We start from the raw sequence: 57,671 nt of genomic DNA, 5'->3' as shown, positions 1-57,671 counted from the left end.
GACCGAAGACTGCCCGCTAGGCTCTGTTGCTTTGGGGTGGTCAATGCACTACAGGACCTCGGAGGTGTGGCAGCTGGCCATGGACATGACGGCCGATGTCCTGCACACGGCGGACTACCTGCCGTTTCGCGAGCGGTTCGGTCTTCGATTGCAGATCACCCGCGCTGCAGTGTCGGTCCCGTCCAACATCGCCGAGGGCTGGACCCGCGAACACCCGAAAGAGAAGGCGCAGTTCCTCGCCATTGCGCAAGGCTCCCTGGCCGAACTCCATACTCAGCTGGAATTGGCAACACGTTTGCAATGGATCCCGCCCGCGGACTTTGACCGACTCCTCGAACAAATCGACCGCATCGGCAGAATCTTGACGGTCCTCCGCAGGAGGTACCGTGCGCCAGGCGCTGCGCGCTGACTGGGAAATGGGAAATGGAAACTGGCAAATGGTTCCGCGCCCTTAGTCCTTGAGGGCCGAGACGCTCCTCACCAATTTCCAACTCCCATTTCCCATTTCCCATTTCCCACCAAGCGGTAAATGGTGCCTCTTCCCATAGACTCTCAGCGCCGGAGCTTTTTACCAGTTTCCAACTCCCATTTTCCATTTACCATTTACCATTACCGCATGATTGCCTTTCGAAACTTTGCTCTGCGCCGCGGTGAGCGGCTTTTGTTGTCCAACGTCGACCTGACGATGCATGCCGGTTGGCGCATTGGCGTGATTGGGCGCAATGGTGCGGGCAAGAGTTCGCTGTTTGCTGCGCTACAGGGCGATGTCGAGCCCGATCAGGGCGATATTGATGTGCCCAGCAAGCTTCGCATTGCCTCGGTGGCGCAGGAGACGCCGGCCCTGGATGACTCGGCGCTGGAGTTTGTGCTCTCGGGCGATGACGAGGTGCATCGCGTGATTGTGGCCGAACGCGAGGCGGTCGAGCGCGAGGATTGGGAGGCCGTGGCCGATGCGCATCTGCAACTCGAAGCGCTGAAAGGCTACGATGCGCCCGCGCGCGCTGCCAAACTGCTGCACGGTCTGGGCTTTGCGCCCGAAACGCATGATCGCGCGGTCAAGGCGTTTTCCGGCGGTTGGCGTGTGCGGCTGAACTTGGCCAAGGCGCTGATGATGCCTTCGGACTTGCTGCTGCTCGACGAACCCACCAACCACTTGGACTTGGATGCGGTCCTGTGGCTCGAACAGTGGTTGCTCAAATATCCGGGCACCTTGCTGATGATTTCGCACGATCGCGAATTTCTCGATGGGGTCAGCACTCATACCGTGCATCTGCACGACGGCAAGCTCAAGCTCTACACCGGCAACTACACGGCGTTTGAGCGTCAGCGTGCCGAACATCTGCGACTGCAGCAGATTGCGCACGACAAAGAACAGGTCGAGCGCGAGCATCTGCAAAAGTTTATTGATCGGTTCAAGGCCAAGGCCTCGAAGGCGAAGCAGGCCCAAAGCCGCATGAAACGCCTTGAAAAACTGGCCGGAACCGAGGCCGTGCGCGTTGAGCGTTCGTTCCGTATTGAGTTTCCCGCGCCGAACAAGTTGCCGCATGCATTGCTGCGTCTGACCGATGCGAACTGCGGCTACGGCGACCACGTCGTACTGGATAACGTGCGGTTCGTGCTCGAGGCCGGCGATCGCGTCGCGCTGCTGGGACCCAACGGTGCCGGTAAATCGACGCTGGTGAAATCGCTGACCAAGGAAATTCCGCTGCTGACGGGCGAGTGGGGCGGTCATCCGGATCTGCGCATCGGTTACTTTGCGCAGCACACGGTGGAGTCGCTGCACGAGGGCTCGACGCCGATCGATCATCTCTCCGAACTCGCACCGAACGTCTCGACGCAGGTGCTGCGGGATTTTCTGGGCAAGTGGAATTTCCCGGGCAATCGTGCCTTCGAAACGGTCGATGGCTTTAGCGGCGGCGAACGCGCACGGTTGGCCCTGGCGATGATTGCGTTCCAGCAACCCAACGTCCTGCTGCTCGACGAACCGACCAACCACTTGGATCTCGAGATGCGTGAGGCTCTGGCCGAGGCGCTGAGCGATTTCGATGGCGCCATTGTGCTCGTCTCGCACGATCGTCACTTGATCGGTCTGGTGTCCGATTCATTCTGGCGTGTGGCCGATGGCGTGGCCCAACCGTTCGATGGCGATCTCGACGATTACGCCGTATGGCTACGGACGCGCGATCAGACCGAGCAGAAGCAGGGGTTTGCGGGTGCCAAAACGTCGGCTTCGGCAGAGGCTCCGGCGGCTGTCGAGGCGCCAGCGCCTGCACCGGCGGCGCCTGCGGCGCCAAAGCGCAAGACCAATCCGGTCAAGCTGGCCGAGGCCGAGGCCAAGGTCGCCGAGCTGGAATCGCAGCTCAAGACGGTGGATCTGGACCTGTCGGATCCGGAGCTGTTCAGTCGGGATCATCGTCGGGCGGAGACGCTGGCGGGAGAGCGGGCTGAACTGGCGGAACGTCTGGCCCGTGCCGAAGAGGCCCTGTTAGACCTCTACGAGTGAAATACACTAAAGTTATCCAAAGTTATCGAAAAATGATAACTTTAAGTAACATGAGTTAACTTTGGTGTATTTCCATGGATCCGAGACAAAATCCATATGCCCCCGGCGCTGGTACCCCGCCTCCGGAATTGGCGGGCCGTGAGGACGTCATCGAAAAGGCCTCTATTGCATTGGACCGCATACGAGCCGGACGATCTGCCCGTAGTCTGTTGATCGTAGGATTGCGCGGCGTCGGAAAGACCGTTTTGCTGAATCGTCTCAATCAGGACGCCGAAGTGAAGGGCATCACGACATTGATACTGGAAGCGCCGGAACGGAAATCGCTGCCGGCATTGCTTGCACCGGCGTTGAGAACCGCAATCCTCAAGCTGGATCGCCTTGCGGCCGGTGGTGAGCTCGCCAAGAAGGCGCTCCGGGGCCTGGGCAGCTTTATTCAAGCGATGAAAGTTAAATATGCCGACGTCGAAGTTGGCTTGGATCTCGGTATTGAGCCCGGTTTAGCGGATACCGGAGATCTGGACGCGGATCTCACTGCGCTACTGCGCGCGGTCGGCGAGGCTGCAAAGGACCGTGATACAGCAGTAGTCCTCTTTATTGACGAATTGCAGTATGTAGAAGAAAACGAACTGGCAGCCCTCATCACGGCGCTGCATCGCTGTTCTCAGTTGCAGTTGCCAATCACGTTGATTGGCGCCGGTTTGCCGCAGCTTGCAGGGCAGATGGGAAATGCAAAGTCGTATGCCGAACGGCTATTCGAATTCGTTCCGCTGGATGCATTGTCCGAAGAGGAGGCAAGGGCAGCGCTGCTTGAGCCTGCGGAGAAGGAAAATGCCTCGTACGAGCCAGCCGCGCTTGAAAGCATCTTCAGGAAAACCAGAGGCTACCCCTACTTTCTGCAGGAGTGGGGCAAGCATGCATGGGACTGTGCGGATAGCTCGCCCATTCGAGCGGAAGATGTAGACAATTGTGCGACGGACAGAGCAATTGCTGAGTTGGATAGAAGCTTCTTCCGGGTGCGAATGGACCGCTTGACTCCCGCCGAACGAAAGTACGTGCGTGCAATGGCGGAACTGGGAGCAGGTTCTCATCGGTCGGGTGGCATTTCCAAAGTCCTTGGTAAGTCGGTCAATGCGGTGGCGCCCATCCGCAGCAGCCTGATTCGGAAAGGCATGATTTACAGTCCCTCGCACGGGGATACCGCCTTTACTGTCCCGCTGTTTGATGAGTTCCTGAAGCGGCAAATGCCGAACTTTGATCCGCTCGAAGGCGGAGCATGACGCTCTAGCCCCTCCCGATGACGTAGTCATCTTCGGGGTTCCAAGGCCACACGTTCCCCGAATTGCCCCTTAGGCGCTAAAATAGGGGGTTATGCCAATCTATGCCTTTCTCTGTGATGCCTGCGGTCACAGTTTTGACCGTCTGCAAAAAATGTCCGACCCGGATCCCGATGTGTGTCCGGAGTGCGGTCAGTCGGCCGTGCATCGGCAACTGACCGCTCCGCAGTTCCGGCTCGCCGGCGGCGGTTGGTACGAAACCGATTTCAAATCGGCCACTGACAAAAAGCGCAATCTCGCCGGCGATAACCCCGGCGGCAGCACGTCCGCGTCCGCGCCTGCAGCCTCTCCGGCGCCGGCTGCGCCGGGTAAGCCGACCTCGTCTTCCACCTGATTCACTAAAAAGTAGTTCAACGTATGCGTACCCATTTTTGCGGGCTAATTGATTCCTCTCTGATCGACCAAACTGTCACGCTGTGCGGTTGGGTTGATGTGGCCCGCGATTTGGGCGGTGTTTGCTTTGTGGATCTGCGCGACCACGAGGGCATTGTCCAGGTCGTCGCCGAGCCCGATGCCGATAACGCCGACAATGCCGCCGTGATTGCTGCCGCTTCGCAACTGGGTTACGAGGATTGCGTGCGCATCACCGGTGTGGTGCGTGCTCGTCATGCGGTGAACGACAAAATCCGTACCGGCCAAGTCGAGATTCTGGCCAAGCGCATCGAAGTGTTGAACAAGGCCGAGCCACTGCCGTTCCACGCGCACGAAAATCCCGGCGAAGAAACGCGCCTGAAATACCGTTATCTCGATCTGCGTCGTCCGCAGATGCAGCAGATGATGCGCACGCGCACCAAGCTGGTCGCCGCTCTGCGTCGTTATCTCGATGAGCGCAATTTCCAGGACATTGAAACGCCGATTCTGACCAAGGCCACGCCCGAAGGTGCGCGTGACTTTTTGGTGCCGGCGCGCATGCACGCAGGTGAGTTCTACGCTCTGCCGCAGTCGCCGCAGCTGTTCAAGCAAATCCTGATGATGGCCGGTTTTGACCGTTACTATCAGATCGCCCGCTGCTTCCGCGACGAAGCCCTGCGTGCCGATCGCCAGTTGGAATTCACGCAACTCGACATGGAGTTCGCGTGGGTCAACGAGGCCGATGTGCAGAACCTGACCGAAGACATGATTCGTCACGTCTTCCGCGAGGTTAAAGGCGTCGAGCTGGCCAACCCGTTCCCGCGCATGACTTACGCCGAGGCGATGCGTCTGTACGGCTCCGACAAACCCGATCTGCGTTTTGATATGGCCTTTGCCGACATCGTCGATTTAGTGAAAACCTGTGATTTCAAGGTCTTTGCCGATGTGGCCAACGCCGCCGATGGCCGTGTGATCGCACTGACCGCGCCGGGTGCCGCTTCGCATTCGCGTAAGCAGATCGATGAGCTCGCCGCGCACGCCGCCAAGTACGGTGCCAAGGGTCTGGCCTGGATGAAGGTCGAGACGCTGGCCAACGGTCGCGAAGGCATCAACTCGCCGATCGCCAAGTTCTTTGACGATGCCACCTTGCTGGCCATAGTCGAACGTGCCGGCGCCAAGGACGGCGACCTGATTCTGTTCGGTGCCGGTAACGCCAAGACCGCCAGCGATTTCATGGGCGCGGTGCGTCTCAAGCTCGGTAAGGATCTGGGCCTGATGCGCGAAGGGGACTGGAAGCCCTTGTGGGTCACCGATTTCCCGATGTTCGAATACGATGACGAAGCCGGCCGATACGTCGCACTCCACCATCCGTTTACGGCGCCGGCGGTCGATGACATTGCCGATCTCAGGGCCAATGCGGCCACCGCCGTGTCGCGCGGCTACGACATGGTGCTCAATGGTAACGAGATTGGTGGCGGTTCGATCCGTATCCACTCCAGCGCCATGCAGTCGGCCGTGTTTGAACTGCTGGGCATCGGTGCCGAAGAAGCGCAGGCCAAGTTCGGCTTCCTGCTCGATGCACTCAAGTACGGCGCGCCGCCGCATGGTGGCGTGGCCTTCGGTATCGATCGCATTGCCGCGCTGATGGCCGGCACGGAATCCATCCGCGACGTGATTGCCTTCCCCAAGACCACCGGTGCGCAATGTCTGATGACCGATGCACCGTCGCCGATTGCCGATGCGCAACTGGCCGAAGTCCACGTGATGGTGCGCCCGCGCAAGTCCGAAGTCGCAGGCTAAGGCGAGCCACGCCATGACCTCGCCGCAAGTTCAAAGGCTGACCGATGCTTTGTACGCGCGTCGCGCGATGCCTGTTGATGCCGAGGCGGTCGCACGCCTGGCCATCGAAACGTTTGTGGCCAAGTTTGGCCACCTGTACAACATGCAGGATCTGCAGACGTATCTGCATTTGGCCTATAGTATCGATGCGGTCGAGCGGACTTTGCGTGATGCCGACTCGGAGACGTGGCTGCTGTGCGATGCCGTAACTCACGACAATCTCGGCTTTGCACTGCTCGGCAAGGCCTCGCTGCCGCATGCCGACATCGTTCCCGCGGACGGTGAGATCAAGCGTTTTTATGTCGATCCGACGCGCACGGGGCAGGGGCTCGGTGCGCAGTTTATGGATTTCATTCTGACGCGTCTGCTGAAAGACGGTCCGCGCACGCTGTGGCTGGGTGTGTATTCGGATAACGACGGCGCTCAGCGTTTTTATTCGCGCTACGGTTTTGAGCATGCCGGTGAGTACATATTCCCGGTCGGGGAAGCCCGCGACCGGGAATATATCTTCAAACGCGTAGCGCCGTAGGTTCGACTTACTTTGCCAGGTTGTTCTTCAGTGCTTCGCTAATCCGTGACCAGGGCACGTACTTAAAGTTCTGCGGTGTTTCGGGCATGCGCTTGCGGCCATCTTGTACCACCAGCACGCCTTGCGCGTATTCGCCGCCCAGATTGGCCGAGGTCACATCGAGACCGTCCGTTTCCGAGGCGCCATCAATGCCTTCGCGCGGGGCTGCAGCCACTTGCACGATGCCGCGGACGCGATACGGCGCCTTGGCATCGAGCAGTACATAGCGGTCATTGCCCTGGCTGGAGACCACCAGCAGATCGCCGTCGGTGCCATGGTAGATCGCCATGCCCTCGACATCTTTCTTTAAATGCGGTCCGACTTTCAGAACCGGTTGCGGCGCCGCCGAGGACTTGGGATCAAGCGGCAAACGGTACACGCCGGTCGCCTCTTCGCCCACAAACAGATCACCGGTGCGATCGTTGACGGCGCAGCCTTCAGGCTGGCTGCTCAATGCAAAGCGGCGAACGGGTACCGCGTCCAGCGTGCGGCCCGAAGTACGCAGTTGGTACTGCACGAACTGACCGTCTTTCTGGTTGGCAATGACATACACCTCGCCACGCGCACCGCGACCCATGCACAGGCCGTAGATGTCACGCTGTTTGGTGCGCACTTCGCCGGCTTCGGTAACGACGCCCTTGGCGTCGATCGTAAACAGGTGCAGTGATTCGTTATCGCGGTTGCTGGCCGCCGCTACGGCGACACGTTGGCCGCGCCATGTAACGCCATCGCGCACATCGACGTTGTTGAGCCGACCGACACGCAGATCCTGCAGGCGACGGCCTTCGAGATCATAGACCTGCAGACCGCCTTGCTTATCGGTACCCAGTACGCGACTGTGCGAAGGCAGAGTCGGATGCACCCAGATCGCCGGGTCATCGGCGGCGTCGCCGAGTCGTGCGACGGGTTCGGTCTGCACCGATGGCGTCACCGTAATCACGGGCACATCGTCGACTGCGGTGTCGGCGGCGGGCGCAGGCGTCCACGGGATGGCGATTTCAAAGCGACCTTCGTCGGCATCGACCTGTACCAGGCGCATGCCGTCCGAGCGCGTGCCGGTAACCGTCAGGCCTTCGACATCCAGGCCTTCGAGCTCGGGCACCTGCAGGGCGCCGATTTCGCGGTACGGACCGCTGTCGGCGGGTGCAAAGATGCGCAGCGTCTCGGTCTCGGGTGCGTGCAGCAGCAGTTGGCCATTGAGCGCGGTGAACGCGCCCAAGGCAGTTAGGGTGCCCCACGGCTGCTGCAGTAATACCGGGCGACGTTCCAGCGCGGCCTCGGCGTCAGCGGGATAGGCCCAGATGCCGACGTTCTCTTCGTCCACATACAAAGTGCCTTGATCCACGGCACATTGTGTGGCGGCCGGGGGCAGGGCCATGCGACGAACCAGTAAAGGTTGCGTCAGCAGTCCCTTTGCATCGGCGATAAACCATTGGGCACCGAGGCCTTCTTCGGCCACCAGAAAGACCGACTGGTTGCCGGCAGCGTCGGTGTTGAGGCAATGGGCTTCGAGTTGGGTATCGGTCGCGGGGATGCGGATCTCGCGGCCATCTTGGGCAGCGACCAGTTGTTGTGCGGCCTTGTCATAGCGCACGGTCACAGGTGCCGCCGCCGCGGCGACACCTGCAGTGATCAGCGCCAGTGAGAGCGCCGAGAGTTTGACCGTGCCGAGCAGGGCGCTTGAGAGCTTTACAGAGTTGCGCATTAGAACGTCCAGGTCAGGCCAAGTTTGTAGGTGCGGCCATATTCTTCGAACTGGGCGTTGTATTGCTTGCGGAACTGGTAGGTGTAGTAGGGCACATCTGTCAGATTACTCGCCTGGAATGCCAGTTGCAGCGCCGGGCTGATACGGTATTTCACGCTAAGGTCCACAAAGGTCTGTGCATCATTGAACAGATCCCGAGTGGCATCGGTGGCGTGCATCTCGTAGAGATAGCCCGACTTGTAGTTGGCGGCCAGACGAATGCTCAGTGCGTCGTTTTCCCAGCCCAGGGTCAGATTGCCGACTTGCTCGGATTGATTCGGCAGCTGCACGGTCTCGGTCACACCATCGCGCTCGATGTCCGCTTCGGAGTGGGTGTAGGTGTAGTTGGCATTGATCAGGAAGTTGCCGGCGAACTGACGCGAGAAGCCCAGCTCAATACCAGACAGCGTGGCGCGATCACCGTTGCGATAGGTCTCAGCGGAGTCGTAGTCTTCCCAACGTCCCGTCGTGCCGGCCAGTTCGGTGCGGTACGAGAAATCCTTGATGCGCTTGTAAAAGGCATGTACCGACAGCAGGCCGACTTCGCCCGCGTAATGTTCAATACCGAAGTCGAGATTGGTGGCGTGCAGCGGCTTGAGATCCGGGTTGCCGAACTTGGCTTCTTCGCCGTCGTCCTCGTAGCTCGGCGAGATGTGGCTAAAGGTCGGGCGCACCACCGATTGCGTGAAGCCACCGCGCAGCAAGGTGCGATCGGCTAGGCGATAGATGGCCTGCAGGTTGGGCAGGGTATGGCTATACGACTTGCGGAGCGAGACGGGAACAAAGTCGCCGTCTTCAATGCCGGTGCCTTCCAGGCCCAGCTTGGTGCGTTCGTGACGCACGCCGCCGATCACGCGCAGGTTGCCGCGCTCGTACTTGTCCATGACGTACAGGGCATCAATGTCTTCATCCACGATGTAGTCGTCAATGGTCGAGCCTTCGTCATCAAAGTTGTCGTCGCTGATCAGATCTTGGGTAATGCCGACCAGTTTGCCGGCATCCATGTGGTGACCGAAGCTGCCCATGCCGAAATCAATCGGCTTGGTGGTCATGTAGTCGGCCAGATTGGTGGACAGATTGCCCAGATCGTCAACGGCCCACACATCTACATCGCTGATCTTGTGGCGGCGAGTTGATTTAGCGCCGAATTTCAGGATATTGGAGCCGCCTTCCAGATCAAAATGCTTGGCAAAGTCCAGGCGGCCGGTATGCATGCGGTCTTTATGGTGCGAGTGTTCCCACTCGATTTCGTCCAGCTCAAAATTACGGTAGTCATCAACCTCTGCCGGGCGCTGCGGAATCAGTTCCTTGGTGCCGGTGTAGCTAAAGCCGTCGTAGTCGTCTTCACCTTCAAACACGCCGCCGGCGATACCGGTGGTTTCTTCATCGGCGTAGCTGCTGCCGAACTGGCCGCTGACGGTCCAGTCGCCCAGCTCCTGACTGCCGCCCAGCACGATGCTGCGCAGGTTCTGATTCTGGTCGCGGCTCTTGAGTTCGCGTTCGGCCTCAATGGTGCCGGTGTCGCCGGGCATCATCGGATCGTCGAACTTGTACTTAGCGGAGTCGCGATCTTCGTGGTCATCAAACTTGGTGGCCACGGTGCGCACATAGTACTTGCCGCCGGCGTTCGGACGGAAATCCAGATTGACGCCCACACCGGCACGCTTGCGCGTGATCACGTAATCGCGTTGCTCGAATTCATTCAGGCCTTCGAGTTCGCCGTCGTCCCATTCCCACTCACCGCCGTTCTCGACGTTGTCGGAGCCGAGCTTGCGGTCCTGATAGCTAGCCGCCACGGCAATACCGAACTGTTCCTGGCCGGCGGGACCACCAAAACGGTGCGTAAAGGCACCCGACACTTTCGGGCTGGTCTTGCCCACAAGTTCGTTGTGATTGGCCTCAACCGATACGGTGCGCAGCGCCTTGCGACGATCGAAGGCACTCAGGGTTTCCACTTCGATCGTGGCGCCCAACGAGTTCGCATCCATGTCCGGTGTCAGCGTCTTGACCACCGACAGCGACTCAATCAGCTCCGATGGCAGCACGTCCATCGCCACGGCGCGACGGCCGCTCTCGGGTGCCGGCAGCGTAGCACCGTTGATAGTGACAGCGTTCATGTCGGGTGCCATACCGCGCACGGTCACAAAGCGGCCTTCACCCTGATCGCGCTCGACCGAGACGCCGCTCAAGCGTTGCAGTGCTTCGGCGGCGTTTTCATCGGGCAGCTGGCCGATGTCGTTGGCATGGGCGACGCTTTCGGTGCGGTCGGAATCCTCCTGCTTACGAAGAGCGCGATTCAACTGACCCACTTGGCCCGTGACCATCACGTAGCCGACGGCGGTTACATCGCCTTCGTTTGGCGTTGCAGGTGCAGCGGTTTGTGCAAGAGCGACGGGTGCCATGCAGCTACTCAGGGCAGCGGCAAGCAAGGATCGGCGGGGCAGGGAACGCAAACGCATGTGGGACTCCGAATAGGACAGATTAAAGGCGGTTGCCGGTACAGGCATAGGCGACATCGTCGAGTTCTCGGATTGCGGTTTCGTGACTTTTGCGGACTTGGAGCCGCATTGCGTGAGCCAATTTGACCGTTGCGACCTTGATCGCAATTTCTGCAATACCGCGTAAAGCTCCGCGTTTCTCGGTCCCTTTGACACCTAGGTGTCATGCACGTTTGCTCAAATGGCAGCCGGAGGATTCCATGTCAATGCATCTCAAACCCCATCGCAGCAGCCTCGTATTGTTGCTGATCATCACGCTCTCGATCACCGCGGCGATCTGGTTCACCGGTACGCCAAAACCCGTCGCCGCCCTGCATCGCAATGATCTGTTTGCCGAAGGCGCTTCCGCCGCACTGGTGCTGTGCTGGTATCTGCTGGTTCTGGCGGCGCGTCCGCGCGGTCGCGTCACCACGCTGCTCGGCGTAGGCCTGGGCTCCCTGTTTGTCGGTATGTGGACCGATGCGCTCGATGAGCTCGTCACGCTTCCAGCGACTACCGGCTGGACAGACTGGCTGGAGCCTTCTGCAAGCTTACTCGGGCTGCTGACGATTACCGCGGGCATCTACCTGTGGCATCGCGAGCAGTTGGCCCTGAATCATCTGCTGCGCACGCGCGAGTCGGGTGTCCGCGATCACTTCCAGTTGGACGGTCTGGTGCCGATGCACCGTGCGGCGTATTTCCGCGAGCAGGCAGTGGACCTCGTGGCGCAGCAGCGTCGTGCCGGTGCGCCCTGTGCGCTCATCGCCGTGGACATGGTGGGGTTCCATGCCATCAACGCGCGCCATGGTTTCGACGAAGGCGACCGGGTCCTCAATCGAGTCGGCCAGCTGCTGGCCCTCAATCTGCGACCGACGGATCTGGTCTGCCGCGATGCCGGCGACCGATTCTCGGTGCTGTTGCCCGCTACAGATCAGGCAATGGGCGAAGCCCTGGCAGCGGAGCTACGCGAGGCCATCGAGGCCACGCCGGGTTACACCGCTGCAGGCGAGCGCTTGTCCCTGCAGGTTCGGACGGCGGTGCATATGGTGCCTGCAGGCAACGATAGCGCCAGCATCGTCAATGCGATCGCCGCCATGCATCGTCGCTCGGCTGCCACCATTCGGCCGTGACCGGCGCGCAGGCACCCACTGTTTTTGCGGAGACGCCCTGCATCCCGGCATCGGGGTTGCCGTCTGCGTTCCTGCAGATGGCGGCAATGCGCGGTCACGATCCGCTTAGCTTGCTCGCAGGCACCGGCTTGTTTGCGGGCGATTGGGTCGATCCGCAGCGGCAGATGTCGCCTGTGCAGTTTGAGCGCCTGCTGACCAATCTCGTGCACGCTCAACACGGCGAGGACATGGCCTTCCTGGTTGGAGCGCGCCATGCACAAATGGCCGATGCGCCGCTGTGGTCGCCGGTGGTGTGGCAGGGGGCGGGCGCTACCTGGATTGCACTGACCGGCTCGCAGCGTGGCGGTGATCTGCCCGCATGGCAGGCGGAGGCCTTCGCCGGGATGATGCGCGAGCGCTTGCGTCCCTTGTTGCCGGCGGGTACGGCCTTGCAGTTCTATTTCCGTCATGCAATGCCGCGTTATTTGGAGCAGTACCATGCGCACTTGGGTGAGAACCTGACGTTCTCCGCGCCGGCGAACCTGATTCGTGCCGACGCCTATGTGGATCTGCTAACGCCGCCGGCCGTCGCCTTTCTGTGTCGTCTGCGCGCCTTGCTGGATACCTCGCCGCCGGCGGATTTGCCCCTCTGCGCCGCCCATTTTGGATTTAGCGTGGCGACCATGAAGCGGCGTCTAAAGGCGCAGGGCACTCACTTTCAGCAGCAGCTCGATGAAGCCCGCCGCCTGCAGCTGCTTCGTGCCGTAACGGCCTTCGGCGATCCCGCGACCGCGCCACAGCCCACGGCCTTCGCTTTTTCGACGGATCCGTCAAATCGCAATCGCGAACAGCGACGGCTGACGGGATTGACGGCCCTGCAGCTGCGCCACCTGCTGATCGGCTACGCAGGCGAGCGCGTCGAGTACTGAGCCGGCACCGGCCATCGCGCTGAATCGGGCCTGCCCTGAGCGAGTAAAATGGTGCGATAGCAACTAGGAATCTCGTGTATGGCCGGCCACAGTAAATGGGCGAATATTCAACACCGTAAGGGCGCACAGGACGCCAAGCGCGGCAAGATCTTTACCAAGCTGATTCGTGAAATCAGTGTCGCAGCGCGTACCGGCGGCGGTGACGTTGCCAACAATCCGCGTCTGCGCACGGCGATTGATAAAGCCCTCGGCAACAACATGAAAAAGGACTCCATCGAGACGGCCATCAAAAAGGCCACCGGTGCGTTAGATGGCGTCCAGTACGAAGAGATCCGCTACGAGGGTTACGCCCCCGGCGGTGTCGCCGTGATCGTGGACTGCCTGACCGACAATCGTGTGCGGACCGTGGCCGATGTGCGCCACGCGTTTAGTAAGTTCGGTGGCAACCTGGGTACCGATGGTTCGGTCGCCTACATGTTCAACGAGCTTGGCGTGCTGAGTTTTGCTCCCGGTGCCGCCGACGAGGAGGCCCTGACCGAGGCCGCCATCGAAGCCGGTGCCGATGATATCCAGGTGGATGACGAGGACCGTTCGATCGAAGTGATAACGGCGCCTTCGCAGTTCAATGACGTCAAAGATGCCTTAATTGCGGCAGGTTTTACGCCTGACAACGCCGAACTGACCATGCGTGCCGACAACGACATTGCCGTCATCGGCGACATGGCGACGCAAGTCGTCAAGCTCATTGACTGGCTCGAAGATCTCGATGACGTGCAGGATGTGTATCACAACGCCGAGATCGACGAGGCCGCGTACGCCTAATGCGTCGGCGGCGCACAGGCGTCGCCGGTTGCAAGGCGCTACACTCACGGCATGCGCATTCTAGGAATTGACCCGGGGTCTCAACGCACCGGCATTGGCATCGTCGAGCTGGAGCGCAATGGGCAGTCGCGGTTCGTGCATTGCGAGACCATCAATCTGCTCGGTGCCGGTGAGTTTGCCGATCGGCTCGGCAAGCTGTGCGATGAGCTCGACCGTGTCATCGAACAATGGCAGCCGGAAAGCGTCGCCATCGAAACGGTGTTTCTCAACAAATCCGTGAGTTCGGCCCTTAAATTAGGGCATGCGCGCGGTGCCGCGATGGCAACGGTGGTGCGCCGACGCCTGCCAATGGCCGAATACGCACCACGTTTAGTGAAACAGGCACTGGTCGGTAAAGGCTCGGCCGATAAAGATCAGGTGCAGCATATGGTGCGTCTGCTGCTGGGCCTGGGACCGAGCCCCCTGCAACCCGACGCGGCCGACGCACTGGCCATCGCACTGACTCATGCCCACATGCAATATTCGCAGCTAGTTACCGGTGTGCAGCAACGGGACTGGCGGAGAGGTAAACAATGATTGGACGACTCACGGGCACGTTGGTGCTCAAGCAACCGCCATGGCTGATTGTTGATGTGCACGGCGTCGGATACGAACTCGAAGCGCCGATGAGCACCATCTACGATCTGCCCGAACTCGGTCAGCAGGTGGCACTGTTCACGCATTACGCGCAAAAAGAGGATGCCGTGAATCTGTACGGCTTCCTGCGTGACGATGAACGGCGCATGTTCCGTGAGGTGCAAAAGGTCAGTGGTATCGGCGCGAAGATCGCGCTGGCCCTGCTCAGCTCCGTCAGTGCGGCGGAATTTGCGGCCCTGATCCACCACGGCGATGTCACGGCGCTGACCCGCGTACCCGGAATTGGTAAAAAAACGGCCGAGCGTATGGTGCTGGAATTGCGCGACCGTACGGCGCAATTGACGGGCGGAGATGACGCCATTCTGCGCGCACCGGGCACCCCCGGCGACCCCATGGCCGATGCCGTGACAGCCTTGCAACAGCTGGGTTACAAGCCTGCCGAGGCCGCCAAAATGGCCAAGTCCGCCGCGGCCGAAGGCGACGATGTCGCCACCATCATCCGAAAAGCGTTACAGTTCGCACTTCGGTAATTACATTCGACTCGGCCCACGGGCCATCCAATCCGCGCCATGAAATCATCCAATACCAGTCCGGCGGCTTCGTCCGGCCATTCGCACCACGCCCACGGCGGTCTGATGGCCCTGATGGTCGGCGCAATCGGCGTCGTCTTCGGCGACATCGGTACCAGCCCGCTGTACACCCTGAAAGAGGCGTTCTCGCCGCACTATCATCTGCAACCCACGCACGACACCGTGCTTGGTCTGCTGTCGATGGTGTTCTGGTCCATGATGATCGTGGTCTCCATCAAGTACGTCGCCATCATCATGCGCGCCGACAACGATGGCGAGGGCGGCATCATGGCCCTGATGACACTGGCCAAGCGATCACTCCCGCGCGATGGTCGCTCAGCCTATATCGTCGGTCTGCTCGGTATCTTCGGTGCCTCGCTGTTTTTCGGCGACAGCATGATCACCCCGGCCATTTCCGTGCTGTCCGCGTTCGAAGGCCTTAAGGTCGCCGCACCGCAGCTGGAATCCTTTATCGTTCCGGGTTCCTTGCTGTTGCTCGTGGCGCTGTTTGTTACCCAGCGCTTCGGTACGGAAAAGGTCGGCAAGGTGTTCGGGCCCATTATGATTCTGTGGTTCCTGGCGCTGGCCGTGATCGGCGTCATCAATATCATGGACAACCCGCATGTATTGAACGCGCTCAATCCGTACTGGGGCCTCAAGTTCTCGGCCAAGCACTTCTTTGAGGCGATTTTCGTGCTCGGCGCCGTGGTGCTGTCGGTGACCGGTGGCGAGGCGCTGTATGCCGATATGGGCCATTTCGGTGCCAGGCCCATCCGCCATTCCTGGTACTACTTTGTGCTGCCGTGCCTGGTGATGAACTACATGGGGCAGGGCGCTTTGCTGCTCAAAGATCCCACCGCGGTCGACAACCCCTTCTACAAGGCCGTGCCCGAATGGGCGCTGTTCCCGATGATTGCGCTGGCAACCTGTGCCACGGTGATCGCATCGCAGGCCGTGATTACCGGCGCGTTCTCGGTGGCGCGTCAGGCCATGCAGCTGGGCTACGTGCCCCGCATGCGCATCCAGCACACGTCCAAGGACACGATCGGCCAGATCTATATTCCGGCCATCAACTGGATCCTGATGTTCGCCGTGATCATGCTGGTGCTGACCTTCCGCAGTTCGAGCGGACTGGCCTCGGCTTACGGCGTGTCCGTGTCAGGCACCATGCTGATTGATACCCTGCTGCTGGCCATCGTGGCGCGCGCTTCGTGGGGCAAGCTTAAGTACATCGTGCTGCCGTTGTGCGCATTGTTCTTAGTGGTTGATGTGTCGTTCCTGGTTGCCAATGGTGTCAAGTTCTTTGACGGTGCCTGGGTGCCGGTCGCAATTGGTATCACCGTGTTTACCTTCCTGCGGACTTGGCGTCGCGGCCGTGAACTGCTGTCGGCCGAGATCCAGAAAGAGGGTATCCAGCTCGATGTATTCCTGCCGGGCCTGATGCTGTCGCCGCCGACGCGAGTGCCGGGAACCGCCATCTTTATGACAGCGCAACGTGGGGTGGTGCCGCACGCTTTACTGCACAACCTCAAGCACAACAAGGTACTGCACGACCGCAATATCTTTTTGACCGTCGAAACGCTGACCGTACCGTTCCTGGACAATCGCGCCCGCGCCAAGGTCGATGAAATCGGCGACGATTTCTATCGTGTGGTGCTGCGCTTTGGCTTTATGGAAACGCCCGATGTGCCGCAGGCGCTGATGCGTCTGGCCGACTGCAGCAGCATTTGTGTCGATCCGATGGACACCACGTATTTCGCCAGCCGTGAAAATATCGAGGCGTCGCGCCATAAGGGCATGTCGTTCTGGCGCGATAAGCTGTTCATGGTCATGCATCGCAATGCGGCGCCGGCGACTTCGTTCTTCCGTATTCCGGGTAATCGACTGGTCGAATTGGGTTCTACCGTTCAGATCTGAGGTCGAAATCCGTGGCGCTTTCTGCGACACTGATTGCATGTTCGAAGACCGCATTATTTCGCCGCAAGGCAGCCGTGATGACGAGGCGCTAGCCCGTTCCATTCGGCCGCAACGGCTGAGCGAGTATCACGGCCAGCAACCGGTCCGTGAGCAGCTGCAGATCGCGGTTGATGCCGCCAAGGGCCGTGGTGAGGCCCTGGATCACGTCCTGATCTTTGGCCCGCCGGGATTGGGCAAGACCACGCTCAGCCAGGTCATCGCCAATGAACTGGGCGTCAGTTTCCGTGCCACCTCGGGTCCGGTCATCGAAAAGGCCGGCGATCTGGCGGCGTTGCTGACCAATCTGCAACCGCACGATGTGCTGTTCGTCGACGAAATTCACCGTCTGTCGCCCGCCATCGAGGAAATCCTGTATCCCGCGATGGAGGATTTTCAGATTGACATCATGATCGGTGAGGGCCCTGCGGCCCGTTCCATCAAGATTGATCTGCCGCCGTTTACCCTGATCGGTGCCACCACCCGCGCCGGCCTGCTGACCGCGCCGCTGCGTGACCGCTTTGGCATCCAGCAACGTCTGCAGTTCTATACCGATGATGAGCTGACCGGCATCGTCTCCCGTTCGGCCCAAATCATGGGCATCGAATGCGAGATCGAGGGCGCGCGCGAAGTCGCCCGTCGTTCGCGCGGTACTCCGCGTATCGCCAACCGTCTGCTGCGCCGTGTGCGTGACTTTGCCCAGATGCGTGGCGATGGCAAGGTGACCGCCGCCATTGCCGATGGTGCCATGCGCATGCTCAATGTCGACGGCAACGGACTTGATGACAATGATCACCGACTGCTGCGACTGGTGATTGATTCGTTCAACGGCGGTCCGGTCGGTATCGAATCCCTGGCGGCTGCCTTGTCCGAGGAGCGAGGCACGCTCGAAGATGTGATCGAGCCGTATCTGATCCAGCAGGGCTATATCATCCGCACCGCGCGTGGCCGCATGGTCACGCACAAGGCCTATCAGTTGCTGGGACTTAAAGCACCGACTCGCCCGGAAACCCTGTTCCCCGCCGATGCCGATGCCGATGCCGAGCCCTTGCAGGCCGCCAACTTCGACTGACATGCAGTTCGAGCTGCCCGTCCGTGTGTATTACGAAGATACCGACGCCGGCGGTGTGGTGTATCACGCGCAATACGCGGCCTACATGGAGCGCGCCCGCACCGATTTTTTGCGGGCCCTGAACCTGTCGCAGCGTGATTTGCGCGAACAGTTCGGCGTTTTATTCGTGGTCCGTGCCATGCAACTCGACTTCCATGCGCCGGCTGTGCTCGATGACGCCCTGCAAGTCAGCGCGGAACTCTCCGAGTTGCGTAAGGTCCAACTGGTATTCACGCAACAGGTGCGCCGCGCTGAGCAGGTGCTGGTTGCTGCCACGGTGCGTGTGGCCACGGTCAACGCTTCGACATTTAAACCTGCCGCGATTCCCGCGGCCATGATCCCGATTCTGAAAGGAGCCCTTCGCCCATGCCCATGACTCCCGGCTTGCAAGCCAGTACCGATCTCGTCACCACGGTTGCAGAGCCTGCCGCGGCGGTGAATCCTTCGGCAGGGCAATCGCTCGATATATTCAATCTGGTGCTGCATGCCAGCTTGCCGGTGCAGTTGGTGATGGCGATTTTGCTGTTTGCCTCCATCGCGTCGTGGTTCATCATTCTGCGCAAGTCGCGCCAGCTCAATGCCGCACTGGCCGAGGCCGAGTCGTTCGAGGAGCGCTTCTGGTCGGGCATCAGTCTGGACAAGCTGTATAACGCGGCGACAGATCGCAATCGTGTGGTCACCGGCGCTGAGGCGATTTTTGAAAGCGGCTACCGTGAATATCAGCGCGTCAAGCAGCGCCTTCCCGGGGATTCGCGTGTGCAGCTCGAGGGGGCACAACGCGGTATGCGTGCCACGGGTTCGCGTGAGATCGATGGCCTGGAGCGCAATCTCGAGTTTCTCGCCAACATCGGTTCGATCGCGCCGTACGTGGGCCTGTTCGGCACGGTGTGGGGCATCATGATCTCGTTCCAGGGGCTGGCCCAACTGAAAGAGGCGACCATCGCCACCGTCGCGCCCGGCATCTCCGAGGCGCTGATTGCCACCGCCATGGGTCTGTTCGCAGCCATCCCGGCCGTGTGGGCCTACAATCGCTTCGCCACTAAAGTGGAGCGCATTGCGGTCCGTTACGATGCATTCTCCGAAGAGTTCTCGTCGGTGCTGCAACGCCAAGCGCACACGGGTGACTGAGCATGGCGGGTTTACTGGCCGCGCGCCGTAAAAAGCGCCGCTTAAAATCCGAAATCAATGTGGTGCCCTACATTGATGTGATGCTGGTGCTGCTGATTATCTTTATGGTGACGGCGCCCTTGCTCAATCTCGGCGTGGACATTGATCTGCCGCAGAGCGATGCCAAGTCCATCACCGAGAAAAAAGATCCGATCGTGGTGTCGGTCAGCGCCGATGGCACGTATTACCTGGCCGAAAAGGCAGGTGACAATCAGCCGATTGATGCCGCCGCGCTCGAATCGCGGGTGCGTGAGATCGTTTCCGGTAATCCGCAGCAGGCGGTTTATATCGCCGGTGATGCCGCCGCCAACTATCAGCAGGTGATGAATGCCATGGTGCTGCTGCAACGTGCCGGCGTCGAAAAGGTCGGCATGATGAGCCAGCCGACGGCAGGTGCAACGCGGTAATGCGTCGTTCCGAACGAGCCACCAACCTGCAGGATCTGCTGGTTTCGCTGGGTATTCATGCCGCGCTGTTTGCGTTGCTGTGGTTCGGCTTGTGGCAAGCGCACGAAAAGCAGGAGCAGCAGGCGGCCTTCGGCAATGCCTTGAGCGCGGAGTTGGTGCTTGCCGGTGACAGTAGCGATGCGCCCTCGACGGCCGCTGCGGGAGAGCCGGCGGCCGCTGCACCTGCAGAAACTCCTGCCGATGAAGCCGCGCAGGCGACTGACGGCACTGAGACTGTAGAACCGCAGCCGCAACCGCAACCGCAGCCGCAACCGCAACCGCAGCCGCAGCCGCAACCCACACCGCCCGCCAAGGCGCAGCCGGCACCCGCGCCTGCGCCGACGCCAAGCAAGCCGCAACCGATCGTCCGCAAAGAGACGGTCAGTAAGCCCGATCCGCAAGTCGCCGCGAAGGCCAAGGCCGATGCACAAAAGCTCGCGGACGCTAAGCGCGTTGCCGATCTGAAAGCGCAAGCCGATGCCAAAAAAGCGGCCGACGCCAAAAAAGCGGCCGATGCGAAGAAAGTCGCCGATGCCAAGAAGATTGCAGATGCGAACAAGGCCGCCGACGCGAAAGCCGCGAAATTGGCCGCAATTCGCGCAGCACGCACCGGCACCGGTGGGCAGGGCAGCTCCGCGGCCGATCGTCTCGCCGCCATCCGAGCCGCTCGCGCCGGATCCGGTGGTGATGCGGCCAAGACTGCAGGGGCGGGGAGTGCTTCGAAATCTGCCGCAGGAAATGGCGGTACGGACAAGGCCTTGCAGGCTCGCTATCAGGCTGCCATCGCCCGCAAAATCAATCAGGCTTGGTCGAACCGTCCCGATAGCGTCAAGTCCGGCATGCGCTGCCGTCTGAGCATTTCGCAGGCGCCGGGCGGTCGCGTCACCGCAGTCAGTGTTGGCTCGCCCTGTGCCTACGACGAGGCCGGCAAGGCCTCCATCGTCAATGCGGTCAAAAAGGCCAGTCCGTTGCCGTATGCCGGCTTCGAGAGCGTATTTCAGGCCAGTTTCCCCACCAATTTTCAGGCGCAGTGAACGCAGGGTAACGTGGCATTCACAAACCTGACCCATTTCCTAGGCAAGATGGAAATCTATGCGCAGTGATCGATTCCCACGTCCGTTTGTCATCGCCGCCGCCGCTCTGATTACGGGCGCAGGTTTGCTGATGGCTCCCGCGCTTCAGGCGCACCAGGCCGAACCGTTCGAAGTGAACGTCATCGGCGGCACGTCCCAGCCGCTGGAATTTGCGGTGATTCCGTTTGCCGGCAACGCCGAGGTCTCTTCGATTGTGCGTGCCGATCTGGAGCGTTCGGGTCAGTTCAAGCTCGCACCCGACAGCAAGGTGCCCGCCGAGCTGGCCGGTACCAATCCCGATTTTGCGGCGCTCAACGCAGCCGGTCTGGACTTCGTGCTGACGGGCAGTGTGAGTGGTGGCACGGTATCGTATCGCCTGCTTGATGTGCCGAATCAGTCGGTTGTCACCAGTGGCAGCTTTAGCGGTGGCACGCGCGATGTCGCACACCAGGTGGCCGATGCCATCCATCTCAAAACCCTCAACAAAAAGGGCGCATTCTTTACTCGCATTGCGTACGTGACCTCGACGGGTCTGGGGCGCAATATGCGCTTCAAGCTGATTGTTGCCGATAGCGATGGCGCCAATGCGCAGGCCGTGGTCGAGACCGATGAGCCGATTCTGTCCCTGAACTGGTCGCCCGATGGCAGCCGCATCGCCTACGTGAGCTGGTTGAATGGCACCTCGGCCGTGTTTCAGGTCAATATCAATACCGGCAAGCGCACCACCTTGAGCAGCTACAAGGGCATCAACAGTGCGCCTTCGTTCTCGCCCGATGGCACGCAGATGGCCTTGAGTCTGTCGCGCACTGGTAATCCCGAAATCTACGTCATGGATCTGGCTAGTGGCCAGTTGCGTCAGATCACCAACGATCGCGGCATTGATACCGAGCCGGTGTGGTCTGCCGATGGTCGTTCGCTGTACTTCACTTCCGATCGCACGGGGCAGCCGCAGATTTATCGCGTGAGTGCCGGCGGAGGTTCGGCGTCGCGTGCCAGTTTCTCGGGCAATTACAACACCAGCGCGCAAGTCACGCCCGATGGCCAGCTGGCCACCTTGAGCGGCGGCGGTGGCGGGTACTCCGTGGCGGTCTCGGGCAAGGCGCTGTCGCGCAGCCGTAGCGATGAACGTCCGACGTATGCACCCAACGGCATGATGCTGCTGTTTGCCACGGGCGGTCGCGGTGGGCGTCTGGTCGGCGCCTCGAGCGATGGTCGTGCCAGTTTCAGCATTCCAACGGGTGGCAACGCACGCGAAGCCGCGTGGGGACCGTACCGCAAGTAATCCAACCGGTTTCAACGGGGCCGGCGTGGTTGCGGCGGTCCGTCAATCCTTCGAATTCCAACTGCAAAAGAGGTGAAGCAATGAAGACGACCATCCGGATCCTTGGCGCCGCACTGCTGTGTACCGCCGCTATCGGCTGCTCCAAGAAAGAAGTGAAGGAAGAGGCGCCGCCGGTGGATACCTCCACCTCCACGACCACGGGTAACGGCATCAACGATGGCGCTTCTACGGTTCCGGGCGCCTACACGGCTGCCGACCTGGAGCGCGATTCCTGCTTGCGCCAGCGCGTGATCTACTTCGATCTCGATAGCGACCGCGTGCGCACCGACTACAACGCCGTCGTGAACTGCCACGCCAAGTACCTGCGCGATGTGCCCTCAGCCGCTCTGACCCTAGAAGGCCACACCGACGAACGCGGCTCGCGCGAATACAACCTGGGCCTGGGCGAACGTCGTGCCGGCTCGGTGCAGTCAGTCCTGACCTCGCAGGGTGCCAATCAGTCGCAGCTGACCCTGACCTCGTACGGCGAAGAACGCCCGACTTGCGAAGAGGCCAGCGAATCGTGCTGGGGCCAGAATCGCCGCGTTGAACTGAAGTACGGCGGCCGCTGAGCCCCGCCATTGCGGGTAAAATATCCGCAATGGAATCTGAAACTTCTACGCCGGAGCCGGTCTCGACGGACCGGCTTCGTTTAACTGAGATCTTTGTATCGCTGCAGGGCGAGGCCCGCACGGCAGGCCGCGTCACCACGTTTGTGCGCCTGACCGGTTGCCCGCTGCGCTGTCAGTACTGCGATACCGCCTATGCGTTCCACGGTGGTGAGTGGTGGAATTTCGATGCCATCCTCGACAAGGTCCGTGAGCTGGGCGCCCATCATGTCTGCGTCACCGGCGGCGAGCCGTTGGCCCAAAAGCGCGCCCACACATTGCTGACCATGCTCTGTGATGCCGGCTTTGATGTCTCGCTCGAAACCTCAGGCTCGCTCGATGTGTCGGCCGTCGATCCGCGCGTCTCGCGCATCGTCGACATCAAGACGCCGGACTCGCACGAGTCGCACCGCAATCTGCTGTCCAATCTCGATGTGCTGACCCCGCACGATCAGCTCAAGTTCGTGATCTGCTCGCGTGCCGACTACGAGTGGTCGCGCGCCATGCTCCGTGATCTGCAGCTCGACGCCCGTTGCGAGGTGCTGTTTTCGCCTTCGTTTACGCAAGTGGATCCCACCCAACTGGCCGACTGGGTCGTCGAAGACCGCTTGCCGGTCCGTTTCCAATTTCAACTCCACAAAGTGCTGTGGAACGATGAGCCGGGCCGATGAGCGCTTCTGATTCTGCAATTTCAAACGCGCCGCGTCGCGCGGTGGTTCTGGTCTCCGGCGGCATGGACAGTGCCGTGGTGATGGCTATGGCGCTGGAGCAGGGCTTTGATGTCTACGCCCTGAGCGTGTCCTACGGCCAGCGTCACAACTCCGAATTGGCTGCTGCCGCCGCGTTAGCCAAGTCGCAAGGGGCCAAGGCGCACAAGACGGTCAACGTCGATCTGCGCTCGATCGGTGGTTCGGCTCTGACCGACTCGGGCATTGATGTGCCGCTGGATCACAGCGATCCCTCGGAGATTCCGGTGACCTACGTGCCGGCGCGCAATACCATCATGCTGTCGGTGGCCTTGGGCTGGGCCGAGGTACTGGGTGCCAACGACATCTTCTGCGGCGTCAACGCCGTGGATTACTCGGGCTATCCCGACTGCCGCCCCGAGTTCATCGCGGCGTTTCAGTCGCTTGCCAATCTCGCCACCAAAGCCGGTGTCGAAGGCGCAGCTCTGCGCGTCCACGCTCCACTGCAATTCATGAGCAAGGCCGATATCGCGCGCGAAGGCATGCGTCTGGGCGTCGATTTTGCCGCCACGGTGTCGTGCTACAACGCCGATGCCGATGGGCGCGCCTGCGGTCACTGCGATGCCTGTATGCTGCGCGCGGCCGGTTTCAACGATGCCGGCATTGCCGATCCGACCCGCTACGTCTGATCGCGCTCGCTGTTCAGCCAAAGGAAAAGCCCCGCCCGAGACTAAATTCAATCTGAGGCTATCTGATGATGACCTCAAACGTGTTGAGTTCTGCGCTCTTGGTATGGTTTTTCGCAGCTTGGTCAAGCTTGGACCATTTATCCCCGTTAGGGCGAATATTGGCGCGCCTGCCAAGCGTGGTCCCACGCGCCGCAACCCTCAAAGATGAATCAGAAAACGATTTTGCATAGCCCTGAATGACGTCATCGTTGACGGGCTCCAGGTTTTTTTGCCTAAATTTTTCGACTCTTACGCGTGCTCGGTGGTCGCCCCAGTTAGCTGCTTGCTGTAGTCGGCCGAGATAGAAGCCTTCAGCCATCTGAATGTTCACCGGATTTCTCGGAAGTGTTTGCTGCGCGTACATTTTCTCTGCAGTTGCCAGCCACTCGACCGCTGAGAGTGATCCGTGAGAAATCGCGCTATTGAGTACGGACATTGCCTTGAATGGCTCCCCGTCGCGCAAGTGCCTGATACCCAGGGCAGTCCGCGCATTATTGTCGCCCTTCTGAAGCGCGAGTGCCTCAAGTGCCTTTATTGGCATCGATTGATATGCCCTCATTTCTTCGCGCGTAAGGTATCCGTTTTGATCCAGCCAATCGCTTTCTTCCGGACTTAATGCGACGAATGACGGATCGATTGTTAGGATTTTCTGCGCTGAAAGCCGTTGCTTTCCACTGGGCAGAACAGAGTTCTTATTCACCCGCTTCGCTTTAGACGACGTTTCAACTGACAGTTCATTGCGCGTCGCCTGCCCATCGGCACCAACCTGCTTGGGTGTCCCCGCAGCAGTTGCGCCAAATATCGCTGTGACGCAAATCACAGAGATTACGATAGACACCAACGTGCGGGCTGTATCTGACGATCTTTCTGACGTTTTCATAAGATCTAACAATTCGATCCGGAGGCGTTAAACACTTGGGCGGCTGCGCGACACCTTGCATTATCCTGAGCAGCCTCAAATTTTCGTCCAGGTAAATTAAGCGCATTCGACACTAAAGCAATGCGATATATAGCAGCCTGCGCCACTACGATTGAACCTAAGGAGTTCCAGTCCGAAGTGGACATGATTGCCTAGGCGTCCGTAATCATATTAATCTCTAAGGCGGCGTCGCAGGAATATTTACTACTACCCAACGTTCCGTAACATATGTCGTGTGCGTCACACGCCGCTTTGAATATTGTTTGATATCCTGCGCTAAACACTGGCCCCAATCCGTCAGGGGCTGGAGAAGAGCAGCCATCTGGAGGCACCATTGGTGCCGGATTATTCAAATCGCAATTCGCGGGCAACGATGCTCTAATTACGCTGCATTGAGGGAAAGCACCACCGACGCCAGTGAACCAACTCTGGTCATATTCTGTATAAAGCGTCGAGTCAAACGCTGGTGTGCAACTTTCAAACCCTTCCTGTTGCTGTTCGCTGTATTGGTATTCACCATTAATATATATGTCATTATCTCGATATTTGGAATACAGATCTCGCCAGAGGGTGATATCCAAACTGCTTTTGCGGTAGGCGCATGACTTGCAAAAATGCCAATCACTACGCTGAATATGAGCGCAAGAATTGAACATCTAAAAATCGGCCGCACCCTCATAAAAGTCGACTTCCGATAAGGAGTTGACTTCTTCATATCGAAAAGAACTTGCTATCGTCAATAGCTTCACACCTCTACGTCAGAGTCCACACCTCGGCGGAGTACGGCTAGCAGGGACACAGACGTAGCCTCCGCGATGATTGCTGACCGAGCTAGAGACCTATTGGGAGTACAGTGAAGGGCTATCGGGTGAAACTGCGTCGAACGTCCCCCGTATTTGGGGATATGAACATTGCGGACTTCGGGTCGAACCACATTTTTGCCTACATCAGAAAGTGCAATACCGTCATCGGCAATCGGGACAGTGCGTTAATGTCCGTGGCGTTCGCTTGAGCTCGGAACATCGGCTACCTCAGAGGACAAAAACCGACGAAAAGCCGCAGAATTGCTCTCACACCAATGTTGTGGTGACCAAACAGCACTATCGGGCGAGGGTCAAACCCATCAAGCCAGCACACTAGTCTTAGACGCTTTGGGCTATTTTAGACAGCTAGCTGAACAACCAGCTTTAAAACACCTTAAAAATGGTGGGTCGTGATGGATTCGAACCATCGACCAATTGATTAAAAGTCAACTGCTCTACCGACTGAGCTAACGACCCACAAGGCCGAGAATTATAACCCGTAGATCGCGGCTCGGCAAGACCGTGGGCCGCTCGTTAATGCACAGTGTCGCGTAGCTCCTCCAGCAGCTCCAGCACCGTCGCCCCGTATTTCTCCAGTTTGACGGGCCCGAAGCCGCCGATCAGGGCCAGGGATTCCAGGTCCGCCGGGTCGTGCTCGGCAATCGCCAGCAGGGTGCGGTCATGCAGCACGATGTAGGCGGGCAGCTGCATGCTCTTGGCAATGTCGGTGCGCCATTTGCGCAAACGGTGCCAGCGGGCGGTTGCGGCCGGGGACAGGCCGGTGAGGTCGACGGGCTGGTACGGCCCGCGGGGCGCCGTGCGGGTGCGCTCGGCAGGGGTTTGATGACTCGGATTGTCGGGCATAGGGAGGTTCTCCGGTTCGGCCGCCCATGGTGCGGGCAGGGTGATGGGCAAAATCTCGCGCTGCTGGAGCGCACGCATAGCCTTATCCGAGACCCGCAGTGCACTGACCTGATGCGGGTCCAATTGCAGATAACCGAGCCCATACAGCTGACGAAGGACGCCCTGCCATCCGCGCAATCCCATGCGCTGACCCTTACCGAACACGGCCAGGGAATCCGCATCGCGGCACCAGACCGGGTCCGTGACTCGGCCCATCAGCGTGTCCAGCAGCGCCTGATGCGTGCACTCGGCATTGCGCAATCGCCACGCTGCACTCAAGGCCATCTGCGCCGCCCGATGCCCGTTGGGCACGGTGTTCATTGGTAAGTTCGAAGTCCGCTCGGGCACACAGTTATCACACATGCCGCAGCTACCCGGATGCGCTTCGTCAAACCAACCCACCAGCGTCTGATGGCGACACACCGCGGACTCGCAATAGCCGAGCAGGGCATCGAGCTTGAACAGTTCCATGCGCTGTCGCGGCGGTGAGGAATCGCTGGCCAAGATCATCTTGCGAAGGCGATACCGGTCACCCGGCGAATAACACAGCCACGCCTCGGCGCGTTCGCCGTCGCGACCGCCACGTCCGGTCTCCTGGTAGTAGCCTTCCATCGAGCGCGGCAGATCGACATGCGCGACAAAGCGCACATCGGGCTTGTCGATGCCCATGCCGAACGCAATCGTGGCGCACATCACCATGCGCTTGGAGGCCAGAAATTCCCGCTGATTTTTGGAGCGATCGGCATCACTGAGCCCGGCGTGATAAATCGAGGTGTTGTAGCCGTGACGTCGCAGCAAGGTGGCCAGCGCCTCAACCTTGGCGCGCGAGACTGCATACACCACTCCGCATTCGTGCGCATGCTCGGCCACGTAATCGAGCAGCTGACGCTCCGCGTCGTGCTTGGGCACAACCTTGTAAAAGATATTGGTGCGGTCAAACGAGCCTAAAAATAGCCTTGCTTGTTCCAGGTCCAAGGTCCGCACGATGTCGGCGCGACTTGGGGCGTCGGCCGATGCCGTTAATGCGATGCGCGGCACCTCGGGCCATTGCTCACGGATCAGCATCAGACGCCGATACTCGGGCCGGAAATCATGCCCCCACTGCGAGATGCAATGCGCCTCGTCCACTGCAAACAGTCCGATGTGGCACTCGCGCAGCAGGGCGATGGTCTTTAGCGTCAGCAGCCGTTCGGGCGCCAAGTAGAGGAATTTCAGGGTGCCGTCGCGGGCCTGCTGTTCAATAGTGGCGGCGTCAGAGTCACTTAGCGTCGAGTTGAGTAGGGCCGCTGCAATACCGCGTGCCTGCAAGGCCTCGACCTGATCCAGCATCAGCGCAATCAGCGGCGAGATCACCACGCACAGGCCTTCGCGCATTAGCCCCGGCACCTGATAGCACAGCGATTTGCCACCGCCCGTAGGCATCAGCACGAAGGCATTGCCACCCGCGCCCACGTGCGCCACGATCTGCAGCTGCTGGCCACGAAACGCATCGTAGCCCCAGACGTTCTTGAGAATTGCTAATGCGTGCGCTTCCGGGCTGCTCTCCATAACGGCGACATTGCAGCCCGGTCCGATCGCCCGCTATCGGAAATCAGCGCATTGCCGCGCCAGTCGAAACCGCTTACTGCAGCAAGGAACGCAGCATCCAGGCGTATTTTTCGTGAACGGTCAGGCGCTGGGTCAGCAGATCCACGGTCGGGTCGTCGCCGGCCTTGTCGGCGGTATCGAGTACCTTGCGGCACACACGGCAGACGGTCTCGTTGCCGATCACCAGCTGTTCAACCATGGCTTGCCAGTCGGTGGTTTCGCGCACCTGCTCATCTTTGATGGTGGACAGGCGGATGAACTGCGCATAGGTACCCGGTGCGTTAAAGCCCAGCGCGCGGATGCGTTCGGCAACGTCGTCGAGCGCAGTCCATTGTTCCGTGTACTGCGTCTCGAACATCAGATGCAGCGCGTTGAACATGGGGCCACGAATATTCCAGTGGAACTGGTGCGTTTTCAGGTACAGGGTGAACGAATCGGCCAGAACGGCGGACAGACCGTCGGCAATCTTCTTGCGATTGGCCTCGGTAATCCCAATATCCACGCTAGTGGCGACACCGGCAGATGGGGCTTTGGACTTGCTCGCCTTTTTAGTGGCGCTTTGGGTCTTGGTCTTGCTCATACGGGTCTCCGAATACAATGACAAACGATAAGGGTGTCGGCCGCTGCGGGTACTGAACCGCGCGCTGCCGTCCTTACTCTAATTCTACGCAGAAGTCCCGGTGCAAAAAGTAAAGAAATCGCAATCCGTTCGTGGTGCCGCCATCGCGCTCACTCCTGAGCTGCGTCGCGCCCGAGATGCCATTGCACAGGGCATGGCGTCGGATCGCTCGCGCCTGTTCCATTTGCACCGCCAATGGGCCGCAGCGCCGCAGGATGAGGCCAAGCAGAAGCAGTTCGCCGATTCTTTGAGTGCATCGCTGCAAAAGCGCGAACACCGCAAAGCCCAGTTGCCGAATCCAACCCTGGCCGAAGAACTGCCGATCACGAATCACGCCGAGGACATCATCAAGGCGATTCGCGAGCATCAGGTCGTGGTGATTGCCGGTGAGACCGGCAGCGGCAAGACCACCCAGATTCCCAAGCTGGCGCTGATGGCCGGCCGCGGTGAGGCCGGACAAATCGGCTGCACGCAACCACGACGCTTGGCTGCGCGTTCGGTGGCGGGTCGAGTGGCGGCCGAGCTGCAGACCGAACTGGGTGGCCAAGTCGGTTTTCAGGTGCGTTCGCAGGATCTGGTCAGCGACCGCACGGTCATCAAGTTCATGACCGATGGCATCCTGCTCGCCGAAATCCAAGGCGATAAGTGGCTGTCCAAATACGACACCCTGATCATTGACGAGGCGCACGAACGCAGCCTCAATATCGATTTCCTGCTGGGCTATCTGCGCCTGCTGCTGCAAAAGCGCAAGGACCTTAAGGTCATTGTGACCTCGGCCACCATTGATACCGAACGCTTCTCCAAGCACTTTGGCGATGCCCCGGTGATCCAGGTCGAAGGCCGGACCTATCCCGTCGAAGTCCGCTATCGCCCGCTGGAAACCGCCGAGAACGGCGAGGCCATCGGGGCCTTGCAGGGACTGGTCAATGCCATCGACGAACTCACGCAGGAAGATCCGCGCGGTGATGTGCTCGTGTTCCTGCCCGGTGAGCGCGAGATTCGCGAAGCGCATCAGGTGCTGGAGAAAAAGCGCTATCGGCATACCGAAGTGCTGCCGCTGTATGCACGTCTGAGCTCCAAGGATCAGGACCGCATCTTTAATCCCAATCCGCAGCGGCGCATTGTGCTCGCCACCAACGTGGCGGAAACCTCGATCACCGTGCCGCGCATTCGTTACGTGGTGGATCCGGGTGTCGCGCGCATCAAACGCTACTCGCCGCGGGCCAAGATCGATCGTCTGCAGATTGAACCGGTCAGCCAGGCCAGTGCCAATCAGCGCATGGGTCGGTGCGGACGCCTGAGCGAAGGCGTGTGCATCCGTCTGTATTCGCAGCATGACTTTGAGCAACGGCCGGAATTCACCGATCCCGAGATCCGTCGCGCCGCATTGGCAGGCGTGATTCTGCGCATGTTGGCTCTGGGATTGGGTGAGATCGAGCGCTTTCCGTTTCTGGAAATGCCTGATCCGCGGGCCATTACCGACGGCTGGCAGGAGTTGCTGGAACTCAACGCCATTGATGAACAACGGCATCTGACACCGATCGGACGCAGCATGGTGCTGTGGCCGGTTGACGTCAAACTGGCGCGCATGCTGACCGCTTCCAAAGAGCGTGGCGTGACGCGCGAAATGCTGACTATTGCCGCGTTTCTGGGCGTGCAGGATCCGCGTGAACGACCTGCGGATCGCCGCGCCGAGGCCGATCGAGCCCACGCGGAGTTTGCCGATCCGCGCAGCGAGTTTGTCGGCATCCTCAATCTGTGGCGTGCCTATCAGCAAGCGCACGAGGAACTCAGCAGCAGCAAGCTACGGTCTTGGTGCCAGAAGCACTTCGTCGGATTTCTGCGGATGCGCGAGTGGCGGGATCTTCATCGCCAGTTGAAAGTGCAGATGGATGCGCAGAAGTGGCCGCTCAATGACGATCACGAAACGCTCGAACCGACGCAATATGCGCAACTGCATCGGGCGCTGATTACCGGCATTCCGACGCAAGTCGGGCATCGCAACGAGAAGGGTGGTCTTGACGGTCCGCACGGTCGCAAGTATCTGATTTTCCCCGGCTCGCCGTTGGCCAAGAAGCCGCCGGCATGGCTGCTGTCGGCGCAGATTCTTGAGACCGAAAAAGTCTGGGGCCTGACCAATGCGGCTATCGAGCCCGAATGGGTGATCGAGGCCGTTCCGCATCTGCTGGCGCGCAAGCATTTCAATCCGCGCTGGTCGCGTTCGCAAGGACGGGTACTCGGCAGCGAGCAGATCAGTCTGTTCGGTCTGGTGTTGGCGCCGCAAAAACCGATTCACTACGGTGGTCTGTATCCGCAGGAGGCCCGTGAGCTCTTCGTACGCGATGCGCTGTTGACGTTTGAGATCGATACGCGCAGCAGTTTCCTTGCCCACAATCTCAAAACGCTGGATCAGGCCCGCGAGGAAGAGGCCAAGCAACGCCGCACCGGTCTCGTTGTCGATGAAGACTGGATGGCGCGCTGGTATCTGGACCGTCTGCCGCCCAACGTGCACAACGTGCAGGCGCTCGATCAGTGGACGCGCAAGCAGTCGCCCGAGGAACGGCGTAAGCTGCAATGGTCGCTGACCGATCTGCTGATTGCGGATCCTGCCAATGCGGAGCGCTTCCCGCCGTATTGGCCGTTGGGCGATGCACGTCTGGGTGTGCGATATCAGTTCGAGCCGGGCGCCGCCGATGACGGCATGAATATCAAGGTGCCCTTGCACCTGCTCAATGCACTCGACCCGAGTCGTTTGAGTTGGCTCGCACCGGGTCTGGTCGAAGGCAAGGCCGCCGCGTTGATTAAAACGCTACCTAAGCCATTGCGTCGTCACGTGGTGCCTGCCCCCGATTTTGCCAAGGCCTTTGCGCAAGCGTACGGCGAATGGAATCACGGACTGCCGCCCTCGGCGGACTCGATGGCCGGGGCCTTGGCCAAGTTCCTGAGCAAGGTCGCCGGTGAGGCGATCGCCACCACCGATTTCGACGAAGCCGCATTGGAGTCGAACTGGCGCGCCAACTTGCAGCTGACGGACAGCAAGGGCAAACAGGTGCTGGCGCAGTCGCGCGATCTGGACGCGCTCAAGTCACGTTACGGCGAACAGGCCGCGCAGGCCTTTGCCGCTCAGGCCACCGCCAATTTGCGGCAGCAGGAGCTGACCGAGTTTCCGGTAGAGCCCCTGCCGTTGCAGGTGCGTGCAGCAGGTGGGGTGCCTGGCTTCGTGGCGCTGCGCGACGATGGCGATCACGTCAGCGTGCAAGTGCTGGCCGATCGCGAACAGGCACAGACGCTGCACGCGCAAGGTGTCGAGCGCCTCCTGCGTCTGCATCTGCGCGATGCCATCAAACAGGCGCGCAAGCAGTTGCCGCTCAATCCCAAGGCCGCATTGCAGTACACCGCCATTGAGCAACGCGATATCCACGCCTTGCGTGAGGAGCTGGTCGAAGGCGCGCTCAGCGACCTACTGGCCACGAGCGATCTAAGTGTCCGTGACCGTGCTGCCTTCGAGATGCAGTTGAAGCAGGTCAGTAAAGAGCTGTTCCGCGAGGCGATGCAACGCTGGCAGTTGGCCGATACCGTGTTGGCCGCCACCGCGCAGGTGCGCGCGCAACTCGATACCAAGCTGATGGGCTGGGCCTCGGGCAACATGGACGATCTGCGCAAACATCTGGAAACGCTGACGAGCAAGGGCTTTTTGAGTCGCGTTCCGATCACGCAGTTGCGTGAATATCCGCGTTATCTCAAGGCCATGACGCTACGGGCGGAGCGCGCCAAGGACAATCCGCAACGCGATCAGCAACGCCTCCTGGAACTCAAGCCGTTTGTCGATGCGCTGACGAAGGCCGACCTGTCGCAGTCGTCCTGGCAGGAATTCGGTTGGGATCTCGAGGAATTGCGCGTGCAGACGTTTGCGCAGGAACTGGGCACCAAGCGTCAGGTTTCCGTCAAGAAACTGGCGCATCGGCTCCAGCAGCTGCTGCGATAAGGCTTATTTGACGCGGCGGACTTTAGCGCGCGTGTTGTAGCCTTCGACGATCATCCACCAGCTGTTGAGAATGCCGGGGCGCATCTCGACCTTGGGATTGGTCAGACGCACGTTGAGTTCAGCCGCTTCGGACTGTTCCCATTCCTGGCCGTTGTCGAGTTTGTACACACGACCTTGCGAAAATCCGCGGAAATCGCCGACTAGCCGCGCATGGATCGACTCGCGCTTGCCGTCAAAGTCAAAGAAGCCCTGCGCCTTGGTCTTGGCGATCTGCAGCGCTGATTGAGTCGCCTTGGCGGTTTCGGTCTTCAACGTGCCGTTGAGCCACTGATTCAGCGTGGCCAGTTCGCTGGCACTGAGCTTGTTCAAGCCGGCGGCACGGAATTCATCGGCGCTCATGCGCTGTTCGATGGGTTGATCGGCGACGGCCGACTGGGCCATGGCCAAAGGCGCCCACACGGCGGAACCGGTGAGGATGGCGGACAGGAGCAGGGCATTTAGCGTGCGCATGGACGAATCCTGATAGTCTGAAGGCTTCAAGTGTAGTCTGTTCCAGCCGTGAATCTCTCGCCGCCGGTCGTCCCGACCGACCCCGCATCCAATTCCGTTCAGCCGACCTGGCAGTCGGTGCTGAACGCTGCCCGCAAGGCCGGCCTGAATGCGCCACATGCCATGGTGCTAGAGTCCGCCATCGAACGCACAGGTGTCGCCGCGCCCGATGCGCTCGAGACCGCGGTGGTGTCTGACACGCTGGCCCTGCTGGCTACGCTCAATGCCGAGTCCGAGTTGCTGCTCGCTGCCATCCTGCACCGACAAATGGCCTTGCAGCAGGCCATGCCCATCAGTGCTTCGCTACGGACGCTGCTAGAGGGACAAATCGCCGCGCGCCAAGTCAGCGATCTGCACGATGGCAGTACCGGTGCGCGCAACAGCGAGGGCTTACGGTCACTGCTGCTGGCGCTGGTCAAAGACCTGCGGGTGGTGCTGATTCTGCTGGCGCGACAGCTGGCTCGGATGCGGCACATCGCGCAGTTTCCGGAGTCGCAGCGCTCGTCGCTGATTGAACTCACGCGCGATATCCATGCGCCATTAGCAAATCGTCTGGGCATCTGGCAACTCAAATGGGAGCTCGAGGATCTGGTGCTGCGGCATACCGAACCCGAGACCTACATTCGCATCGCCAAGCTGCTCGACGAAAAACGCATTGACCGTGAGCGCTTTATTGCCGATGTCACCCGGGACCTGCAGGAGGCGCTCGACGCGCAGGGCCTGCAGGCCAAGGTCCTGGGCCGCCCCAAGCACATCTACAGCATCTGGAAAAAGATGTCACGCAAGGATGCGCCGATCGGTGAGCTGTACGATTTGCGTGCGGTGCGGATTCTGGTTAGCGATGTCACCGCCTGCTACACCGCGCTCGGTATCGTGCACTCGCTGTGGCTGCCGATTCCGTCAGAGTTTGACGATTACATCGCGCGGCCCAAACGCAATGACTATCGCTCGCTGCATACCGCAGTGATCGGGCCACAGGGTAAGACGCTCGAGGTGCAGATTCGCACCTTTGATATGCACGACAAGGCCGAGCTGGGTGTGGCGGCGCACTGGCGTTACAAAGAGGGCAGCGGTAACGATGCCGCGCTCGATCGCAAGATCGCGTGGATGCGTTCACTGCTCGATCAGTCGCCCGATGAGCTCGGCGGCGCCTTGAAAAATGAACTCGAAGAAGACCGCATCTACGTGCTGACGCCTAAGGGCGAGGTGGTGGATCTGCCGGTCGGTGGCACGCCGCTCGATTTCGCGTATCACGTCCACACCGAGGTAGGTCACCGCACACGCGGCGCCAAGGTCAACGGCAACATCGTCAATCTCGATGCGCCGCTCAAGACCGGTGATCGCGTCGAGATCCTGACGGGCAAGGTATCGGAACCTCGTCGCGATTGGCTGGTCGAGGCCAACGGGTTTCTGGCCAGTCAGCGTTCGCGCGGCAAGGTGCGGGCCTGGTTCAACAAGCTCGACCGTGAGCGTAATCTGGTCGCGGGCAAGGAAATGCTCGACAAGGAACTGCGTCGCGTGGGTCTGCTCAATGCCGACTTGCGTGAGGTGTTGGGCAAGTTCAATGCTGCCACCGAGGGCGATCTGCAGGTGCTGGTGGCGCTGGGCGATGTCGGGCCCTCGCAAGTGGCTCGTGCCGTGCAGGAGGCCGAACGCGAGCGCGATCGTCCTGCCGATGCATTGCCCGCCGACGGCAGCGTGGTCTTTAAGCGGGCCAAGCCCATGCCGGCAACGCAGACGCCGTTTGTGGTCGGCGGCGAGGGCAATCTGCTGGTGCAGGTGGCCAAGTGCTGCCAGCCGGTGCGCGGCGAGCCCATCGTCGGCTATCTGACCAAGGGGCGTGGCATCAGTGTTCACCGGCCCGACTGCGGGTCGCTGCTGCGACTGCGCGAACGCAATCCGGAGCGCGTGCTGGCGGTCGAGTGGGGTGTCTCCGTCCGTGATCGGCAGGAAGTCGATATCGAAGTCGATGCCACCGACCGACGCTTCCTGCTCAAGGACATCAGCGATACGCTGGCTTCGGCCGATACGCCGGTGGTGATGGTCAACAGCGAGCGCCACGGTCGTCAGGGTCAGGTGCGCGTGGTGCTGCGTTTGCGCGTTTCGGATTTCGAGCAGTTGGCCAAGGTTCTGGGCCGTCTGGCGGCCTTGCCGGGCGTGCACCATGCGTTCCGGCGGCACCTGCGCTAGACTGAACCGCATTCCCCGTAGAACGTTTGGCTCCAGTGCAACCAATTGACCGCGACCCCGATTACGACGACGTTGCACCGGACGCGGACGACGAGTGGGCAGATTACGACGAGGGCCCGAGCTGGCTGTCGCGCCTGTTGCGCATCGGCGTGACGGTAACCGCCTTGGGTCTTGGCTTTCTGCTGCCCTACGTGCTGTATCTCAACGGCCAGGTCACGGAGCGCTTCGGCAAGCTGCAGTGGCAGGTTCCGACACGCGTGTTTGCACGTCCCCTGCTGGTGGCGCCCGGTATCCCGCTCGATGATGCCTCGCTCAAGACCGAACTCAATGCTGCCTCGTACTATCCCGGCGATGGCCTGCGTCCCGGCACGTATTTGCAGGAGGGTAGCCGTTGGGTTATCTCCAGCCGTGGTTACAACGATGTGGATGGCCGCATCCTTCCTAAAAAAGTCGAACTGACCCTGTCCGAAGGCAAGGTCGTCGATTTGCGCGATGCCTCGGCCCGGACCGAACTGCGGGCTGCACGATTGGATCCCGCTCGCATTGCCACGCTGTACGGCAAGATGCAGGAAGAGCGTCGTCTGGTCCGCATTGACGAAGTGCCCGAGTTGTTGGTCACCGGTTTACAGGCCGTCGAAGATCGCGATTTCAATCATCACATCGGCATCGATTTCGGTGGCTTGGCGCGTGCCGTATTCAAGAACATGGTCGCCGGTGAAATTGTCGGCGGTGGCAGTACGCTGACGCAGCAGCTGGCCCGTTCGGGTTTGCTCGGCATCGGCAAAGAACAGACGTATAGCCGTAAATTCAAGGAAATTCTGTACGCACTGCTGCTCGAGGCGCGCTACGACAAGCGCACCATTCTCGAGGCGTACTTCAATCAGGTGTTCCTGGGCCAGCGCGGTAACAATCCGATCATGGGTGTCGCTTCCGGTGCTGAATTCTGGTTCGGCAAGGATCTCAAGGATCTGGAGCCGCATCAGATTGCGCTGCTGATCGGTATGGTCAAAGGGCCTTCGTATTACGATCCGCGCAAACATCCCGAGCGTGCCTTAGAGCGCCGCAATTTCGTGCTGGGTGAAATGCGCGAGACGCAACTGATCACCGAGGCGCAGTACAACCGGGCCACGCAGGCACCGCTCGATGTCAGCAAGACACCGGGACAGTCGTTCGCCAATCGCTTCCCGGCGTATGTTGATCTGGTCCGTCGCCAGTTGGCACGTGACTACGATGAAAATGCGATCTCCGGTCAGGGCCTGTCGGTGATGTCGGGCATGTCGCCAAGCGCGCAGGCCTATACCGAATCCGCGGTGGCGGCGACGCTGAAATCGCTGCAAACCAAGGGTCGTCCGTCACTGGAAACGGGCACGGTCGTGACCGATGTGCAGACCGGCGATGTGCTGGCCGTAGTCGGTGCGCACGATTACAACGTGGCGGGCTATAACCGCGCGGTGCAGGCGCAGCGACCGGTGGGCTCTCTGCTCAAGCCGTTCGTGTACTTGCTGGCGCTGGGCGAACCTTCGAAATACAACTTGGGCACGTGGCTTAACGACGATCCGGTGCGTGTGGATCTGGGTAACGGCCAAGTGTGGCAACCCAAGAACTCCGACGGTCGCAGTCACGGTTCGGTCCGCATGATTGATGCGCTGGCCAACTCGTATAACCAGAGCACGGTGCGCGTCGGCATGGACATTGGCGTGGCGCGGCTCAATAAGCTGATGCTGGCCTTGGCCGGTATTCAGGGCACCAGCAATCCGTCGGTGATTCTGGGTGCAACCGAGCAAAGTCCGTATGCGATGGCGCAGTTGTATCAGTTCCTGGCCAGTCACGGCAAAGTGCAGAGTCTGCATGCAGTGCGTGGTGTGCTCGATGCGCGCGGTATGGCCATCAGCCGTTACGACACCAAGGCCGCTGCTCCGCCGTTGGGTGATTCGACTGCAGCCGAACTGGTGACCTATGCGCTACAGGAGGCGGTGCGTAGCGGAACCGCGCGCCAGCTGCAGGCCGACGGTCTGGGGCGCTTGAATGCCGCCGGAAAGACCGGTACGTCGAACGACAGCCGCGACTCCTGGTACGCCGGCTGGACGGGCTCTCACCTGGCCGTAAGCTGGGTCGGCAACGACCGCAATCAGCAAACCGGCCTTTACGGCGCGACAGGCGGCATGCGCGTGTGGTCGAATCTGTTCAAGCGTTTGCCCACGTTGCCCTTGGGCCTGACCAATCAGGGCATCGAATACGCCGCAGTCATTGGCGCCGATACCGTGCCCGCAGATTGCCCGGGTGCACGTCGTCTGCCGTTCGTCACCGGATATACACCGCCGATGATAGCCTGTCCGAACGTACCGGCCGTCAGTGATCCGGTTTCCTCTACGGTCGACGAAGTCCGCGACCGTGTTGGAGAGTTCATGAATTCCATCTTTGGCGGCGGTGATTCCGGTTCGGAGCCGCCTTCCCCACCACCGGCCAATGCGTCGGAACCTGCGCAGGGTCCGCAACCGAAATGACGGGTGATCTGGCTCAGCGCAGCCGCGCCGCGCTGGGCAGTTCGGGTGAACTGGTGCAGGCGCTGCCAAACTTCACGCCACGTCTGGCGCAGCAGGATCTGGCGGCGGCGATTGCCGACGCGATCGAGGATAGCGCCGAACTGGTCTCCGAGGCCGGTACCGGTACCGGTAAGACGTTTGCGTATCTGGTGCCGGTGATTCTGTCGGGTCGCAAGGCGATCCTTTCGACAGGGACCAAGGCGCTACAGGACCAGCTGCATCAGCGCGATTTGCCGCGAGTGCGCGAGGCGCTGGGTGTCGGGTTCCGTTCGGCGCTGCTCAAAGGGCGTGCTAACTATCTGTGCCTGCATCGTCTGAATACGGCCAACCAGCGAGATCTGTTTGCCTCGCCGGCCGAGGTGCAGCAGTTCGGCGCCATTCGCACTTGGGCCAAACGCACGCAGTTCGGCGATTTCAACGAGCTCAGTAGCATCCCTGAGGGCGCGCGCATTCTGTCGCAGGTGAGCTCCACCGCCGACAGTTGTCTGGGTACCGATTGCGAGTTCTACGAAGATTGCTTTGTGGTCAAGGCGCGTCAGCGTGCGCTAGCTGCCGATGTGGTCGTCGTCAATCACCATCTGCTGCTGGCCGACCTGAGTCTCAAGGACACCGGCATGGGGCAGGTGCTGCCCGATGCGCAAGTCTTTGTGATCGACGAGGCCCATCAGTTGCCCGAGTTGGCCGGTCAGTTTCTCGGCAGTGTGGTCAGCGGCAATGCCGTCGCCGAAGTCGGGCGCGATGCCATTCGTGAAGCGGAACAGGCCTCGGGTACCTTGGCCCTGGTGCGCCCGCGTGTGGATGGCGTGCTGTCAGCCTTGCGGCAGGCACGCAAGCGCATGGACGGTCTGCCGGCCAAAGGACCGCGCGATGCGTTCATGCAGTGGCCGACGGCGTCGGAGGGACTCGATGAACTCAAGGACGCGTTAGTCGGTTTACTCGAGCAGTTGCAGGCAGTGGCCGATCAGACTCCGGGCCTGCTGCGCTGTGCGGAGCGTTGCCGGGATCATCTCGATACGCTGGCCGACTGGACCGGTGCGCAGCGCAGTAACGGCGTGTACTGGTTTGAGCTGGGGCAGCACAGTTTCCGTCTGCGCTATACGCCGATGGATGTCAGTGACTCGCTGCGCAATCAGCGCGAGCAGACGCAGGCCAGTTGGATCATGACGTCGGCGACCCTCGCGGTCGACACTTCGTTTACGCATTACACCGAAAAAATGGGCATGAATGAGCCGCGCACGCTGATCGCGCCCTCGCCATTCCGATGGGATGAGCAGTCCTTGCTGTACGTGCCGCCAAATCTGCCGGATCCGTCCGATCGCGATTTCATGGCCGCTGTGATTGATGCCGTAAGGCCCGTGCTCGAGGCCAGCAAGGGGCGTGCGTTCCTGCTGTTTGCCTCGCATGCCAATCTGCGCAAGGCCCATGCCTTGCTCAAGGACGGCCCGTGGCCTTTGTTCGTGCAGGGCGAAGGCGCCAAGAACGCGTTACTCGACGGGTTCCGGAAATCCGGCAACGGCGTCCTGCTCGGTACGGCTACGTTCCGCGAAGGCGTGGATGTGGTTGGGGACGCCTTGAGCGTGGTAGTCATTGATAAGTTGCCGTTTGCACCGCCCGATGATCCGGTTTTAGTGGCGCGGCAGGAGGATATTCGCAACCGTGGCGGCAACCCGTTCGCCGATGAACAGGTGCCGCAAGCCGTGATTGCGACCAAGCAGGCTGCGGGCCGTCTGATTCGCAGCGAGACCGATCGCGGCGTGCTGGTTATTGCCGATCCGCGATTGCTCGGCAAATCCTATGGCCGCCGATTTATCCATTCCTTGCCGACTATGCGTCTGACGCGGCAACTACAGGACGTGCAGGAGTTTTTTAATGAATCCAATACTGGCGATTGAAACGGCCACCGAGGCCTTGTCCTTGGCCGTTCGCGATGGCGATCGCATTTGGGAGCGGCACGAAATCGCGGCGCGCAAGCAGGCCGAATGGATCCTGCCGTGGACCGATGGGTTATTGCTCGATGCCGGCGTGAATCGTCGTGACTTGCAGGCCATCGCCGTCAGCATCGGCCCCGGTGCATTCACCGGAGTGCGTCTGGGACTCTCGGTCGCGCAGGGCATGGCGCTGGCGCTCAACGTGCCGCTGATCGGTGTCTCGACTTTGGCCGCGTTGGCCATGGGTGCTGTACGTATTTCCGGCGCGCAACGCATTCTGGCGGTCATTGATGCACGCATGGGCGAAGTCTATGCCGCTCGCTTTGCCTGGCGCGATGGCGTCCTGATGCCCGTAGGTGCGGCCCAGGTAGTGGCGCCTTCGAACTTGGATCTAAGCGGTATTGATGCCGGCTGGCATGTGGTCGGCACCGGTATTGATGCCGTCGAAGGCACCTTGCGCCAACGCTTGCCCGCGGATTGCGCGAACGATGCGACGGCCTTGCCGCATGCGACCGATGTGATGACCTTGGCCGATGTCGAGATCGCGGCGGGTCGTCTGAGCTTGCCGGAACAGGTCGAGCCTGCGTACCTGCGCAACCGCGTGGCATTGACTATCGCCGAACGCGAACAGGGCGAAAAGCTGTAAAAAAAAGCCCCCGCCACTCCGAGAGCATGGAGTCGGCGAGGGCACGCGCTCTCGACCAGCGCGAAAGCAGTGTTACTTGGCGGGCGGCGGCGTCACTGGCGGTGCCGGCGGTTTCGGCATTCCCATGCCCAGGCCATGAGGCGGACGCTTAGGCATCTTGATGCGGACATTGGCCGGAGCCGGATTGGCCTTGACCCAGGCAAGGCGGTCGGCCTCGCTCATCTTGAAGAACGAATCCAGAAACGCCTTGCGTTCCGTTTCTTTGAGGCTTTGCATCTTGTAGAACACGGCGCGACGGGCCTCGCGCGCGGCCGGGGACATCGCTTGGAACTTGCCGCGACCCTTGTGCGCAGCGGCGCGTTGTTCGGGCGTCATCTGCGACCACTTGGAGGCGTGTTCCAGCCAGCGGGTGCGCTGTTCGGGCGTGGCCTTGTCCCAGCGATCACGGATTTGGGCGGTCAGCAGATCGCGCTGGGTCGGGTTCAATTGTTCCCAGCCGCCAGTCGTTGCAGTTTGAGCGAAGGCCGAGCCGGCGAACATGGCGCCAATCAGGGCCAGAGACAGAAAGTTACGTTTTTTCATGGGTTACTCCGAAATGGAAATCAGTTTTGGGCCAGCGCGGTTGCCTCGGGCGAGGACAACCAGGCATAGAACGCGGGATCTTCATCCCACGTCGTCGAGTCGTCGACGTTCAACACGTCGGCGCCTTGCCGGCTCACGGGGTCCGTGGTGACTTGCGCCACGGGTGCTGCGGCCTGTCGTGCGGCCATCTTGTAGTTGGGTAGTATCAGCGCGGCAGCGAACAGTGCCATGGCCACGGCACCGGCACCGAACAGCAGGCGCAGGGGGCGTTTGGGCGCAGCGGCAGTGCTCGCCGCGTCCTGACGCAGTGTGCTGTGACGAATCTGTTCTAGCCGGTAACGCGTATTGAGCGAAACCTGCTGATGTGCAGTGTCGAACAGTTGGCGGATGACAGTGTCGTTATTCATGGCTTAAAGACTGCGTGAATTAGGGGATAAATCATCGGGTTGGATAGTGGTATCAATGGCGTGCCGCGCACGCGACAGGTGGGTCTTGACCGAGCCCTCGGAACAGCCCATCACGGCGGCGGTCTGGGCCACGTCGAGCTGTTCGACGATGCGCAGATAAAACGCCTCACGCTGCCGCGCAGGTAAGGCAGCCAAGGCCGTTGCCAACGCCGCATAGGTTTGCCGTGCCTGCAACATCCCGGCGGGATCATCGTGATCGACGCCTTGCCAATCGGGCTCCCAGTCAGAGTCCTCGTGGTTGTTGCTCTTGGGTTGCGTCAGCCAGCGCAGGCGCAAGCCGGCACGACGCTGAAAATCCACGATGCGATTGCGCAGGATCTTCCAGAAGATTGGCGTCCATTCGGTGGCCGGCACATCGCGATACTGCATCATCTTGAGCATTGCATCCTGCACGGCATCGAGTGCGTCATCTCGGTTACGCAAGCCAAGCTCGGCAAAACGAAACGCCCGCGGGCCGATTTCGGCAAAGAATAGATCCAGAGTTTTTTGCATCGGCGGATTCACACTCCCATCAACGGAGCGCACGGGCTTCGGTTGACGTGCTGCGCGCAAGCGATGGCGACCGTTCAGGTGGCGCGATTGGGGCGACTGGCCAGCATCGAGGCAATGAACAGGGCCATGGCATACCAGAACCAGTCAGTTACCGTATTCATCAGGCGAATCTTGAACAGGATTTGCGGGTCGCCGACGTGGGACAGAGCCTGCAGGATGTTTGGATTGTGCTGCAGCGAGTAGAGCACCGAGGCCATCCAGTAGTTGGCCAGCGCAATGGTGGCGGCGGTGAACAGCATGGTCACCACCGGGCGCGAATCCTTATAGGGCCAGCCCAGCTTGCGGATAAACCACGCCAGATCCATGGCGGCCAGAACCGCCAGCCAGGATAAGGTTGACCCCGTCGCGCCGGCAAAGAACACCCACATCGCCGCAAAGCACACCGACGCAAACGCCAGCACCACCGGCATATGCCAGCGGACGGCAGGGTGCGACAGAGACGGCGACGTGTTCACAGGCACTCGCAGCGGATTCAAGGCGGGATTGGCGCCATTGTAAGACAGCCATCGTCGCGAAAACGCGGAATTTTGGAAATTGGACTAAAATAGTCCTCTATCCGTTTATCCGTGATTCCATGTACTCCCGCAGCAGTGAACCTATCCGTTTTGACCGTGACGCCGAGGTTGTCATGGTGCCCTCCGGCGAACGCGTCAATATGCCTGCGGGCAGCATTGGCTACATCACTCAGGCACTGGGCGGCAGCTACACGCTCTTTATCGAAGGCAACATGTTCCGTCTGCACGGTGTCGATGCCGACGCCATCGGTAAAGAACCGGTTCCGCCGATCGAAATGCCGGCTGACGCCACCGACGAGCAGGTTGAGCAAATGGTGTGGCAACAGCTTCGCACGTGTTTTGATCCGGAAATCCCGGTCAATATTGTCGAGCTCGGGCTGGTGTACAAGGTCGAGATGTCACGCACCGAATCCGGTGAGCGCAAGGTCTCTGTGGATATGACCCTGACAGCGCCGGCCTGCGGCATGGGCGAGATTCTGATTGATGATGTGCGCAGCAAGGTCGAGATGATTCCGACCGTTGCCGAGTGCGATGTCGAGCTCGTGTTCGATCCGCCATGGAACCGCACCATGATGTCGGAGCTCGCCAAACTCGAAACGGGCATGATGTAATACGCCCATATGGCGAGCAATGCATTTCTGGTCGGTGCGGGCATCTTACTGAGCCGACTTTCGGGTCTGGTCCGCGAACGCGTTTTTGCGCATTACTTCGGCAACTCCGATGCAGGCGATGCGTTTAAGGCCGCCCTCAAGATCCCCAATATTCTGCAGAACCTGTTTGGCGAAGGCGTCCTCTCCGCCAGCTTTATCCCCGAATACGCCAAGCAGATTGCGCATGGCGATACCCGCGAGGCCACTCGGCTGGCCGGCGTACTCGGCACCATCCTGCTGTTGGCGATGGCCTTGCTGTCGGTGCTGGGTGTGTGGGCGACGCCGTACTTAATCGATTGGATTGCCCCCGGTTTTCACGGTGCCAAACGACTGCTGACCATTGATATCGTGCGCATCCTGTTTCCGGGTACTGCACTGCTGGTGATGTCGGCGTGGTGCCTTGGCATTCTGAATTCGCATCGCCGATTCTTTTTGTCCTATGCCGCGCCGGTGATCTGGAACGTCGCCATTATCGGCGCCATGCTGCTGTTTGGCGGCGTGCAGGATCTGTCGTCGCTGGCGCGCTATACGGCCTGGGGTCTGGTCGTCGGCAGTGGCCTGCAATTGCTGGTGCAGTTGCCGTCGACCTTACGACTCGTGCAGCATCTGCGCCCCTCCCTGGATCTCAAGGTGCAGGGCGTGCGCTCGGTCCTGCGCAATTTCGTGCCGGTGGTGATCTCGCGCGGCGTAGTGCAGATCAGTGCCTATATTGACAACATGATCGCCTCGCTGCTGCCGACCGGTGCCGTCTCCTCGCTTGCGTATGCGCAGACTCTGTATCTGCTGCCAGTATCGCTGTTCGGTATGAGTGTTTCGGCCTCGGAGTTACCGCTGCTGTCGCAAGCCAAGGGTAGCGATCAGGAAGTCAGCGAGTTTCTGATCACGCGAATCAACCGTGGACTGGAGCGCATTGCGTTCTTTGTCGTGCCATCGGCTGCGGCGTTTATTCTGCTCGGTGATTTCATTGTCGGCGCGCTGTTCCAGACCGGTCAGTTCGGCGCACGCGATACCAATGCCGTCTGGTATGTGCTGATGGGCGCATCGGTCGGCCTGCTGGCCACTACGCAATCGCGCCTGTATTCCTCGGCGTTTTATTCACTCAAGGACACCAGGACGCCGCTGCGTTTTGCTCTGGTGCGAGTCACGTTCGGTATCGCGATCGGTCTGCTGCTGGCGCTCAAGATGCCGCAGTGGCTTGGTATCCCACCGATTTGGGGCACCGTCGGTCTGACGGTGGCCGCGTCCATCGCCTCGTGGGTTGAGTTCGTCCTGCTGCGCCGACGCTTTAATCATCGCGTGGGTCTGACCGGCATGCGCCGCAACTATCAGCTGCGCGTGTGGTTGGCGGCCTTATTTGCCTGTGGTGCTGCGGCGCTGGTGATGCGCTTTGTGCCGCTGCCGGCATTGCACGTCATCATTCGCGCACTGATTGCAGCCGCCATCGCGGGCCCGCTGTACCTGGGGCTGGGTTTGGCATTGCGCCTGGAACCGGCGCAGGAATTGCTTGGCAAAGTGACGCGCCGTCTGCGCCGCCGCTAACAGCGGCGCATGGAACTAGGCGTCAGAGCGACTCGAAGCGATTAGCTTCGACGTTCTTGCGGACCTTGAACGGATCCCAGATGCGGCCGTTCATGGCAATGTAGACGCCCGGCGGCAGCGATTGCACCGCACCCACCGCCGTACCGATATTGAATTCGGCATCGGAGCCGCGGAAACGTGCGGGATTCAGGGCACCGGTCAGGACGATGATCTTGCCTTCGACCGATTTGAGGACCTTGGCGGTTTCAACCATGGAGTCGGTGCCGTGGGTGATCAGGACGTGCTGATCCGGTTGGGCAGCAACGGTGGCGCGCAGCAGTTCGCGGTCGGCATCGTTAATATGCAGCGAATCCTTGCGCAGAATCGGAATCACGCTGAATCGGAAGGCCACGCCGAGCTCCTGGAGAATACGCCCGATTTGCGGTTCGCCGACCTGGAAATCCGATTTGTCATCGAAGTAGATTTTGTCGATGGTGCCGCCGGTAGTGACGATGCAGAGCGAGTCCATAATGCGAATCCGGTGTTGCGGGGTCAGCCGCAATTATAAGCGGCGTTTGGCGCGGCGAACTTTTAGGCCGACCCACGACACGCTCCAGATCACGATCACGCACAGTGCGGCCACCGCCAGCGACCAGACGCGGTGCTGCGGCGAGACGTAGGCCGTCATGACCGAGTGCGCAAACCACAGCAGGGCCAGCACGCCGGCCAGTAAATTGGCCGTTGGCCTGCGGATCCAGACGAGAATGGACATCAGCAGGGGCGGAATGGCAAACACCAGTGCTGCGCCCATGTCGGGATAGGTGCCGTACCAGTACAGTGCAGCCATTAGCAGCAGGGCCAGCGCGGTGACGCGCGAGAGTTGCTTGCGCTGCGGGTCGAATTCGGGAAAGTTGTTGCTCATGCCAGTTTGGCCGCGGTTTCGGCCAGACGTCGGCCTAATGCACGTGCCAGTGTCATCTCATCGTCAGTCAATGTGGGGTCGGCATCGGCGCCGGACACATGCGAAGCGCCGTAGGGCGTGCCACCACTTCGGGTGCTGCTTAGACGTGGCTCGGAATAGGGGATGCCCAACATCACGCAGCCGTGATGCAGCAGTGGCACCATCATTGACAGTAGCGTGGACTCCTGACCGCCGTGCATGGTCGCGGTCGACGTGAACACTGCAGCCGGCTTGCCGATCAGCGTGCCGCTAGCCCATTCGGCGCCAAGGCCGTCGAGAAAGTATTTGACCGATGCGGCCATGTTGCCGAAGCGCGTCGGGCTGCCCAAGGCCAGTCCTACGCATTCGCGCAGATCGTTTGCAGCCACATACGGGGCCCCTTCAGAGGGCACCTCGGGTGCAGTTGCCTCGTGTGTGGTGCTGACCGGTGGAATGCTGCGCAGGCGCGCGCTCATGCCCGGGACCTCATCTACGCCGCGGGCAATCTGTTGCGCCAGGCGTGTCGTGGATTCGTTGCGTGAGTAATAGACCACCAGAATTTCAGCCATATGTCGCCCTTTCAATTGCAGATGAAGGTTCGTTCCAACGAATCGAACGCAGGTAACAGGAGTTTATCAGCTGGTCGGTCGCCAGCCTTGCCGACATCGCTTATCCTTTGCCTATGGAACCGCTGACTACCTTTAACCGCTGGACCGAGCGCGTCCGTGACCCGGAGCGGGTCCGCAGTTTTTCACGCTTCCTGCTAAAGCGGTTCATTGCCGATGATCTGCTGCAGGCTGCCGGCGCCCTGAGTTTCACCACGGTGTTTGCGCTGGTGCCGCTGAGCATGGTGGTGTTTGGCGTGCTGAGCCGGTTCTCTGTGTTCGATCAGTGGAGTGTGCAGCTCAGCGATTACATCTTCCGTAATTTTGTGCCGTCGGCGGCCTACTCGGTCGAGGAGTGGCTGCGCAAATTTGCCGACAATGCCGGCGGTCTGACCACGGTTGGCGTGGTGGGTCTGGTGCTGTCCCTGCTGGTGACGATTCACGGTATCGAATCTGCGTTTAACCGTATCTGGCGCATCAAGACCACGCGGCCCAAGTTGAGTCGTTTCGTCATGTACTGGACCGTGCTGACCTTGGGCAGCATGTTGGCCGCGACCAGTCTGGGGGTCTCTGCCCGCATTCTTGCCTTGTCGTTTTTCGAAACGACGGCCGGCAGCTGGATCGAGGCCGGCATCCTGCGCTTTAGCCCCTTGGCGATTGAATGCATTGTGCTGACCTTGCTGTACCGATTCCTGCCGCATCGCTCCGTCAAGTGGCGGCATGCCTTTGCCGGTGGCATTTTGGCGACCGTGCTGCTGGAGCTGATTCGCACGGCGTTGAGTGTGTATCTCAATTCATTCAATGCTTCTTACGCCAAGATCTACGGCACCTTGGCCTTTATGCCGGTGTTTTTGCTGTGGATCTATCTGAGCTGGATCGCCGTGCTCGGAGGTGCGTCCATGGCCGCTGCCATCAGTGCATTCCGATTCCAACCGGCGCGCCTGCGCTTGCCGCAGGGCTTTGAGTTCTATGCCATGTTGCGCCTGCTAGCCCGTCTCAAAGAGGTCGCGCGCGATGGCAACGGTTTGCACACAGACCGGATCCACGAACTCGAACCGATCATGACCGACGATCTGATCCAGGATCTGCTGGGCGATCTGGAACAGGCGCATGTAGTGCGTCGCGCCGAAACCGGCGAATGGCTGTTGGTCCGTGACCTGGACGATCTGCAGTTGTCCGAGCTCTATTCGGCGGCGCAATTGCGCGTACCCATCTCCGAGGCCTACCTGCCCATGGCCGACGATGCCATCGGTAAAGCCTCGCTCGAGGTGCTCAACGAACTGCGCATGCCCTTGCGTGATGGCCTGCGCCGTAACGTCAGTTCGATTCCGTTCGAAGGCAAACCCGACGCGTAATTCGCCTTATGCCGCCACGTAACGGTCGGCGGTGGGCTTAGCCTTCGTAATCGGGTAGGGGTTTGAGCACCGAGAACGATTCCTTGCTCGGCTCGCCATTGAGCGGGGGCAGTTCAAAGTCCGGCTTTGGGATTTTCATTTCCGGCAGGCGATCCAGCAGGTCAGCAACCAAGGTCAGGCGGCCTTGTTTCTGACTGTTGAAATCCACCAGAGTCCACGGCGCATGCTTGGTGTGCGTGGCCTTGAGCATGTGCTCGCGAGCCTTGGTGTATTCGTCGTAGCGCGTGCGGGCCTCTGCATCCATTGGCGACAGCTTGTAGCGCTTGAGCGGATCGTCAAAGCGCTCGGCAAAGCGCTGCTCCTGCTCGTCCTGATCGCAGCACAGCCAGTACTTGAACAGCAGAATGCCGTCATCGGTCAGCATCTTTTCAAACACCGGCGTCTGCTCCAGAAACGTGTCGACCTGTTCCGGCGTGGCGAATCCCATGACGCGTTCGACACCGGCGCGGTTGTACCAGCTGCGGTCAAACAGTGCGATCTCGCCCTTGGTGGGCAGATGCTCCACATAACGCTGAAAATACCATTGGCCCTGTTCGGCCTCGCTCGGTTTGGACAGTGCGACCACTTTGCATTGGCGCGGATTCAGCACGTCGGCGATGGTGTTGATGGCGCCACCCTTGCCGGCAGTGTCACGGCCTTCGAACAGAATGACGATGCGTTGTCCGGTGGCCTTGGCCCAATACGCCATTTCAGCCAGACGGACGCTCAAGGGTTCCATCGCCTTTTCGAATTCTTTTTTCTTCATTGCACTTGCTCCGGTAATTAGCGCAGCGCGCTGAGGGCTTGGGCGCGGTCTTCCTGCGCCAGTCGGTCAATTAAACCACTCAGATCGCCCTGCAGAACGGCGGGCAGGTCGTAGAGGGTGAGGCCTTCGACACGATGATCCGTGATGCGGCCCTGCGGATAGTTATACGTGCGAATGCGCTGCGAACGGTCACCTGAACCGACTTGCAGCTTACGGTCCTCGGCGATGGCAGCAGCGGCCTTGTCGGCCTGCATCTGTGCCAGCGTCGCGGCCAGACGTTTCATGGCCTTGTCGCGGTTGGCATGTTGCGAGCGTTCGGTCTGCGATTCGACGACTACGCCGCTGGGGACGTGCGTAATGCGGATGGCCGAGTCGGTCTTGTTGACGTGCTGTCCGCCTGCACCCGAGGAGCGGAAGGTGTCGACGCGCAGATCGGCCGAGTTGATCTCGATCGGTTCGCCTTCGGGTTCGACGGCAATGATCGCGACCGTCGCGGCGGAGGTGTGGATACGCCCCTGTGATTCGGTCTCCGGCACGCGTTGGACGCGGTGCGTACCGCTCTCGTATTTGAGTCGGCTGTATGCACCTTGGCCCTGGACTAGGGCAATGACTTCGCGGAAGCCGCCGTGTTCGCCATCGTTGGCCGATTCAATGGTGACGCGCCAGCCTTGGCGTTCGGCGTAGCGCTGATACATGCGGAACAGGTCGCCGGCAAAGATTGCCGCCTCGTCACCACCGGTGCCCGCACGCACTTCGAGATAGATATCGCCGTCGTCGCGCGGATCTTTGGGCACCAGTTCGGCCAGCAGCGTCTGCTCTAATTCCTGCAGACGCAGTTCGGCGGCCGTGATCTCTTCGTCGGCGAGTTCCGCGAGTTCGGGATCACTTTGCATGGCACGGGCTGTCGCCAGATCTGCGAGTGCCTGCGATTCGGCGGTCAGGGCGTCGGTGATGGGTTCGAGCTGCGAGAACTCCCGCGAGAGCTTGCGGAATTCGTTGTTGTCGTTGATGACAGCGGGGTCGGACAGCAAGCGTTCCACTTCTTCGCGGCGTTCGGCCAGGGCCAGCAGCTTGTTACGAAGATTGTCGCTAATCATGGTCCGGTTTCGTGTCCTTAAACAAAGTGCTGACCACGCGCAGGGTGGTCTGGTCGTCGCGTTGAGCGGCATCGCGTAGGGCGCGCGTCGGGCCGTGCATCAGGCGGTTGGTGAGCCGGTGGGCCAGTTCCTGCATGACCGAATCGACCGGATGGCCGGCGGCGAGCATGGACATGGCCCGTGCAGTTTCCGCTTCGCGCACGGCAGTGGCAGCCTCGCGCACTTGGCGAATGGACTCGGCATGCGAACTGACTTGCAGTGCCAGCATGTGCTGCTGTGCCTGCAGATCAATGATGTTTTCGGCAGCAGCGGCCGCATCGCGCCGTAGGCGGCGATTGTCTTCGACCGAGCGTTCCAGATCGTCAACGGTATAGACGAAGGCATCGCGCAGGTCTGCAACCGCCGCATCAATGTCGCGCGGTACGGCCAGGTCGAGCAGCATCATGGGGCGATGCTTGCGTTGCTGCAGGGCATTGCGGACCACATCGGCATGAAGGATCGGATCGCGCGCAGCGGTGGCGCTGATGACCACGTCGGCCTCGTGCAGGTGCAGAGGCAGATCGCTCAATTCCAGGGCAAAACCGCCAAACTCACCGGCCAGCGTTTGCGCATGAGCAAAGGTGCGATTGGCGACCAGCAGGCGCTTGACCTTGGCTTGCTGCAAGTGACGTGCGGCCAGCTCAATGGTTTCACCGGCGCCGATCAGCATCACGGTGGACTCGCTGAGGTCGGCAAAGTTTTCCTGCGCCATGCGCACAGCCATTGAAGCCACGGACACCGCGTTCGCGCCAATGCGCGTATCGGTGCGGGCTTTCTTAGCGGCCTTGAATGCATTCTGGAACAGACGATCAAGTTGCGGGCCAACCGTACCGGCTTGGTGACCTTGGCTCCAGGCGGTTTTCACTTGGCCGAGAATCTGCGGCTCGCCCAGCACCAGCGAATCCAGACCCGAGGCCACACGGAACAGGTGCCGGACCGAGTCCACATCGTCGTGGCGATACAGATAGGCATCCAGCGGTTCGCCGGAGAAATCCGCCAACCATTGGGCAATCGAAGCGCCATCATCCTGTGCAACGGCATAGACCTCGGTGCGATTGCAGGTGGAGAGTAGGGCCACTTCCTGCACTTGTCCCAGACTTTGCAGGGCACGCAGCGCCCGTTCGGTCGAATCGCCATCGGCAAAGGCAACACGCTCGCGCAAGGTGATTGGCGCGGTCTGATGATTCAGGCCGAGCACAAACAATTGGGGCTTAGGTGGCGATGTAGCGTTCAGGTTCGTAAGGTAAGCTAGGACGGCTAACCGCCTATTGTAATGGATGCCATTTTTAAGGCCGCAAATGAGAATGATTCATGACTGAGCACAAGGCACAGCCGGCATGGCGCAACGCGGCTCTGGTTCTCGCGTGTTGGGCCGGTGGGGCCGTGGCGGCGCCGGCTTTGACCCCTGCGGCGGATCCGGTGCATCTCAGTCTGGAACCTGTGATGGTGGCCGAATTTGCCCTGTCCGAAGGCGATCTGGTCACCGCCGGCAAACAGTATCTGTATGCAGCCCGGCGCACCGGCGATGCACACGTGGCCCAGAATGCCTTCCGGCTGGCCTTATTAACCCAGAACGATGCGGCGGCCAAGCAGGCCTTGGCGATCTGGCAGCGCAATCCCGTCGACCCCGATGATCTGCAGGGCGCACGCGCCGCGGTCGCACTGCGCGAGGGCCGTGATGCCGATGCCGTCCGCGAACTGGCGAGCATGCTGTCGAAGGACGATGATCGTGTCGGCAAACTGGCGATGGCGACACTGGCCACCGCAACGCGCGATGAGCAACAGGCCAAGCGGGTTCTGCGCCAACTGATTGAATCCAATGCCGTGCCCAATCGTATCGGCGCCTGGTTGGCGGTCGGTGGCTTGGCGCAAGCCTTGGATGAGACCTCGCTGATAGATGCCGCGATTGCCCAGATGCTGCGTCGCTTTCCTGACGAGCCACGCATCACCTTGCTGCGTGCCGCACAGGATCGCCTGGCCGGCAATGAGACCGCCGCCCGCGAGACGCTGCGCAAGGTCGAACCGGCGACACGGACCAATGCCTCGTTGCGCTCCTCGGTGGCACTCGAATACCGCCTGCTCGGTGACTATCTGGATTCGGAGCGGGTGTTGGCGCAAGGCGAACAGACCGCCGAAACCTATACCGAGCGGGCTTACAGTCTGGCGCAGGCCGATGATCGTCCGCGCCTGGAAGCGTTGTACAGCGAACTGCAGAAGACCGCGAGCCGTCCCGATCCGCAGCAGCGTCTGCTGCTCGGTCAGATCGCGGAATACCTGAAAAAATGGGAAGAATCGCTACGCTGGTATGCCAGTGTTCCCGGCGAAGAAGAGCAGTGGTCCGCCCAATTGGCGTCCGCCAATGTGCTGTTTGAGCTCAAGCGAACGGCGGACTGGCAGCAAATGCTCAAGGCGCTGCAGACCAACACCGAGGTGCCGGACGACACGCGTCGCGATGCCTTCCTGCTGGAGGCAACCTTATTTCAGCGCGCCGGTGACCCTGCGCGCGAGCAGGAGGTGCTGAACCGTGCGATGTCTGCGTTCCCGGACGATACCAGTGTGCTGTACACGCGTGCGCTGGCGTTTGAACGCAACAACGAAGTCGAGCGTGCCATCGCCGAGTTCCGTCGCATCCTCGTGATGGATGCCAATAACGTCGACACCTTGAACGCCTTGGGTTACACCTTGGCCGACCGCACTACGCGCTATCAGGAGGCGTTGCAGCTGATCAATCGTGCGCGTGCAGCGCAGCCGAATAATGCGGCCATTATCGACAGTTACGGTTGGGTGCTCTACAAGATGGGCGATCTGCCGGAGGCATTGCGACAACTGCAACGGGCTGCACGACTGCAACGCGATCCCGAGATTTTTGCGCATCTGGCCGAGGTGCTGTGGCGTAGCGGCGATCGCGACGGCGCCCGCAAGGCCATCGAACAGGCGGATAAGCTCGATACCGATAAAATCAACCGCGCCGTGCAGGCGGTGCGCCAACTCATGGGAATCTCTGCATGAAATCATGGATCGCCGTCAGTGCATTGGCACTGATGCTCAGCAGCTGCGCCACCATTCCTTCGGGGCCGGTGATGAGCGAGACGCAAAAGCAGCAGGCGCATGCCATGCAGCAGGAGAATGCAGCGGCGTGGTTCGCCGCGCATCCTTCGTGGAATATGGCCGGACGGATTGCCGTGTCCGCACCGAACAACAGTGGCAGCGGTCGTCTGGACTGGACTAACTTGCGCGATGGCTATGTCGCCGAAATCAGCGCGCCCATCACCCGTCAGACCTGGCGTCTGACCTATACCGGTGCCGATGGTGCCGTGATCGAAGGCCTGTCCGGCGGCGCACGTCGCGGCAGCGATGCCGAACAACTGCTGTTTGAAGTCAGCGGCTGGCGCATCCCGCTTAATGAATTGCGCACCTGGATGCAGGGCATTACACCTGCCGACGTCACCGTGCTACGCGATCCGGTCACCGGTTTGCCGCAACAGTTCACGCAAGACGAGTGGCAAGTCCGTTACGAAGAGTGGACTGTCGCCGATGCCGCTACCGGTGTGCCCGTATTGCCCAAGCGTATTACGGCAACGGTAGGCGAAACCACTAAGGTCAAACTGGTCATCGACAGCTGGAGCGGCGAGTGAAACTGCCGGCCCCGGCCAAGCTCAACCTGTTTCTGCAAATCACCGGTCGTCGCCCCGACGGCTATCACGCATTGCAGTCCATGTTCTGCGTGCTCGATTGGGGCGATACGATTAGCTTGGAGTGCCGCGATGACGGCGCCATCGTGCGTGTTGGTGCCTTGCCCGGTGTGGATCCCGAACAGGATTTAGCCGTCCGTGCAGCACGCTTGCTGCAAACTGAAAGCGGATGCCGTCTGGGTGCCGACATTGGCATCGAAAAGCGCATTCCGATGGGTGGTGGCATGGGCGGTGGTTCCAGCGATGCGGCCACCGTGCTGCACGGTCTGAATGTGCTCTGGAATTTGCACTGGTCGAGTGAACGCTTAGCGACGTTGGGCTTACAGCTGGGTGCCGACGTACCGTTCTTTATTGGGGGCACCCATGCCTGGGCCGAGGGCGCGGGCGAGGTCCTAACCCCTGTAGAACTGCCACAAAAGGTGTTTTTGCTGGCCAGACCGGACTCTCATGCCGATACCGGTCAACTTTTTGCAGATAAGGGATTGACGAGAGATTCAGAACCCGTCAAAATATCGGACTTCATAGAGGGGCGAGTTCATGGCAATGCCTTTGAACCCGTCCTTCGCCGGCGAGACTCGGCGGTGGAGCGGATGTTTGCGCTTTTGAGCGCCGTCGGCACACCAAGGCTCACCGGTACGGGCAGCGTCGTGTTCGTCGAGTTTTCGGATTGGGACTCAGCGGAACTGGCACTGCAGGCTCTGCCACCGGGCGTCAATGCCTGGCTTGCAGCGAGCGCCGATCGAGCGCCGCTGTTGGCAGCGCTAACCGAGTACAACTAGGTTTCCCTGCAGGGGCGTCGCCAAGCGGTTAAGGCACCAGGTTTTGATCCTGGCATGCGTAGGTTCGAATCCTTCCGCCCCTGCCATTTTTTCACCAATCCGACCCCTGGAGCTCCGCGTGCAAAACGACCGCAATATTCTGGTCTTTAGCGGTAATGCCAACCTCCCCCTCGCGCAGGAAGTCTGCGCTGAACTCGGGATCTCTCTCGGTAAGGCCTTTGTCGGCCGCTTCTCCGACGGTGAGGTTCAAGTCGAAATCCAGGAAAATGTCCGCCGTCAGGAGGTCTTCGTCATCCAACCGACGAATGCACCGTCGGCCGAGAATCTGGTTGAACTCCTTGTACTGATTGATGCGCTCAAGCGCGCTTCTGCTGCGTCCGTAACGGCGGTGGTGCCGTATTTCGGTTACGCACGTCAGGATCGTCGCCCGCGCTCTTCGCGTGTGCCGATTACGGCCAAGGTGACGGCACGCATGTTTACGGGTGTAGATACCGATCGCGTCCTGACCGTTGACCTGCACGCCGATCAGATCCAGGGCTTCTTTGATGTCCCGGTCGATAACGTGTATGCCTCGCCGGTGCTGCTGGCCGATATCTGGCGTCAGCTGGGTACCGAGGATCTCATCGTAGTCTCGCCCGACGTGGGCGGTGTGGTGCGCGCGCGTGCCATCGCCAAACGCCTCGATGACGCCGATCTGGCCATCATTGATAAGCGTCGTCCCAAGGCTAACGTCGCTACGGTCATGAACATCATTGGTGATGTCGAAGGCAAGAACTGCGTTCTGGTCGATGACATTGTGGATACGGCCGGTACGCTATGCGCTGCCGCCAAGGCTCTCAAGGACCGTGGCGCCAAAAAGGTCGTGGCGTACTGCACGCACCCGGTGCTGTCCGGTCCCGCCATTGATAACCTCAACGGCTCCGCGCTCGATGAGTTGGTGGTGACCAACACCATTCAGCTCTCGCCTGAGGCTCAGGCCTGTCCCAAGATTCGTCAGCTGTCGGTGGCCGAACTGCTGGCCGAGACCATCCGTCGCGTTGCCTACGGCGAATCGGTATCCTCGCTTTACGTGGACTGATCAAATTTTCGCCAAAAGCCGGTCTCGGATCATTCCCGGGCTGGCTTTTTCCGTTTCAGGGCCAACGTAAGCCTTTGTTTGTAAAGAAAAAGGGGATATAATGTTGGCCCCTGCTACAGGGTTTTAACAGGCTCCATTGGTCGCGATGGAGTCTACTTCGGGTCGCCGTGAGGTGGCCCTCCATAACTTTTAAGAGATACAGACCAATGACCGATCACGTCATCAAAGCGTCTGCCCGTAAAGTCGAAGGGAAGGGTGCGAGCCGCCGCCTTCGTCTTGAGGGTAAGATTCCAGCCATCGTTTACGGTGGCAAGTCCGAACCTGTCAACATCGAACTCGATCACGAGCCGCTGTGGCTGGCCCAAATGCACGAGTGGTTCTACGCTTCGATCCTGACTCTGGATATCGACGGCAAAAAGGAACAAGTGCTGCTGCGTGACATGCAACGTCACCCGTACAAGCAACTCGTCATGCACTTGGACTTCCAACGCGTGTCGGCTAACACGCCGATCAAGGTTGCAGTGCCAATTCACTTCGTCGGTCTCGAAGATTCGCCGGCCGGTAAGAGCTCCGAAGTCGCTGTGACTAAGGAACTGAACGAAGTGGTCGTCACCTGCTTGCCGAAGGATCTGCCGGAATCGCTGGAAATCGACCTGTCGAACCTGCAAGTGGGCGAAGTCGTTCATCTGTCGGCCATCAAGCTGCCGAAGGGTGTCGAGATCCCCGAACTGGCTCTGGGTGCTGATCACGATTCCGCTATCGCCATCGCCAAGCACATCCAGGCTGAAGCCGAAGAAGCAACCGAAGAAGCCGCTCCGGCTGCTGACGCTGCTGCCGAAGGCGACGCCGCTGCAGAAGCGAAGGACGGCGAATAATCGCCGGCTTGCGCCTCATTGTTGGGCTCGGCAACCCCGGGCCCGACTACGCCCAAACCCGGCACAATGCCGGGTTTTGGTTTGTTGATGCCCTCGCTTTGGAGCAGGGCGCCACATGGAGCGCGCAAGGCAAGCTGTTCGGCTCCACCGCACAGCTGACGATCGACGGCGAAAAGATCATTCTCTTTAAGCCGTCGACTTTCATGAATGAGAGCGGGAAGGCAGTTCGCGCTGCGTTGCAGTTCTACAAAATCGAACCCGCCGAGATGTTGGTGGCGCACGATGAGCTCGATATCGAAGCCGGTGACGTGCGCCTCAAGTTCGATGGTGGCCACGGCGGTCAGAATGGCCTTCGTGACATCATTAAAGTGCTCGGCGGTGACGGTAAGTTTCATCGGCTGCGGATTGGCATCGGCCATCCGGGCCACAAAGACCGCGTCGTCGGCCATGTGTTAAGTCGGCCCAATTCGACTGAAACATCGGCCATGCTCGATGCCGTTATTGAAGCGCGCCGCGTGTTGCCCTTGGCAATCGCCGGTAAGTTCAGCGATGCGATGACCGCGCTGCACACCAGGAAGTAACACTGAAAAACGAACCTCGTTTTCAGTTCACCGTTTTCATAAAGAGATAAGCAAATGGGTATTCAATGCGGGATTGTCGGCCTTCCCAATGTGGGCAAGTCCACTCTGTTCAACGCGCTGACCAAGGCCGGCATCGCTGCCGCCAACTTCCCGTTCTGCACGATTGAGCCCAATGTGGGTGTGGTGCCGGTTCCCGATCCGCGGCTGAACTCCCTGGCCGAAATCGTCAAGCCCGAACGCGTAGTGCCGACGGCGGTTGAGTTCGTCGACATCGCCGGTCTCGTTGCCGGTGCGGCATCGGGTGAGGGTCTGGGCAACAAGTTCCTCTCGCACATCCGCGAAGTGGACGCCATCTGTCACGTCGTGCGCTGCTTTGAGAACGATGACGTAATCCACGTTTCCAACAAGGTCGATCCGATCTCCGATATCGAAACCATTGATACCGAACTGGCACTGGCCGATCTGGAATCCGTCGAAAAGGCCATCGCGCGCTTTGAGCGTGCGGCCAAGGGTGGCGACAAGGATGCCAAGGCCCGTCTCGAAGTGCTGCCGATTGTGCGCGAGACCTTGAACGAGGGCAAGCCGGCTCGTATGGCCAAGCTCGATGACGATCAGCGCGCGATGCTGCGCGATCTGTTTCTGCTGACGCTGAAGCCGGTCATGTACGTCGCCAACGTGTCCGAAGACGGTTTCGGTGATGACAATCCGCATCTGGCCGCCGTTCGTGCCCGTGCCGATGCCGAAGGCTCCGCAGTGGTGCCGGTCTGCGCCGCCATCGAAGAGGAAATGGCCCAACTCGAAGACGACGAGCGCGACGAATTCCTGGCCGATCTGGGTCTGGACGAGCCGGGCTTGAACCGCCTGATTCGTGCGGCCTATGGCTTGCTCGGTCTGC

General features: G+C 60.4%; 52 protein-coding genes and 2 tRNA genes (1 of these 54 running past the window's edge). 37 read left to right on the top strand and 17 right to left on the bottom strand.

Annotated elements, in window-relative coordinates:
- Positions 1-43 precede the first annotated feature (43 nt).
- The 6 genes from V3390_RS00585 (at position 44) to V3390_RS00560 (ending at position 6,556) form a co-directional block, all read left to right on the top strand.
- Entirely contained in the window at positions 44-409 is a 366-nt protein-coding gene (locus V3390_RS00585; RefSeq protein ID WP_331689605.1) for a four helix bundle protein, read from the top strand.
- Between the two features lie 207 nt (positions 410-616).
- Positions 617-2,503 (top strand): ABC-F family ATP-binding cassette domain-containing protein, encoded by a 1,887-nt coding sequence (locus tag V3390_RS00580; protein WP_331702902.1) that lies wholly within the window; start codon positions 617-619, stop codon positions 2,501-2,503.
- Between the two features lie 74 nt (positions 2,504-2,577).
- Positions 2,578-3,780, top strand: a complete 1,203-nt coding sequence (locus V3390_RS00575) for an ATP-binding protein (RefSeq protein WP_331702901.1) — start codon at positions 2,578-2,580, stop codon at positions 3,778-3,780.
- 91 nt (positions 3,781-3,871) lie between these two features.
- Positions 3,872-4,171 carry an FmdB family zinc ribbon protein gene (locus V3390_RS00570; protein WP_331689602.1) on the top strand — a complete coding sequence of 100 codons (300 nt, stop codon included), beginning with the start codon at positions 3,872-3,874 and terminating at the stop codon, positions 4,169-4,171.
- Between the two features lie 23 nt (positions 4,172-4,194).
- On the top strand, positions 4,195-5,988 hold the full coding sequence (aspS, locus tag V3390_RS00565) for an aspartate--tRNA ligase (protein ID WP_331702900.1): 1,794 nt from the start codon (positions 4,195-4,197) through the stop codon (positions 5,986-5,988).
- Between the two features lie 13 nt (positions 5,989-6,001).
- Positions 6,002-6,556 (top strand): GNAT family N-acetyltransferase, encoded by a 555-nt coding sequence (locus tag V3390_RS00560; RefSeq protein WP_331702899.1) that lies wholly within the window; start codon positions 6,002-6,004, stop codon positions 6,554-6,556.
- A gap of 7 nt (positions 6,557-6,563) precedes the next feature.
- Here V3390_RS00560 and V3390_RS00555 read toward each other — a convergent pair whose 3' ends face one another.
- Together V3390_RS00555 and V3390_RS00550 are read right to left on the bottom strand one after the other, a co-directional pair.
- The gene (locus V3390_RS00555; RefSeq protein ID WP_331702897.1) at positions 6,564-8,300 is read right to left on the bottom strand and encodes a phytase; all 1,737 of its coding nucleotides are present in this window, start codon (positions 8,298-8,300) and stop codon (positions 6,564-6,566) included.
- Positions 8,300-10,798 (bottom strand): TonB-dependent receptor, encoded by a 2,499-nt coding sequence (locus V3390_RS00550; protein WP_331702896.1) that lies wholly within the window; start codon positions 10,796-10,798, stop codon positions 8,300-8,302. The genes V3390_RS00555 and V3390_RS00550 overlap by 1 nt, the downstream gene beginning before the upstream one ends.
- 239 nt (positions 10,799-11,037) lie before the next feature.
- Between V3390_RS00550 and V3390_RS00545 the strand changes: the two genes are divergently transcribed.
- The 15 genes from V3390_RS00545 to queC all read left to right on the top strand — a co-directional run bounded on the left by V3390_RS00545 (position 11,038) and on the right by queC (position 23,935).
- Positions 11,038-11,946, top strand: a complete 909-nt coding sequence (locus tag V3390_RS00545; RefSeq protein WP_331689597.1) for a GGDEF domain-containing protein — start codon at positions 11,038-11,040, stop codon at positions 11,944-11,946.
- A complete protein-coding gene (locus V3390_RS00540) occupies positions 11,943-12,854 on the top strand; it encodes a hypothetical protein (protein ID WP_331702895.1) in 912 nt (303 codons plus the stop codon). The genes V3390_RS00545 and V3390_RS00540 overlap by 4 nt, the downstream gene beginning before the upstream one ends.
- Before the next feature lie 78 nt (positions 12,855-12,932).
- Positions 12,933-13,676 (top strand): YebC/PmpR family DNA-binding transcriptional regulator, encoded by a 744-nt coding sequence (locus V3390_RS00535; RefSeq protein ID WP_331689595.1) that lies wholly within the window; start codon positions 12,933-12,935, stop codon positions 13,674-13,676.
- 51 nt (positions 13,677-13,727) lie between these two features.
- Complete coding sequence (gene ruvC, locus V3390_RS00530) at positions 13,728-14,252, top strand: crossover junction endodeoxyribonuclease RuvC (protein ID WP_331689594.1); 525 nt, start codon at positions 13,728-13,730, stop codon at positions 14,250-14,252.
- A complete protein-coding gene (gene ruvA, locus V3390_RS00525) occupies positions 14,249-14,842 on the top strand; it encodes a Holliday junction branch migration protein RuvA (protein ID WP_331689593.1) in 594 nt (197 codons plus the stop codon). The genes ruvC and ruvA overlap by 4 nt, the downstream gene beginning before the upstream one ends.
- Before the next feature lie 39 nt (positions 14,843-14,881).
- Positions 14,882-16,798, top strand: a complete 1,917-nt coding sequence (locus tag V3390_RS00520; protein WP_425492966.1) for a potassium transporter Kup — start codon at positions 14,882-14,884, stop codon at positions 16,796-16,798.
- A gap of 37 nt (positions 16,799-16,835) precedes the next feature.
- Complete coding sequence (gene ruvB / locus V3390_RS00515) at positions 16,836-17,906, top strand: Holliday junction branch migration DNA helicase RuvB (RefSeq protein ID WP_331702893.1); 1,071 nt, start codon at positions 16,836-16,838, stop codon at positions 17,904-17,906.
- Between the two features lies 1 nt (position 17,907).
- Positions 17,908-18,321, top strand: coding sequence for a tol-pal system-associated acyl-CoA thioesterase (gene ybgC / locus V3390_RS00510; protein ID WP_425492965.1), 414 nt, complete (start codon positions 17,908-17,910; stop codon positions 18,319-18,321).
- Positions 18,312-19,073, top strand: coding sequence for a protein TolQ (gene tolQ / locus V3390_RS00505; RefSeq protein ID WP_331689590.1), 762 nt, complete (start codon positions 18,312-18,314; stop codon positions 19,071-19,073). Before ybgC ends, tolQ begins: the two co-directional genes overlap by 10 nt.
- 2 nt (positions 19,074-19,075) lie before the next feature.
- Complete coding sequence (gene tolR, locus V3390_RS00500; protein ID WP_331702892.1) at positions 19,076-19,519, top strand: protein TolR; 444 nt, start codon at positions 19,076-19,078, stop codon at positions 19,517-19,519.
- On the top strand, positions 19,519-20,592 hold the full coding sequence (gene tolA / locus V3390_RS00495) for a cell envelope integrity protein TolA (protein ID WP_331702891.1): 1,074 nt from the start codon (positions 19,519-19,521) through the stop codon (positions 20,590-20,592). Before tolR ends, tolA begins: the two co-directional genes overlap by 1 nt.
- A gap of 58 nt (positions 20,593-20,650) precedes the next feature.
- A complete protein-coding gene (gene tolB, locus V3390_RS00490) occupies positions 20,651-21,913 on the top strand; it encodes a Tol-Pal system beta propeller repeat protein TolB (protein WP_331702889.1) in 1,263 nt (420 codons plus the stop codon).
- 80 nt (positions 21,914-21,993) lie between these two features.
- A complete protein-coding gene (gene pal / locus V3390_RS00485; protein ID WP_331702888.1) occupies positions 21,994-22,524 on the top strand; it encodes a peptidoglycan-associated lipoprotein Pal in 531 nt (176 codons plus the stop codon).
- 29 nt (positions 22,525-22,553) lie between these two features.
- The gene (queE, locus tag V3390_RS00480; protein WP_331702886.1) at positions 22,554-23,231 is read left to right on the top strand and encodes a 7-carboxy-7-deazaguanine synthase QueE; all 678 of its coding nucleotides are present in this window, start codon (positions 22,554-22,556) and stop codon (positions 23,229-23,231) included.
- Positions 23,228-23,935 carry a 7-cyano-7-deazaguanine synthase QueC gene (queC, locus tag V3390_RS00475; protein WP_331689584.1) on the top strand — a complete coding sequence of 236 codons (708 nt, stop codon included), beginning with the start codon at positions 23,228-23,230 and terminating at the stop codon, positions 23,933-23,935. The genes queE and queC overlap by 4 nt, the downstream gene beginning before the upstream one ends.
- 58 nt (positions 23,936-23,993) lie before the next feature.
- Here the strand turns inward: queC and V3390_RS00470 are convergent, their stop codons facing one another.
- The 4 genes from V3390_RS00470 to V3390_RS00455 all read right to left on the bottom strand — a co-directional run bounded on the left by V3390_RS00470 (position 23,994) and on the right by V3390_RS00455 (position 28,766).
- Positions 23,994-24,854, bottom strand: a complete 861-nt coding sequence (locus tag V3390_RS00470; protein WP_331702885.1) for a hypothetical protein — start codon at positions 24,852-24,854, stop codon at positions 23,994-23,996.
- Positions 24,855-26,097: 1,243 nt separating this feature from the next.
- A tRNA-Lys gene (locus V3390_RS00465) sits at positions 26,098-26,173 on the bottom strand.
- Between the two features lie 57 nt (positions 26,174-26,230).
- Entirely contained in the window at positions 26,231-28,147 is a 1,917-nt protein-coding gene (recQ, locus tag V3390_RS00460) for a DNA helicase RecQ (protein ID WP_331702884.1), read from the bottom strand.
- Positions 28,148-28,220: 73 nt separating this feature from the next.
- Positions 28,221-28,766, bottom strand: coding sequence for a Dps family protein (locus tag V3390_RS00455; RefSeq protein ID WP_331689528.1), 546 nt, complete (start codon positions 28,764-28,766; stop codon positions 28,221-28,223).
- A 193-nt stretch (positions 28,767-28,959) separates the two neighbouring features.
- Here V3390_RS00455 and hrpA point away from each other — a divergent pair, with 193 nt between their 5' ends.
- A complete protein-coding gene (gene hrpA / locus V3390_RS00450; protein ID WP_331703614.1) occupies positions 28,960-32,790 on the top strand; it encodes an ATP-dependent RNA helicase HrpA in 3,831 nt (1,276 codons plus the stop codon).
- A 3-nt stretch (positions 32,791-32,793) separates the two neighbouring features.
- Here the strand turns inward: hrpA and V3390_RS00445 are convergent, their stop codons facing one another.
- Positions 32,794-33,300, bottom strand: a complete 507-nt coding sequence (locus V3390_RS00445; RefSeq protein ID WP_331702883.1) for a hypothetical protein — start codon at positions 33,298-33,300, stop codon at positions 32,794-32,796.
- 162 nt (positions 33,301-33,462) lie between these two features.
- Between V3390_RS00445 and V3390_RS00440 the strand changes: the two genes are divergently transcribed.
- From V3390_RS00440 to tsaB, 4 genes are read left to right on the top strand one after another with little or no spacing between them, the layout of a single operon-like run.
- On the top strand, positions 33,463-35,529 hold the full coding sequence (locus tag V3390_RS00440; protein ID WP_425493001.1) for a RelA/SpoT family protein: 2,067 nt from the start codon (positions 33,463-33,465) through the stop codon (positions 35,527-35,529).
- A 44-nt stretch (positions 35,530-35,573) separates the two neighbouring features.
- Positions 35,574-38,033 (top strand): penicillin-binding protein 1B, encoded by a 2,460-nt coding sequence (gene mrcB, locus V3390_RS00435; RefSeq protein WP_406805141.1) that lies wholly within the window; start codon positions 35,574-35,576, stop codon positions 38,031-38,033.
- On the top strand, positions 38,030-39,964 hold the full coding sequence (gene yoaA / locus V3390_RS00430) for a DNA repair helicase YoaA (RefSeq protein ID WP_331702881.1): 1,935 nt from the start codon (positions 38,030-38,032) through the stop codon (positions 39,962-39,964). Before mrcB ends, yoaA begins: the two co-directional genes overlap by 4 nt.
- Complete coding sequence (tsaB, locus tag V3390_RS00425) at positions 39,942-40,646, top strand: tRNA (adenosine(37)-N6)-threonylcarbamoyltransferase complex dimerization subunit type 1 TsaB (RefSeq protein ID WP_331702880.1); 705 nt, start codon at positions 39,942-39,944, stop codon at positions 40,644-40,646. The genes yoaA and tsaB overlap by 23 nt, the downstream gene beginning before the upstream one ends.
- 72 nt (positions 40,647-40,718) lie before the next feature.
- On the opposite strand, the gene V3390_RS00420 is transcribed toward tsaB, so the two are convergent.
- The 4 genes from V3390_RS00420 to V3390_RS00405 form a co-directional block, all read right to left on the bottom strand.
- Entirely contained in the window at positions 40,719-41,228 is a 510-nt protein-coding gene (locus V3390_RS00420; RefSeq protein WP_331702879.1) for a DUF3106 domain-containing protein, read from the bottom strand.
- Between the two features lie 20 nt (positions 41,229-41,248).
- Positions 41,249-41,635 carry a hypothetical protein gene (locus tag V3390_RS00415; RefSeq protein WP_331689521.1) on the bottom strand — a complete coding sequence of 129 codons (387 nt, stop codon included), beginning with the start codon at positions 41,633-41,635 and terminating at the stop codon, positions 41,249-41,251.
- A 3-nt stretch (positions 41,636-41,638) separates the two neighbouring features.
- Positions 41,639-42,187 (bottom strand): RNA polymerase sigma factor, encoded by a 549-nt coding sequence (locus V3390_RS00410; protein WP_331702877.1) that lies wholly within the window; start codon positions 42,185-42,187, stop codon positions 41,639-41,641.
- A 74-nt stretch (positions 42,188-42,261) separates the two neighbouring features.
- A complete protein-coding gene (locus V3390_RS00405; protein ID WP_331689519.1) occupies positions 42,262-42,702 on the bottom strand; it encodes a hypothetical protein in 441 nt (146 codons plus the stop codon).
- Between the two features lie 119 nt (positions 42,703-42,821).
- Here V3390_RS00405 and sufT point away from each other — a divergent pair, with 119 nt between their 5' ends.
- Together sufT and murJ are read left to right on the top strand one after the other, a co-directional pair.
- Complete coding sequence (gene sufT, locus V3390_RS00400) at positions 42,822-43,373, top strand: putative Fe-S cluster assembly protein SufT (RefSeq protein ID WP_331702876.1); 552 nt, start codon at positions 42,822-42,824, stop codon at positions 43,371-43,373.
- 9 nt (positions 43,374-43,382) lie between these two features.
- Positions 43,383-44,951, top strand: a complete 1,569-nt coding sequence (gene murJ, locus V3390_RS00395) for a murein biosynthesis integral membrane protein MurJ (RefSeq protein ID WP_331689517.1) — start codon at positions 43,383-43,385, stop codon at positions 44,949-44,951.
- A 22-nt stretch (positions 44,952-44,973) separates the two neighbouring features.
- Here the strand turns inward: murJ and V3390_RS00390 are convergent, their stop codons facing one another.
- The 3 genes from V3390_RS00390 to wrbA are packed head-to-tail and all read right to left on the bottom strand — an operon-like array spanning position 44,974 to position 46,439.
- Positions 44,974-45,459, bottom strand: a complete 486-nt coding sequence (locus V3390_RS00390) for an asparaginase domain-containing protein (protein WP_331702875.1) — start codon at positions 45,457-45,459, stop codon at positions 44,974-44,976.
- Between the two features lie 33 nt (positions 45,460-45,492).
- Entirely contained in the window at positions 45,493-45,852 is a 360-nt protein-coding gene (locus tag V3390_RS00385) for a DUF2069 domain-containing protein (RefSeq protein WP_331689515.1), read from the bottom strand.
- Positions 45,849-46,439 (bottom strand): NAD(P)H:quinone oxidoreductase, encoded by a 591-nt coding sequence (gene wrbA, locus V3390_RS00380; RefSeq protein ID WP_331689514.1) that lies wholly within the window; start codon positions 46,437-46,439, stop codon positions 45,849-45,851. The genes V3390_RS00385 and wrbA overlap by 4 nt, the downstream gene beginning before the upstream one ends.
- Before the next feature lie 113 nt (positions 46,440-46,552).
- Here wrbA and V3390_RS00375 point away from each other — a divergent pair, with 113 nt between their 5' ends.
- The gene (locus V3390_RS00375; RefSeq protein ID WP_331702874.1) at positions 46,553-47,830 is read left to right on the top strand and encodes a YihY family inner membrane protein; all 1,278 of its coding nucleotides are present in this window, start codon (positions 46,553-46,555) and stop codon (positions 47,828-47,830) included.
- 37 nt (positions 47,831-47,867) lie between these two features.
- Here the strand turns inward: V3390_RS00375 and ppk2 are convergent, their stop codons facing one another.
- Genes ppk2 through hemA form a run of 3 tightly spaced genes read right to left on the bottom strand, consistent with a single transcriptional unit; the run spans position 47,868 to position 50,975 of the window.
- Complete coding sequence (gene ppk2, locus V3390_RS00370; protein ID WP_331702873.1) at positions 47,868-48,635, bottom strand: polyphosphate kinase 2; 768 nt, start codon at positions 48,633-48,635, stop codon at positions 47,868-47,870.
- A gap of 17 nt (positions 48,636-48,652) precedes the next feature.
- Positions 48,653-49,729, bottom strand: a complete 1,077-nt coding sequence (gene prfA, locus V3390_RS00365; RefSeq protein ID WP_331703613.1) for a peptide chain release factor 1 — start codon at positions 49,727-49,729, stop codon at positions 48,653-48,655.
- Entirely contained in the window at positions 49,725-50,975 is a 1,251-nt protein-coding gene (gene hemA, locus V3390_RS00360) for a glutamyl-tRNA reductase (RefSeq protein WP_331689511.1), read from the bottom strand. Before hemA ends, prfA begins: the two co-directional genes overlap by 5 nt.
- Positions 50,976-51,082: 107 nt before the next feature.
- On the opposite strand from hemA, the gene V3390_RS00355 reads away from it, so the two are divergent.
- From V3390_RS00355 to ychF, 8 genes are all read left to right on the top strand, one after another.
- Positions 51,083-52,780, top strand: a complete 1,698-nt coding sequence (locus tag V3390_RS00355; RefSeq protein ID WP_331702872.1) for a tetratricopeptide repeat protein — start codon at positions 51,083-51,085, stop codon at positions 52,778-52,780.
- Positions 52,777-53,406 (top strand): lipoprotein insertase outer membrane protein LolB, encoded by a 630-nt coding sequence (gene lolB / locus V3390_RS00350; RefSeq protein ID WP_331702871.1) that lies wholly within the window; start codon positions 52,777-52,779, stop codon positions 53,404-53,406. The genes V3390_RS00355 and lolB overlap by 4 nt, the downstream gene beginning before the upstream one ends.
- Entirely contained in the window at positions 53,403-54,242 is an 840-nt protein-coding gene (ispE, locus tag V3390_RS00345) for a 4-(cytidine 5'-diphospho)-2-C-methyl-D-erythritol kinase (RefSeq protein ID WP_331702870.1), read from the top strand. Before lolB ends, ispE begins: the two co-directional genes overlap by 4 nt.
- A 10-nt stretch (positions 54,243-54,252) precedes the next feature.
- Positions 54,253-54,328, top strand: a tRNA-Gln gene (locus V3390_RS00340).
- Positions 54,329-54,360: 32 nt separating this feature from the next.
- A complete protein-coding gene (locus V3390_RS00335; RefSeq protein WP_331689507.1) occupies positions 54,361-55,320 on the top strand; it encodes a ribose-phosphate diphosphokinase in 960 nt (319 codons plus the stop codon).
- 206 nt (positions 55,321-55,526) lie between these two features.
- Positions 55,527-56,195, top strand: coding sequence for a 50S ribosomal protein L25/general stress protein Ctc (locus V3390_RS00330; protein ID WP_331689506.1), 669 nt, complete (start codon positions 55,527-55,529; stop codon positions 56,193-56,195).
- Positions 56,195-56,776, top strand: coding sequence for an aminoacyl-tRNA hydrolase (gene pth, locus V3390_RS00325; protein ID WP_331689658.1), 582 nt, complete (start codon positions 56,195-56,197; stop codon positions 56,774-56,776). The genes V3390_RS00330 and pth overlap by 1 nt, the downstream gene beginning before the upstream one ends.
- 54 nt (positions 56,777-56,830) lie before the next feature.
- Positions 56,831-57,671, top strand: partial view of a redox-regulated ATPase YchF gene (gene ychF, locus V3390_RS00320; protein ID WP_331702869.1) — the 5' portion only. The gene runs 254 nt beyond the window's last position; the window shows 841 of its 1,095 coding nt (coding positions 1-841); it begins with the start codon at positions 56,831-56,833; the stop codon falls past the right edge of the window.

Origin of the sequence: Aquilutibacter rugosus, assembly GCF_036541335.1 — a bacterium.
Classification (GTDB): domain Bacteria; phylum Pseudomonadota; class Gammaproteobacteria; order Xanthomonadales; family Xanthomonadaceae; genus Aquilutibacter; species Aquilutibacter rugosus.
The sequence above is the reverse complement of the archived record's forward strand: the minus strand, read 5'-3'. Positions and strand labels throughout refer to the sequence as shown.

Bases quoted from the DNA above. Each gene is read 5' to 3' on its own strand.
- V3390_RS00585 (WP_331689605.1), top strand. From the start codon at position 44: ATGCACTACAGGACCTCGGAGGTGTGGCAGCTGGCCATGGACATGACG.
- V3390_RS00580 (WP_331702902.1), top strand. From the start codon at position 617: ATGATTGCCTTTCGAAACTTTGCTCTGCGCCGCGGTGAGCGGCTTTTG.
- V3390_RS00575 (WP_331702901.1), top strand. From the start codon at position 2,578: ATGGATCCGAGACAAAATCCATATGCCCCCGGCGCTGGTACCCCGCCT.
- V3390_RS00570 (WP_331689602.1), top strand. From the start codon at position 3,872: ATGCCAATCTATGCCTTTCTCTGTGATGCCTGCGGTCACAGTTTTGAC.
- aspS (WP_331702900.1), top strand. From the start codon at position 4,195: ATGCGTACCCATTTTTGCGGGCTAATTGATTCCTCTCTGATCGACCAA.
- V3390_RS00560 (WP_331702899.1), top strand. From the start codon at position 6,002: ATGACCTCGCCGCAAGTTCAAAGGCTGACCGATGCTTTGTACGCGCGT.
- V3390_RS00555 (WP_331702897.1), bottom strand. From the start codon at position 8,300: ATGCGCAACTCTGTAAAGCTCTCAAGCGCCCTGCTCGGCACGGTCAAA.
- V3390_RS00550 (WP_331702896.1), bottom strand. From the start codon at position 10,798: ATGCGTTTGCGTTCCCTGCCCCGCCGATCCTTGCTTGCCGCTGCCCTG.
- V3390_RS00545 (WP_331689597.1), top strand. From the start codon at position 11,038: ATGTCAATGCATCTCAAACCCCATCGCAGCAGCCTCGTATTGTTGCTG.
- V3390_RS00535 (WP_331689595.1), top strand. From the start codon at position 12,933: ATGGCCGGCCACAGTAAATGGGCGAATATTCAACACCGTAAGGGCGCA.
- ruvC (WP_331689594.1), top strand. From the start codon at position 13,728: ATGCGCATTCTAGGAATTGACCCGGGGTCTCAACGCACCGGCATTGGC.
- ruvA (WP_331689593.1), top strand. From the start codon at position 14,249: ATGATTGGACGACTCACGGGCACGTTGGTGCTCAAGCAACCGCCATGG.
- V3390_RS00520 (WP_425492966.1), top strand. From the start codon at position 14,882: ATGAAATCATCCAATACCAGTCCGGCGGCTTCGTCCGGCCATTCGCAC.
- ruvB (WP_331702893.1), top strand. From the start codon at position 16,836: ATGTTCGAAGACCGCATTATTTCGCCGCAAGGCAGCCGTGATGACGAG.
- ybgC (WP_425492965.1), top strand. From the start codon at position 17,908: ATGCAGTTCGAGCTGCCCGTCCGTGTGTATTACGAAGATACCGACGCC.
- tolQ (WP_331689590.1), top strand. From the start codon at position 18,312: ATGCCCATGACTCCCGGCTTGCAAGCCAGTACCGATCTCGTCACCACG.
- tolR (WP_331702892.1), top strand. From the start codon at position 19,076: ATGGCGGGTTTACTGGCCGCGCGCCGTAAAAAGCGCCGCTTAAAATCC.
- tolA (WP_331702891.1), top strand. From the start codon at position 19,519: ATGCGTCGTTCCGAACGAGCCACCAACCTGCAGGATCTGCTGGTTTCG.
- tolB (WP_331702889.1), top strand. From the start codon at position 20,651: ATGCGCAGTGATCGATTCCCACGTCCGTTTGTCATCGCCGCCGCCGCT.
- pal (WP_331702888.1), top strand. From the start codon at position 21,994: ATGAAGACGACCATCCGGATCCTTGGCGCCGCACTGCTGTGTACCGCC.
- queE (WP_331702886.1), top strand. From the start codon at position 22,554: ATGGAATCTGAAACTTCTACGCCGGAGCCGGTCTCGACGGACCGGCTT.
- queC (WP_331689584.1), top strand. From the start codon at position 23,228: ATGAGCGCTTCTGATTCTGCAATTTCAAACGCGCCGCGTCGCGCGGTG.
- V3390_RS00470 (WP_331702885.1), bottom strand. From the start codon at position 24,854: ATGAAAACGTCAGAAAGATCGTCAGATACAGCCCGCACGTTGGTGTCT.
- recQ (WP_331702884.1), bottom strand. From the start codon at position 28,147: ATGGAGAGCAGCCCGGAAGCGCACGCATTAGCAATTCTCAAGAACGTC.
- V3390_RS00455 (WP_331689528.1), bottom strand. From the start codon at position 28,766: ATGAGCAAGACCAAGACCCAAAGCGCCACTAAAAAGGCGAGCAAGTCC.
- hrpA (WP_331703614.1), top strand. From the start codon at position 28,960: ATGGCGTCGGATCGCTCGCGCCTGTTCCATTTGCACCGCCAATGGGCC.
- V3390_RS00445 (WP_331702883.1), bottom strand. From the start codon at position 33,300: ATGCGCACGCTAAATGCCCTGCTCCTGTCCGCCATCCTCACCGGTTCC.
- V3390_RS00440 (WP_425493001.1), top strand. From the start codon at position 33,463: ATGGTGCTAGAGTCCGCCATCGAACGCACAGGTGTCGCCGCGCCCGAT.
- yoaA (WP_331702881.1), top strand. From the start codon at position 38,030: ATGACGGGTGATCTGGCTCAGCGCAGCCGCGCCGCGCTGGGCAGTTCG.
- tsaB (WP_331702880.1), top strand. From the start codon at position 39,942: ATGAATCCAATACTGGCGATTGAAACGGCCACCGAGGCCTTGTCCTTG.
- V3390_RS00420 (WP_331702879.1), bottom strand. From the start codon at position 41,228: ATGAAAAAACGTAACTTTCTGTCTCTGGCCCTGATTGGCGCCATGTTC.
- V3390_RS00415 (WP_331689521.1), bottom strand. From the start codon at position 41,635: ATGAATAACGACACTGTCATCCGCCAACTGTTCGACACTGCACATCAG.
- V3390_RS00410 (WP_331702877.1), bottom strand. From the start codon at position 42,187: ATGCAAAAAACTCTGGATCTATTCTTTGCCGAAATCGGCCCGCGGGCG.
- sufT (WP_331702876.1), top strand. From the start codon at position 42,822: ATGTACTCCCGCAGCAGTGAACCTATCCGTTTTGACCGTGACGCCGAG.
- murJ (WP_331689517.1), top strand. From the start codon at position 43,383: ATGGCGAGCAATGCATTTCTGGTCGGTGCGGGCATCTTACTGAGCCGA.
- V3390_RS00390 (WP_331702875.1), bottom strand. From the start codon at position 45,459: ATGGACTCGCTCTGCATCGTCACTACCGGCGGCACCATCGACAAAATC.
- V3390_RS00385 (WP_331689515.1), bottom strand. From the start codon at position 45,852: ATGAGCAACAACTTTCCCGAATTCGACCCGCAGCGCAAGCAACTCTCG.
- wrbA (WP_331689514.1), bottom strand. From the start codon at position 46,439: ATGGCTGAAATTCTGGTGGTCTATTACTCACGCAACGAATCCACGACA.
- V3390_RS00375 (WP_331702874.1), top strand. From the start codon at position 46,553: ATGGAACCGCTGACTACCTTTAACCGCTGGACCGAGCGCGTCCGTGAC.
- ppk2 (WP_331702873.1), bottom strand. From the start codon at position 48,635: ATGAAGAAAAAAGAATTCGAAAAGGCGATGGAACCCTTGAGCGTCCGT.
- V3390_RS00355 (WP_331702872.1), top strand. From the start codon at position 51,083: ATGACTGAGCACAAGGCACAGCCGGCATGGCGCAACGCGGCTCTGGTT.
- lolB (WP_331702871.1), top strand. From the start codon at position 52,777: ATGAAATCATGGATCGCCGTCAGTGCATTGGCACTGATGCTCAGCAGC.
- V3390_RS00330 (WP_331689506.1), top strand. From the start codon at position 55,527: ATGACCGATCACGTCATCAAAGCGTCTGCCCGTAAAGTCGAAGGGAAG.